Raw genomic sequence first — 55822 nt, 5'->3', positions numbered from 1 at the left:
GTTCACGGACCGCACGGTCCTGATCGTCATCGGCGCCCTGGCGTTCCTGGGGTGGACCCAGACCGCACGCGTGATGCGCGGTTCGGTGATCACCATCAAGCAGGCCGACTACGTCCAGGCGGCCAAGGCGCTCGGCGCGGGTACCCGACGGATCCTCTTCCGTCACATCCTGCCCAACGCCGTCGCCCCGGTCATCGTCGTGGCGACCATCTCGCTGGGTGTGTACATCTCGGCGGAGGCGACGCTGTCGTACCTGGGCCTCGGCCTGAGCGGCGTCTCCTGGGGCACTGACATCTCCGCGGGCGGCAACCAGATCCGCGTGGCGCAGCACATCATGCTGTTCCCGTCGATCATGCTCAGCCTGACGGTGCTGTCGTTCATCATGCTCGGTGAGGCCGTCCGCAACGCCCTCGACCCGAAGACACGCTGAGGGAGGCGTACGTGACCACCATCGAGAAGACCGCACCGGTCCCGGGCCCCCGGGACTCCGCCGAACAGGGCGGGCCACTGCTGGACGTGCGGGACCTGCACGTCGAGTTCCACACGCGTGACGGCGTGGTCAAGGCCGTCAACGGCGTCAACTACACCGTCGACGCGGGCGAGACGCTGGCCGTGCTGGGCGAGTCCGGTTCCGGCAAGTCGGTGACCGCCCAGGCGATCATGGGCATCCTCGACATGCCCCCGGCGAAGATCCCGCAGGGCGAGATCCGTTTCCGCGGACAGGACATGCTCGCCATGTCCGCCGAGGCGCGCCGGAAGATCCGCGGCCAGAAGATCGCCATGATCTTCCAGGACGCGCTGTCCTCGCTGAACCCGGTCCTGTCCGTCGGCTACCAGCTCGGCGAGATGTTCCGCGTGCACCAGGGCGCCTCCAAGAAGGAAGCCAAGGCCAAGTCCATCGAACTGATGGACCGGGTGAAGATCCCCGCCGCCTCGTCCCGGGTGAGCGACTACCCGCACCAGTTCTCGGGCGGGATGCGTCAGCGGATCATGATCGCGATGGCGTTGGCCCTGGAGCCGGACCTGATCATCGCGGACGAGCCGACGACGGCGCTGGACGTGACGGTGCAGGCGCAGGTGATGGACCTGTTGGCGGAGCTCCAGCGCGAGTACAACATGGGCCTGATCCTGATCACGCACGACCTGGGCGTGGTCGCGGACGTCGCCGACAAGATCGCGGTGATGTACGCGGGCCGGATCGTCGAGACCGCACCCGTCCACGAGTTGTACAAGCGCCCCGCGCACCCGTACACCAAGGGACTGCTGGACTCGATCCCGCGCCTGGACCAGAAGGGCCAGGAGCTCTTCGCGATCAAGGGCCTGCCGCCCAACCTGCTGCACGTGCCGAGCGGCTGCGCGTTCAACCCGCGGTGCACCGCGGTGCAGGACGTCTGCCGGACGGACATCCCCGTGCTGCACCCGGTGACGGAACGCGAGGGCGGCGAGCTGCCCGGCCGTCGCAGCGCCTGTCACTTCTGGAAGGAGACGATCCATGGCTGACTCCCCGAAGCTCTCGAAGTCCGGCGAGCCGCAGGACGCCGCCATGCCCAACGTCTCCGAGGTCGAGGTGGTCGACGCCCGGTCCGAGGCCGAGGCGGTCGCCGCCGTCGAGGCCCCGGTCGAGCGCGGTGAGCCGATCCTCCAGGTCCGCGGACTGAAGAAGCACTTCCCGCTCACCCAGGGCATCCTGTTCAAGAAGCAGGTCGGCGCGGTGAAGGCCGTGGACGGGGTCGACTTCGACCTGTACCAGGGCGAGACGCTGGGCATCGTGGGCGAGTCCGGCTGCGGCAAGTCCACCGTGGCGAAGCTCCTGATGAGTCTGGAGCGGGCCACCGCGGGCGAGGTCTTCTACAAGGGTCAGGACATCACCAAGCTGTCCGGGCGGGCGTTGAAGGCGGTGCGGCGGAACATCCAGATGGTGTTCCAGGACCCGTACACCTCGTTGAACCCGCGGATGACGGTCGGTGACATCATCGGGGAGCCGTTCGACATCCATCCCGAGGTGGCGCCGAAGGGCGACCGTCGGCGTCGGGTGCAGGACCTGTTGGACGTGGTGGGTCTCAACCCGGAGTACATCAACCGGTATCCGCACCAGTTCTCCGGCGGTCAGCGCCAGCGCATCGGCATCGCCCGAGGGCTCGCGCTGAACCCGGAGATCATCATCTGCGACGAGCCCGTCTCGGCGTTGGACGTGTCGGTGCAGGCGCAGGTCATCAACCTGATGGAGAAGCTCCAGGACGAGTTCAACCTGTCCTACATCTTCATCGCGCACGACCTGTCGATCGTCCGGCACATCTCCGACCGCGTCGGCGTGATGTACCTCGGCAAGATCGCGGAGATCGGTACCGACACCGAGATCTACGAGCACCCGACCCACCCGTACACCCAGGCGCTGCTGTCGGCCGTGCCGGTGCCCGATCCGGAGGCCCGGCAGAACCGGGACCGGATCATCCTCACCGGGGACGTGCCCTCGCCGGCGAACCCGCCCTCCGGCTGCCGCTTCCGCACCCGTTGCTGGAAGGCCGAGGACCGCTGTGCGCAGGAGGTGCCCCTGCTGGCGATCCCCGAGCGGCTCCAGGGCACGGACAGCCTCGCCGCGCACGAGTCCGCGTGCCACTTCGCGGAGGAGAAGGACGTGGTCCACGCCGGCTAGCCCGGGTGGACGGCCACCGTCCCCGGACGGTGGCCGCATCCTTGCCGAAGCCCCCCGCTGACCACAGCGGGGGGCTTCGGCGTTCCCCGGTGCGGGTGCGGGTGCGGGTGCGTGGCAAGTCGTGCGTAACGTCCGGCGGTCCCCGGGCGTGCTTAAGGCAGGACGGCGGGAACGGCCGGCCACGGAGAGGGACGGGGGTGACGATGGCGACGACCTCAGCGGCGTCGGACGACTTCGACGTGTTCTACGCGGCCACGGTGAAGCGCCTGGTCGCCACGGTGTACGCGGTGACGGGTGACGTGGCGGAGGCGGAGGACGCGGTACAGGAGGCGTACGTCAGGGCGTGGCAGCGCTGGTCGAAGCTGCTCGCCGGTGGCGACCCCCTGCCGTGGGTGCGCCGGGTCGCGTTGCGTCTGGCGATCAGCACTTGGCGGCGCAAGCGCGGCCGGATACTGGCCCACTTCCGACACGGTCCGCCGCGGGACGTCCCGGAACCGACCGCGGACAGGGTCGCCCTGATGGCCGCGCTGCGGCAGTTGACCCCGCAGCAGCGGCAGGTCGTCGTGCTCCACCACCTGCTGGACCTCCCGGTCGAGCAGGTGGCGCAGGAGACCGGGGCGTCCAACGGTGCGGTGCGCACCCGACTGAGCCGGGCCCGCAAGATCCTCGGCGAACGTCTGAGCGATATGGAGGCGGAGACAGAGATGCGACACGAGTGGAGTGCTACGGGGGTGGTCGCGACATGACCAGGGTGGAAGAACTGTTGGAAGACGCGGTGCTGCGGATGCCCGCGGCGGAACAGGTTCGGGCCCGGGCGGCCCGCCGCCGCACCCGTCGGCTGACCGCCACCGGCGCGCTGGCGGCGGCCGCGGTCGGCCTGGCCGGCTGGAACTACTCCCCGGGAGGGGACGTCCAGGAGGCGGCCATACCGGTGGCCAGCGAGGACGCGGCGTCCTCCGTCGATCCCTCGAAGACGCGGTCGTCCAGCGCGCTGGTGCCGCCGACCAACCTGAGCAGCATGTCCGACCTGTGGCTCACGATGCAGTGCGACGAGACGAAGGCCGGTCCGGGCCCCAACCGTCACCACTCCCTGAGCACCAACAAGGACACGGACGGCACCGCTGTCGTCGTGGAGCGCGAGGCCCGCTACTCGACCGAGTGGGTGGCGCAGCAAGACCACAAGGACCTGCGCAGCGTGCTGGCCGCGTGCGGGCTGACCACCGAGGACGAGGTGACCGGCCCGAAGCGATCACCTCAGGCGCTGTATGAGGGTCGGGACGTGCAGGGCCGGAGCGTCACCGTCCTGGTCGCCCTCGACAAGACTCGACTGGAGGTCACCGAGACCGTCCGGGCGGCCCGGTAGCTCCGTCGGGAGCGACCGTACGTCGCCGGGGCCCATCGGGGGGTGGTGGGCCCCGGCCCGGCACGGTCGAGTCGTCCCACCCGGTGGGTACACCCACCCGGGTGGCTGAATATGCGAAATATCGGGAGTGAGGTGATATTTGGGCCTAAGTGACGAGCGAACCTGATGAGGAGGCACTCCATGCGTGGAGTCAGGCGCGCCCCATGGGTCGCGGCGGCGACCGCCGTCGTCCTGGGGGTGACGGCGACGGCCTGCGGGGGCGGCGGCGACAGCGGTGGCGGTGGCGGTGGCTCCGGGGTCGTGAGTTCCTCCTGGGGGGACCCGCAGAACCCGCTGGAGCCCGCCAACACCAACGAGGTACAGGGCGGCAAGGTCCTCGACATGATCTTCCGAGGTCTCAAGCGCTACAACGCCGACACGGGCGCCGCCGAGGACATGCTCGCCGAGAAGATCGACACCACCGACTCGCAGAACTTCACCATCACCGTCAAGGACGGCTGGAAGTTCAGCAACGGCGAGGACGTCACGTCCCAGTCCTTCGTGGACGCCTGGAACTACGGCGCGAGCCTGAAGAACAACCAGAAGAACGCCTACTTCTTCGGGTACATCGAGGGCTACGACAAGGTCCACCCGGACTCCGGCGGGCAGAGCGCCGACACCCTCTCGGGGCTGAAGGTCGTGGACCCCAAGACGTTCACGGTGAAGCTGAACCAGAAGTTCTCCACGTTCCCCGACACCCTCGGGTACGCCGCCTTCGCCCCCCTGCCCCGGGCGTTCTTCGACGACCACGCCGCCTGGCTCAGCAAGCCCGTCGGCAACGGCCCGTACGCCATCGAGTCCTACACCAACGGTTCGCAGATGTCCCTGCGGGCCTGGGCCGACTACCCGGGCTCCGACAAGGCGAAGAACGGCGGCATCGACCTCAAGGTCTACACCGACAACAACACCGCGTACACCGACCTGATCGCGGGGAACCTCGACCTGGTGGACGACATCCCGGCAGCCCAACTGGGCAACGTCGGTGCCGACCTCGGCGACCGGTACATCAACACCCCGGCCGGGATCATCCAGACCCTGGCGTTCCCCTTCTACGACTCGGCGTGGTCCGACTCGAAGGTCCTGAAGGTCCGCCAGGGCCTGTCCCGGGCCATCGACCGGAAGCAGATCACCGAAACGATCTTCCACAAGACCCGCACCCCCGCCACCGACTGGACCTCCCCCGTGCTCGGCAAGGACGGCGGCTTCCAGGACGGGCTCTGCGGTGACTCCTGCGACTACGACCCGGCGGCGGCCAAGAAGCTCGTCGAAGAGGGCGGCGGCCTCCCCGGCGGACAGGTGAAGATCTCGTACAACTCCGACACCGGCTCCCACAAGGAGTGGGTGGACGCCGTGTGCAACTCCATCAACAACGCGCTCGGCAACGACACGGCCTGCGTCGGCAACCCGATCGGGACCTTCGCCGACTTCCGCAACCAGATCACCGACCGGAAGATGTCCGGCCCCTTCCGCGCCGGCTGGCAGATGGACTACCCGCTCATCCAGAACTTCCTCCAGCCGCTGTACTACACCAACGCCTCCTCCAACGACGGCCAGTGGTCCAACAAGGACTTCGACAAGCTCGTCGACCAGGCCAACGCCGAAACGGACCAGGCCAAGGCCGTCGGCCTGTTCCAACAGGCCGAAGGGGTCGTCCGGGACAACATGGCCGCCATCCCGCTCTGGTACCAGAACGGCAGCGCCGGCTACTCCCAGCAGATCTCCCACGTGAAGCTCAACCAGTTCAGCGTGCCCGTCTACAACGAGATCGAGGTCAGCTGACGCCGGCGCCCGGCCACCGGTCCCGCCCGCCCCGCGCGGCGCGCCGGGACCCCACCCCGGACACCACGACCCCTGGAGCCGTTCATGGGACGTTATGTGATCCGGCGTCTGCTGCAGATGATCCCCGTCTTCATCGGCGCCACCCTGCTGATCTTCCTGATGGTCAACGTGATGGGCGACCCCATCGCCGGCCTGTGCGGACAGCGCGCCTGCGATGCGGCGACAGCCGCCCAGCTCAAGAAGGAGTTCGGCCTCGACAAACCCGTGGTGCAGCAGTACCTCACCTACATGGGCAACGTCTTCACCGGCGACTTCGGCACCGCCTTCAACGGACAGCCCGTCACCGACCTCATGGCGTCGGCGTTCCCGGTGACCATCCGGCTGACGATCGTCGCGATCTTCTTCGAGATCGTCATCGGCATCACCCTCGGGGTGCTCACCGGGCTCCAGCGGGGCCGCCCCTTCGACACCGGGGTCCTGGTGCTCACCCTCATCGTGATCTCCGTCCCCACCTTCGTCACGGGCCTGCTGCTCCAACTGCTCCTCGGGGTCGAGTGGGGCTGGATCCGCCCCTCGGTCTCCCCCGAGGCACCCTTCGACGAGCTGATCGTGCCCGGCCTGGTCCTCGCCTCGGTGTCCCTCGCGTACGTCACCCGGCTGACCCGGACCACCATCGCGGAGAACCGCCGCGCCGACTACGTCCGCACCGCCGTCGCCAAGGGGCTGCCCCGGCACCGGGTGGTCACCCGGCACCTGCTGCGCAACTCGCTCATCCCGGTGGTCACCTTCATCGGCACCGACATCGGGGCCCTCATGGGCGGCGCCATCGTCACCGAGCGCATCTTCAACATCCACGGCGTGGGCTACCAGCTCTACCAGGGCATCCTCCGCCAGAGCACCCAGACCGTCGTCGGCTTCGTGACCGTCCTCGTCCTCGTCTTCCTGGTGGCCAACCTGGTCGTGGACCTGCTCTACGCCGTACTCGACCCGAGGATCCGCTATGCCTGAGCAACTGCCCGACGACGGCGCCATCGCCTCGACCGGCGCGGGCGGGGCGATGGACCTCGCCACCGCGGAGGGCGAGACGCTGGAGCGCACCCCGGGCGGGCCCCTCGGCACCGGACCCGCCGCCAAACCCCGCTCCCTGTGGTCCGACGCCTGGCACGACCTACGGCGCAACCCGGTCTTCCTGCTCTCCGCACTGTTCATCCTCTTCCTCGTCTTCATCTCCCTGTGGCCCGGCGCCATCGCCTCCGGCAACCCCCTCAACTGCAATCTGGCCGACGCGCAGAAGGGCTCCTCGCCCGGCCACCCCTTCGGCTTCAACGGCCAGGGCTGCGACGTCTACACCCGGACCGTCTACGGGGCCCGCACCTCCGTCACCGTCGGCGTCTGCGCCACGCTCGGGGTCGCCCTGCTCGGCTCCACCCTCGGCGGCCTCGCCGGGTTCTTCGGCGGCGCACCCGACGCCCTGCTGTCCCGGCTCACCGACGTGTTCTTCGCGATCCCCGTCGTCCTCGGCGGGCTGGTGCTGCTGTCCGTGGTCACCAGCAACACCGTCTGGCCCGTCATCGGCTTCATGATCCTGCTGGGCTGGCCGCAGATCTCCCGGATCGCCCGCGGCTCGGTCATCACTGCCAAACAGAACGACTACGTCCAGGCCGCCCGCGCCCTCGGCGCCTCCAACACCCGCATGCTGCTGCGCCACATCGCCCCCAACGCCATCGCCCCGGTCATCGTCGTCGCGACCATCGCACTCGGCACGTACATCGCCCTGGAGGCCACCCTGTCCTACCTCGGCGTCGGACTGAAACCGCCCACCGTCTCCTGGGGCATCGACATCTCCTCCGCCTCCCCCTACGTCCGCAACGCCCCGCACGCGCTGCTGTGGCCCTCCGGGGCGCTGGCCGTCACCGTGCTCGCGTTCATCACCCTCGGCGACGCGGTCCGCGACGCCCTCGACCCCAAGCTGCGCTGAGGAGGCCACCGCGATGCTGCTCGAGGTACGCGATCTGCGGGTGGAGTTCCGGACCAGGGACGGAGTCGCCCGGGCCGTCAACGGCGTCAGCTACACCGTCGACGCGGGCGAGACGCTGGCCGTGCTGGGGGAGTCCGGTTCCGGCAAGTCGGTGACCGCCCAGGCGATCATGGGCATCCTCGACACCCCGCCCGGGCGGATCACCGGCGGTGAGGTCCTGTTCCGGGGGCGGGACCTGCTGAAGCTCAAGGAGGACGCCCGTCGGAAGATCCGCGGCGCCGACATGGCCATGATCTTCCAGGACGCGCTGTCCTCGCTGAACCCGGTCCTGACGGTGGGCGACCAACTCGGCGAGATGTACCGCGTGCACCGGGGACTCTCCCGCAAGGCCGCCCGCGCCAAGGCCGTCGAACTGATGGACCGGGTCCGCATCCCGGCCGCCGCGGAACGCGTGAACCAGTACCCGCACCAGTTCTCGGGCGGGATGCGTCAGCGGATCATGATCGCGATGGCGTTGGCCCTGGAGCCGGACCTGATCATCGCGGACGAGCCGACGACGGCGCTGGACGTGACGGTGCAGGCCCAGGTGATGGACCTGCTGGCCGACCTCCAGCGCGAGTACAACATGGGCCTGATCCTGATCACGCACGACCTGGGCGTGGTCGCGGACGTCGCCGACAAGATCGCGGTGATGTACGCGGGCCGGATCGTCGAGACCGCACCCGTCCACGACATCTACAAGGCCCCCGCCCACCCGTACACCAAGGGACTGCTCGAATCGATCCCGCGCCTGGACCAGAAGGGCCGGGAGCTCTTCGCCATCAAGGGGCTGCCCCCGAACCTCGCGCACATCCCGTCCGGTTGCGCCTTCCATCCGCGCTGCCCGATGGCCCAGGACGTGTGCCGCACCGACGTACCACCGCTGGCCGAGGTGTCCGACAAGCGCCGCAGCGCCTGCCACTTCTGGAGGGAGACGCTCCATGGCTGACGCCCAGGTCCCGGCCCCGTCCCCGGCGTCCGACCCGTCCGCAGCGTCCGCCCCGTCCGCCCCGTCCGACGAGGAGCGCGTCGAGGTGCTGGAGGCGCCGGTGGCCCGGGGGGAGCCGATCCTCGAAGTGCGCGGACTCTTCAAGCACTTCCCGCTCACCCGGGGCATCCTGTTCAAGAAGCAGGTCGGCGCGGTGAAGGCGGTCGACGGGGTCGACTTCGACCTGTACCAGGGCGAGACGCTGGGCATCGTGGGCGAGTCCGGCTGCGGCAAGTCCACCGTCGCCAAGACCCTCGTGCACCTGGAACGCCCCACGGCCGGGGTGATCAAGTACAAGGGTCAGGACATCACCAAGCTGTCCGGGCGGGCGTTGAAGGCGGTGCGGCGGAACATTCAGATGGTGTTCCAGGACCCGTACACCTCGTTGAACCCGCGGATGACGGTCGGCGACATCATCGGGGAGCCGTTCGACATCCATCCCGAGGTGGCGCCGAAGGGCGACCGCCGGCGTCGGGTGCAGGACCTGCTGGACGTGGTGGGTCTCAACCCGGAGTACATCAACCGGTACCCGCACCAGTTCTCCGGCGGTCAGCGCCAGCGCATCGGCATCGCCCGAGGCCTCGCCCTCAACCCGGAGATCATCATCGCCGACGAGCCCGTCTCGGCGCTGGACGTGTCGGTGCAGGCGCAGGTCATCAACCTGATGGAGAAGCTCCAGGACGAGTTCAACCTGTCCTACATCTTCATCGCGCACGACCTGTCGATCGTCCGGCACATCTCCGACCGCGTCGGCGTGATGTACCTCGGCAAGATCGTCGAGCTGGGCACCGGCACCGAGATCTACGAGCACCCGACCCACCCCTACACCCAGGCGCTGCTGTCCGCCGTGCCCGTCCCCGACCCGGAGGCCCGCGAGCACCGCGAACGCCTGATCCTCACCGGGGACGTGCCCTCACCGGCGAACCCGCCCTCCGGCTGCCGCTTCCGCACCCGTTGCTGGAAGGCCCAGGAGAGGTGCGCACTGGAGGTGCCGCTGCTGGCGGTGCCCGCCGAGTTCCGGTACGTCGAGGGGCCCGCCGCGCACGCCTCCGCCTGCCACTTCGCCGAGGAGAAACAGGTGGTCCCCCCGGAAGCCCCCGCGCCCCCCGAACACCCGGAGCCACCCGCGCCCCCCGAACACCCGGAGCCACCTGCGACCCCCGAGCCGCCGGAGCCACCTGAGCCTCCCGAGCCGCCGGGGTCGACGGAGGGTCGTTAACACCTCGGCAACCCACCCGCCACGATCCCGATATACGCGCGCGGCACGCTCGTGGACGTACGGCCGTGCGGGTGCCGTAGGCCGGCCGGAGGCACACCGCGTGGCCCCGGCCGGCCGCCCGACGGGTCAGCGCTCACCCAGCCCGAGGGCCCGCCGCAGGAAGTCGACCTGAAGCAGCAGCAGGTTCTCGGCCACGTCCTCCTGCGCCGCCATGTGCGTCACCCCGGTCAGCGGCAACACCTCGTGCGGGCGCCCCGCCGCGAGCAGCGCCGAGGACAGCCGGAGGCTGTGCCCCACGACCACGTTGTCGTCCGCGAATCCGTGCACGAGCATCAACGGCCGGTGCGGCTCCGCGGCGCCGGACAACCCGTCGTCGGTGACGAGGGAGTTGGCCTCGTACGCTTCCGGGCTCTTCGCGGGATCACCGAGGTAGCGTTCGGTGTAGTGCGTGTCGTACAGCCGCCAGTCCGTGACGGGCGCCCCCGCCACCGCCGCGTGGAACACGTCGGGCCGCCGCAGCACCGCGAGCGCGGCCAGGTACCCGCCGTACGACCAACCCCGGATCGCCACCCGGGACAGGTCCAGCGGGAACCGCTCGGCGAGCCCGTGCAGTGCGTCGATCTGGTCGTCGAGCGTCACCGTCAGGTCCTGGTGGATCGCCTTCTCCCAAGCGGGGGAGCGGCCCGGCGTACCGCGGCCGTCCGCGACGACCACCGCGAACCCCTGGTCGGCGAACCACTGGGAGGTCAGGTACGCGTTGTGCGCCGCCTGGACCCTTTGACCGTGTGGTCCGCCGTACGGATCGAGGAGGACCGGCAGTAGACCCTGGTGGGGAGACGGATCGGACGGGAGCAGGACGGCGCACGGCACGCGTCGCGTGCCCCCCTCCGTGAGCGTCACGCGCGGGGCGAGAACCGGACGTTCCGCGTACGACGCCACCTCGGCCACGGGAGCACCGTCCCGCAACACCCGCACCCGTGCGCCCGGCGCCTCCGGCACTGCCGACACCAGCACGGTCACCGGCCCCGACCGCACCGCCCGGTGCACCCCGACCTCCTGCGAGATCCGCTCGGTGCCCCACTCGTTGACGCGGTAGACGTGCACCTCACCGGTCTCCGGGGCGGCGGCCTCCGCCCCGGCCGAAGCCGCGACCAGGACGTCGTCCTCCGAGACGTCCAGGATCGCTCGCACATGCAACTGCGGACCGGTGAGCGGCCGGTCGCCCACCGCGAGCACCCGGGCGCCGCCCTCGTCGACGAGGCGCACCAACTGTCCGTCCGGCGACCAGCAGGGCGCTCCGGCGAAGAGTTCCAGCCAAGGTTCGCCGTCCTCCGCGTGCACCATCCGCGTGCTGCCGTTGTCCGGATCGAGTGCCAGGTACGCCTGCGACCGCTGGTCCCGGGTCTGCACCAGCAACAGGGGGGCTCCGGCGGCCGACCAGTGCACCCGGGCCAGGTACGGGTACCGCTCCCGGTCCCACACCACCTCCACCCGGGACCCGTCCAGACCCACGACCCACAGCCCCACCTCGGCGTTGGCCGTTCCGGCACGGGGGTAGGCGGCCCGCTGCGGCGTGCGCTCGGGATGCGCCGGATCGGAGATCCACCACCGGTGCACCGGGGCGTCGTCGGCCCGCGCCACCAGCAGCCGGTCCGATGCGGGCGCCCACCAGAAGCCCCGCGAGCGCCCCATCTCCTCGGCGGCGATGAACTCCGCGAGCCCGTACGTCACGGTGTCCGTCTCGGGCCCCACCAGGGCGCTCCCGTTCGCAGCGCCGTCGCTCGCGTCCGCACCGTCGGCACGTGTCACTCGCAGCGCGCCGGCCGACACGTAGGCCACGTACCGACCGTCCGGCGAGGGGCGCGGGTCCAGTACGGGGCCGGGCGCGGGGAGTTCGCGTACCGTGCCGGCCCGCAGTTCCCCTACGAACAGTCGTCCGGAGAGGGTGAAAGCCGCCAACTCCGCGGCGGCGTCCGTCGCGTAGTCCACGACGCCCGTGCCGGACTCCCGGCTGCGCTCGCGGCGGGCCCGTTCCGCCTCGGACAGGTGCTCCCGGGCCCCCGAGAGCACGGTGGCCGGGTCGGCGACCACTCGTTCGGTGCCTTCCGGAAGGTCCAGCACCCAGAGTGCATTCGCCCGATCGGTGCCGTTTCGCGACCGCAGAAAAATGACGCGTTCCCCGTCTGGAGCCACCGTGAACGTCCTTGGTGCACCAAGGGAGAAGCGCTGAGTGCGGGCATACTGACGGGGGAAGGACAGGGGCTCGGAAGTCATCCTCCGAGCGTAGGACGCATGCGCCCCCCTGTGCTGCCGTGAGCCGACCTTGTGCGATCCATGCGATCACGCGGATAGTTATGATCCGTGACGCAAGGTGGGTATCAACCCGCTGTCAGACGTTCGAACCGTGACGGTCATTTGGGAGGTGAACCGCCGTGGCACTCTCGATTTCGGCGGTGGTGCTGCTGGCGATCATCGTCTTCATCCTGATCAAGAAATCGGGACTGAAGGGCGGTCACGCCGTCGTGTGCATGCTGCTCGGCTTCTATCTCGCCAGTTCTTCGATCGCCCCGACGATCACCGAGGTCACCTCGAACGTCGCGGGCATGATCGGCGACATCGACTTCTGACCCCGACCCGTGGTGACGCGCCCCCTGAGGGGTGCGGAGTGTCGTGCGCGCGGGCCCGGAGGCACGTGCGCCGAGGAGTACGCGGTGGTGCGCGACCGGCGCGCCGCCGCCGCGGGACGGGACGGGCACGGCAGCCCGTCGCCGTCGCGACCGCATAAGGATCACGACAAGATCCCCTAACCCTTCGGTTCTTCCGCCGACGGGCGCCCCGTCCTCGTAGGCTGTCCACATGATGGAACTGCCCGCCCGGCGCCTGCTGCTCGTGCACGCGCACCCCGACGACGAGTCGATCACCAACGGGGCGACCATGGCCAAGTACGCGGCCGAAGGCGCCCGCGTGACCCTGGTCACCTGCACCCTCGGCGAGGAGGGCGAGGTCATCCCGCCCGACCTGGCCCGGCTCACCGCCGACCGCGAGGACGCCCTGGGCGCCCATCGCGTGCGGGAGCTGGCGACCGCCATGAAGGCGTTGGGCGTTCACGATCACCGGTTCCTCGGCGGCCCCGGCCGGTACCGCGACTCGGGCATGACGGGCCTCCCGCAGAACCGTCGCGAAGGCTCCTTCTGGAGCGCCGACCTGGACGAGGCCGCCGCCCACCTGGTGGAAGTCGTCCGTGAGGTCCGCCCCCAGGTCCTGGTCACCTACGACCCGAACGGCGGTTACGGCCACCCCGACCACATCAAGGCCCACCGCGTCGCCGTCCGCGCGGCCGACCTCGCGGCGGAGCGCGCGTACCGCCGCGACCTCGGCGAGCCGCACACCATCGACAAGATCTACTGGAACCGGGTCCCCAGGTCCGTGGTCGAGGACGGCTTCGCCCGGCTCGACGAGGCCCTGCCGGACCTGCCGTTCCCGCGCGCCGCGTCCGTCGGTGACGTCCCCGGCGTGGTCGCCGACGACCGGGTCACCACCGTCGTCGACGGCAGTGCGCACGCCGAGGAGAAGGCCGCCGCGATGCGCGCCCACGTCACCCAGGTCGAGGTCGCCGGCCCCTGGTTCGCCCTCTCCAACCAACTGGCACAGCCGCTGTTCGCCGTCGAGTACTACGAACTCGCCCGCGGCACCGCGGTCGGCACCCCGGAGACCGACCTGTTCGCCGGAGTGGCGGACGCCCCCGCACCCGGCGCCCCCGCATCCGGCGCCGGCGACACCATCGGCGCGCCCCGGTCCGTCCCGGCGTCCTCCGCCGACGAAGGGGCGGCGGCCCGATGAACGCCCCCGCACCCGACCCCGGACCCGGCGGCTTCCTGCTCCAGGGACCGCCGCCCGCGGGCCGGATCGCCGCCTACGCCCTGCTGTTCGTCCTCGGCCTGGTGATCGGTGTGGCCGGCTCGCTCCTCCAAGGGGGCTGGTTCCCCGGCGGGTTGCTGCTCTCCCTCGCCGGGACGGGCGGACTGTTCCTCGGCGGCTCGTTCGCCACCCGGACCCGGGCCGGAGCGGTGGCGCCCGCCGCGGGGTGGCTGGTCGCCGTCATCCTGCTCACCTCCAGCCGACCGGAGGGGGACTTCCTGTTCGCGACGGGCTTCGGTTCGTACGCGTACCTGCTCGGCGGGATCGCCGTCGCTGTGATGTGTGCCACCCTCGGCCGGGTGGTGCAACCGGGCGCGGATCCCGCCCGACTTGGCAAGTGACGTACCACTTCGCCGGAGCACGGCGGGGCGGGTTCGGCGTGGTTCTCCCCACGGCCGCAGTCCGCTTGCCGGCGGCGGCCAGTATGGTGGTGCGCGCCGCCGAACTACCCCAGCCTGCGACGGGGGAAACCCCTTAGCGAGGTCGAGTCGGGCGGTGGAGCCAACCGGGAGAACCTGCCTTGAGTCGTGAAACTGACAGTTCGTCCTCCGGGCCGCACGGGCGCGGAGGAGCCGCATACCCGTCGGGGACACCGGCGTACGGCACCCCCGCGGGTGCCGCCCCGGGTGTCGGGTCGGACGAGCGCCAGAGTGCCGACGCCTCCGCAGAGGACCGCAAGACGGAGACGACCCTGACCACCCGGGTCCGCATCAACATCCCCGGGTCGCGGCCGATCCCACCGGTCGTCATGCGCACCCCGGTCGCCGAGTCCGACGCGGTGCCCGGCCGGGACGCCGACACCGGGGCCACCCACCAACCGGCGGTGCCCGGCCAGGCCACCGCCCCGGTCGCCTCCGCCGCGCCGGCTCCCCGGCCGCCCGGCCAGGGCGGCGACGGCGATCCGGAGAAGCCGAGCGCGTGGTTCGCGCCCCGCAAGTCGGGCCCTGGGCGCGGCGGCCCGTCGGGCACGCCCGCCAACGGCACGCCGATGTACCCCGGTTCGCCGGCCGCCCAGGCCCCGGCGGACCACGGTCACGTTCCCGGCGGCGGCACCCTCGGGGGGCTACCCGTCGGCGGCCCGCAGGACACCCACGGCGACCTCCCGTACTTCAACCCCGGCGCGCCCGTCGGCGTCCCCCAGGGGCCCGAGGCGACCGGTGAGATGCCGCGGGTCGGGGCGCCGCGGATGAGCGACGACACCGCCGTCCTCACGCCGCAGCAGCACGCCCCGGCGCCTCCGGGCGGCCCCCTGACACCCGGCGGCCCCATCGGCGCCGTGCCCGCCGGACCCGGCGACAACGTCTCGGGACACACCCTCACCAGCGGCATCCCCGTGGTGCAGCCCGGGGTGACCCACCCCGTCCCGGGGGGCGAGGTCCCGGGAGCCGGGCCCGTCGCGCAGCCGCCCGCACCCGCTCCGGTGGTCCCGCCGCCCGCCGCCGACAAGCCGACCGCACCGGCCGGGCCGACGGGGTCGGCCAAACCGACCAAGCCGGCCAAGAAGAAGGGCCGCAGCAAGCTCGTCCTGCTCGCGGTGCTCGTCGTGCTGGCCGGCTCGGGAACCTACGGCGCCGGACTGCTGCTCAACCACTCGGACGTCCCCAAGGGCACCACCGTGCTGGGGGTCGACATCGGCGGCGGCACCCGCGACGAGGCCGTGAAGAAGCTCGATGCCGCGCTCGGCAAGCGGATCACCCAGCCGCTCCAGCTCTCCGTCGACGGCAAGACGGTGCCGCTGCGGCCCGACCAGGCCGGTCTGACCTTCGACACCGATGCCACCGTGGCGTCCGCCGCGGGCAGCGACTACCACCCGGTCTCCGTGGTCACCTCCCTGTTCGGCGAGGAGCGCGTCGTCTCCCCGTCGATGCCGGTCGACACCGAGAAGCTCCAGGTCCAGCTGGAACGGGCGGTCGGCGGCGGCAGTGGCGCGGGCGATGGCGGAATCCGCTTCGAGGGCGGCAAGGCCGTCGCCGCCTACGGCAAGCCCGGCAAGGGCGTCGACGTGAAGGGCTCCCTCCTGGCCATCGAGGAGGCGTTCCGGGCCCAGGTCGAGACGGGCAGGTCCGCGCCCGTCAAGCTCGCCGCCACCAGCCGCGAGCCGTCGATCAGCAAGGCCGAGGTGGACCGGATGATGAAGGAGTTCGCCGAGCCCGCGATGTCCGGTCTTGTCACCATCACCGCCGGCCCGAACGCCTCGATCCCCTTCGGCCCTGACAAGTCGTTGCCGCAGATCATCGGGGTGAAGGCGGTGAACGGCAAGCTCGTCGACACCTACGACCTGGCGGCGCTCCAGAGCCTGTACGGCAGCACCTTCGACGGGGTCCTGGTCACCCGGGGCACCGGCGAGAAGACCGCGGTGACCCCGCAGGACGTCGCCTCGGCCCTCAAGCAGGCGCTCAAGGGCAAGACCCCGGCCGAACGCACCGTGGCCATCCCCCTGAACGCGTCCTGAAGCCCGTCACGGCCCTCCGGGTGCGCGGGGGTTGCCCGCGCAGTTCCCCGCGCCCCTGTCGGGGCCGTGTGGGGGCGGACGGCGGCGGTGAGGAGCGCCCCGTCACGGGCGCGGGGAACTGCGCAAGACAACAGCGCACCGCACCGGACCACGCACCCGCACGGGACAGCACCCTGACGGCCCCGACGGCAGTCAGTTGAGCCGGGAGCGCGCGGCCCGCGCCCGCACCCGCACCTGCTCGGCCGCCCGTTCGTCCACCGCCCCGACCACCTCGGCGTACGCGTCGAACTCCGCGGCCCCGCCGAGGAAGTCGCCCCGCTGCACCAGCAGCTGGCCCCGCTCGTACCGCAGCCGCGCCGGGTGCGAGGGCAGGGCCAAGGCCAGCTCCACGGCCCACAGCGCCACGTCGGAGCGCTCGGGGCGGGCCGTCGCCCACGCCCGGATGTTGTTCAGGACGCGCACCACGATCTCCAACGGATCGGCGGGCCCCAGCGCGGCCGGATCGAGCGGCGCCCCGGTGGCCCGGACCGCCAGGGCGTCCGCGTCACCCTCCGACAGCACCCGCCCACCCTCGAACGGATCAGCGAGCACCTGCTCGTCCGGCGGGCCGAACCCCACCACGAAGTGCCCCGGCAGCGCGACCCCGTAGACCGGCGCACCGGCCCGCCGGGCCACCTCCAACCACACCACCGACAACAGGATCGGCAGCCCCCGACGCCGCTCCAGCACCGCGTGCAACAGGGACGACTCCAGCTTCCGGTAGTCCGGGGGAGCGCCCCGGAACCCGTACCGCTCTCCGAGCAGTTCCGCGACCGCACCGGCCCACTGACGGGGACCCCCGGGCCGGTACGGGAGCTCCCCGGCCAGCCGGTCCAGCTCCGTCTGCGCGGCGTCGAGCCCGGCCTCCCCGCCCGCCGCGAACGCCGGATCGGCCGCGGCGCCCACCAGCAGGCACAGCACCGCCAGATCGGGGCGCTCCGCCCGCGCCTCTTCGGCGAACCTCCGTCGCCACCAGGTGTCCCCCACGTGCCCGTCCGCCCGCCTCAGCCGCGCCCGGGCGCCCGGTAGTGGTGGTAGGCGTGATGGGTGGTGAAGCCCGCCCGCCCGTACATCGCGAGGGCGGGCGCGTTGTCCGCCTCGACCTGGAGCCAGGCGGCCGACGCGCCCTGAGCGAGCGCCCGCCCGGCCAGTGCGGCCATCACCGCCGTGCCGAGCCCCCCGCGCCGGGCCTCGGGCGCCACCTCGACGGCCATGAACCCCGCCCACCGGCCGTCCACCACGCACCGGCCGATCGCCAGCGGCGGCGCGCCCGGCTCCCCGTCGACCGAGGCGAACCACACCGTGGTCCCGGGGGCCCCGGTCGCGAGGACCTGTCGCACCTCGGGCCCCGGTTCCCGGGACCGCTGGTAGCGGCGCAGCCAGTCGACGTCGAAGTCCCGCTCCACCCGTACGGCGGCGGGGGGCTCAGCGGCCCGCTCCGGGGTGGCCAGCGGGGTCAACGGGGCGATCCGCACCTCGGCGGACACCTCCCGCGTCCAGCCCCGTGCCTCCAGCTCCGCGCACAGTTCCTCCTGCGTCCCCCGCGCCCCGGTGGCGGTCTGGAGGTACGCGGGCAACTCCCGCGCTTCGTACCACTTCCGCACCAGGGCCAGGGCCTCGTCCAACGGCACGCCCGGATCGCCCAGCGGCAGCACCGAGTTGGCCCGCCGGGTGAACCCCGCGGCGGCCCGCAGCTCCCAGTCGCCCAGCCGCTCGTGCTCCACCGGCTGCCAGGCGCGGGCGGTGACCCGGGCCAGCTCCGGGTAGTCCGCCGCCGGGCCCCGGCGGCGGGCCGGCGCGGCCGGCACGACCTTGCCCGCGACCAACGTCGCCGCGTCGATCCGCACCGCCTCGCCGGTACGCCTGGTCACCACGAGGACACCTTCGCCTTCGTCCCAGGATGTGAGAAGCCCGACCGTGTCGGTGAACGCCGCGGTGTCTCCGGGTGAGCGGTGGACCCGCCGTACGGAGACGCGTTTGCCCACGTCAGCCGGGGTAATTCGGATCTCAAGCAAACCTCGTGCGCCGAATTCCACGGTTCTGTCCACCCCTCCTGTTCGGATCATGCCCCAGAACGGAGATACTAGGTGCGGGCATCGACGACGCCGCGCTCCCGCGCGCCAGGCGGCGGAGCCTACTTCAGGCCCGCCAGCGCCCTATCGAGGAGGAACGACAGCGTGACATACGTCATCGCGCAGCCTTGTGTCGACGTCAAGGACAAGGCGTGCATCGAGGAATGCCCGGTCGACTGCATCTACGAGGGCTCGCGGTCCTTGTACATCCACCCGGACGAATGCGTTGACTGCGGTGCCTGTGAGCCGGTCTGCCCGGTCGAGGCGATCTTCTACGAGGACGACACCCCGGAGGAGTGGAAGGACTACTACAAGGCGAACGTCGAGTTCTTCGACGAGCTGGGCTCCCCCGGCGGTGCCAGCAAGCTCGGCCTGATCGAGCGCGACCACCCCTTCGTCGCCGCGCTCCCGCCGCAGAACCAGTAGGCGGACCCGGCCCGTGCGCCACCCGGCCCCGTACGGTCGTCGCCGTACGGGGCTGAGGCGTCCACGGGCCCTGTGGGTCCCCGTGACCCCGCTCGTGGCCCGCGGGCGCACCACCCGGGGCCCGGGCCGCTCACACCGCACCGCCCGCACCGCAGAAAGCGAACTGATCCCGTGTCCGCGACCGAAGCGCCCGCCGACCGCCTCCCCACCTTCCCGTGGGACAAGCTGGAGCCCTACAAGGCCACGGCGGCGGCCCATCCGGACGGCATCGTCGACCTCTCCGTCGGCACCCCCGTGGACCCCGTCCCGGAGCTGATCCAGAAGGCACTGATCGCGGCGGCCGACTCACCGGGCTACCCGACCGTCTGGGGCACCCCGCAGCTGCGGGACGCGCTCACCCACTGGTGCGAGCGGCGGCTCGGCGCGCGGGGCATGACCCACCGGGGCGTCCTGCCGGTCGTCGGCTCCAAGGAGCTCGTCGCCTGGCTGCCCACCCAGCTCGGCCTGGGCCCCGGCGACCGGATCGCCTACCCGCGGCTCGCGTACCCCACCTACGAGGTCGGCGCCCGGCTGGCCCGCGCCGAAGCCGTCACCTACGACGATCCGCGTGACCTCGACCCCACCGACCTCAAGCTGCTCTGGCTGAACTCCCCGTCCAACCCGACGGGCCGGGTGCTGTCCCGCGGCGAGTTGGCCGACATCGTCGCCTGGGCCCGTGCGCACGGGGTGCTGGTGTTCTCCGACGAGTGCTACATCGAACTCGGCTGGGAGTCCGAGCCGGTCTCGGTGCTCCACCCCGACGTGTGCGGCGACTCCCATCAGGGTCTGGTCGCCGTCCACTCCCTGTCGAAGCGCTCCAACCTGGCCGGCTACCGGGCCGCGTTCATCGCCGGTGACGAGGCCGTGCTCGGCCCGCTGCTCCAGCTCCGCAAGCACGGCGGCATGATGACCTCGGCGCCCACCCAGGCCGCGGCCGTGGCGGCCCTCTCGGACGACACGCACGTCGCCGAGCAGCGCGCCCGCTACCGCGCCCGGCGGACCGCGCTGAGGACCGCCCTGGAAGCGCACGGCTTCCGCATCGACCACAGCGAGGCGAGCCTGTACCTGTGGGCCACCCGCGGCGAACCCTGCTGGGACACGGTCGCGCACCTGGCCTCCCTGGGCATCCTCGCGGCCCCCGGCGACTTCTACGGGGAGGCCGGCGCCCAGCACGTGCGGATCGCCCTGACGGCGACCGACGAGCGGGTCGCGGCGGCCGTCGCCCGACTGGCCTGACCCGCCGCGCCCGGGGACCCGCGCGACACCACGGAACCGGACGCGGCACGGGGCCCGGGAAGCCGCATCCGCTTCCCGGGCCCCGTGTCGTGAACGTCAGCCGAGGGGCAGGCCGCCGGGCAGCCCGCCCTTGCCGGCGGCCCCGGTCACCCCACCGAGCACGCCACCCGCACCGCCGAGGCTCCCGGCCGCCTTCTGCGCGGCGGGGGCGGCCTTCTTGGCGCCCTTGCCCACGGTCTTGCCGGCCTGGGGCACCGCCTTCTTGACGACCTTGGCCCCGGTGTTCCCGGCGACCCCGGTCGCGTTGGTCGTCGCGCCGTCCACGGTGTTGCCGACGTTCGCACCGTCCAGGGCGGTGAGCGCGCCCACCGGCGTGTTCATCGGGAGGTCCACGGCGGCGCTCGCGGAGCCGGCCGCACCCACCACGGGCACCGCTCCCGCCGCCACGAGCAGTACGGCGCGGGCGATCCGACGGGTCAGGGGGAGGGACATGATGCTCCTTCAGACGAGGTTCAGCGAAGTCCGGTGGACCCGGCGGGCCCCTCGGACGCCGTGACTACCGAACGGACGCCCCCGGAGGTTGCGGCACCCCGAGGTAAAGACTGGGCAACGCATCGCATAATCCGTTGGACGCAAAAACGGGCAAAGGTCACCCGCGCCCCCGTGCCTCGACCGGCTCGGAGCCCGGGGCCCCCAAGGGATCCGGACCGTTCGCGGGAGGTGCGCGGACCGCGCCCGCCCCGCTGTCCCGGGCCCCGGTGCGGCCGGGCGGGAATCCCCCGCCCGGGTGACCCCCGGCCGCTACTGTCCGGTGACGATTCGGACCCGTTCGGCGGTGGTGTCCACCCCGCTGCCGGTGGCCCCCCGGGTGACCGGCCACTGACCCGGCGCGGTGCCCGGGGTCCACCGCAGGCCCGCGTACGTCACTTCCTCGATGCCGAGCGCCGCCGAGTTGGCGACCGCCCAGTGCGCCAACTCCCAGCCGCGCTGCCGGTTCCCCGGCTCACCGCCCGGTCCCCGGGACACCGGCAGCAGCACCTCGCGCCCACCCGGTGCCGGTGCCGGCACCGGCGCGGCGGACGCGGTACCGCCGTCCTCGCCGTCCGGAGTGCGGGACACCTCGGCGCCCGCCGGCGTCAGCACCTCCTGGCCGAAGTCCCGCACCAGCGCGGCCCGTACGCCCGCCGCCGAGCCCGCGACCCGTACCCCGCCGTCCTCGCAGGTCAGCGTGGCCTCCGACCGCCCCGTGAGGGCCGCGGCCAACAAGGTGGCGTCCGGCTCGTGCTTGGCGTACGCCTGGGGATAGCCACTGCGCTGCACCCGCTGCGCGGCGACCGTCAGCGGCAGCCGTGAGTACCCGGCGACCTGCTCCAGGTGCTCGTAGAACTCCGCCGACGAGTACACCGGGTCGCCGATCTGCTCCGCGGTGCCCCAGCCCTGGGACGGCCGCTGCTGGAACAGGCCGATCGAGTCCCGGTCGCCGTGGTCGATGTTGCGCAGCCCCGATTCCTGGAGCGCGGTGGCCAGGGCGATCGTCACCGCCCGTTCGGGCATCCCGCGCGCGGTGCCGACGGCCGCGACGGTCGCCGCGTTGACGGCCTGCTCGGACGAGAACCGGTACGCGGCACCGTCGCCGTTGCCCGACACCACGGTGCACAGCGCACCGCCCCGGGCGCCGTTCAGCTGGTGCACCACGACGTAGCCGGACACGGCGAGCAGCACGGCCAGGGCGATCCCGCGTCTGCCCGCGCGGTGCACACGGCGACGGCGCACGCGGCGACGGCGCCCGGCGGCAGCGGCGGACTCGGCGGCGGCAGCGGTATCGGACACGCGGCCCACGGTACTGGAGGGAGTGCCGGTGCCCCAGGGGACGGGGCGCCCCGGATCAGCGTCCCGTGCGGTGCCCCCGGCGCCGGGAACGGGGTGCTCAGCCGCGGGAACGGGGACGCGGAGGTCGGGAAAGGGGGGCGTTAGGGTCGGGCCATGGACCGCACCACGCCCGCCGCCCCCGTACCGTCGAACGCCCCCGCGCACCCCGGCCCGGGCTCCGGGGAGCACGCCGCCCTGGACCTGGACCAGGACGCCGCGCTGCTCACCGCGCAGCTCGTCGACTTCCCCTCCGAGAGCGGTACCGAGAAGCCGCTGGCGGACGCCGTGGAGCAGGCCCTGCGCGCGCTGGGGCACCTGACGGTCCACCGGTACGGGAACAACGTGATCGCCCGCACCGAACTGGGGCGCGCCGAGCGGGTGGTCCTCGCCGGGCACATCGACACCGTCCCCATCGCGGACAACGTCCCCTCCCGGCTCGACGAGGACGGCGTGCTGTGGGGCTGCGGCACCTGTGACATGAAGTCGGGCGTCGCCGTGCAGCTGCGGATCGCCCGGACGGTCCCCGAACCCAACCGCGACCTCACCTTCGTGTTCTACGACAACGAAGAGGTCGCCGCCGAGCTGAACGGCCTGCGGCACGTGGCCGAGGCGCACCCGGAGTGGCTGGAGGCCGATTTCGCCGTGCTCCTCGAACCCTCCGACCAGCAGGTCGAGGGCGGCTGCCAGGGCACCTTGCGGGTGCTGCTGCGCACGCACGGGGAACGCGCCCACTCCGCGCGCTCGTGGCTGGGCTCCAACGCGATCCACGCCGCCGCCCCGATCCTCGCCCGGCTCGCCGCCTACCAGCCGCGCTACCCGGTCATCGACGGGCTGGAGTACCGCGAGGGCCTCAATGCCGTGCGCATCGAGGGCGGGGTCGCCGGGAACGTCATCCCGGACGTGTGCACGGTCACCGTGAACTTCCGGTACGCCCCCGACCGCAGCGAGGAGGAGGCGTTGGCCCACGTGCGGGAGGTCTTCGCCGACTGCGGGGTCGACGAGTTCGTGGTCGACGACCACAGCGGTGCCGCGATGCCCGGGCTGTCCCATCCGGCGGCCCGCGCCTTCATCGAGGCGGTGGGCGGCACCCCGCGGCCCAAGTTCGGCTGGACGGACGTGTCCCGGTTCAGTGCGCTGGGCGTGCCCGCCGTGAACTACGGGCCGGGCAATCCGCAACTTGCGCACAAGCGTGACGAGCGGGTGCACACCGGGCAGATCCTCGGCGCGGAGGAGCGGTTGCGCCACTGGCTCACCTCCTGACCCGGGCGTGGGGCGGTGTCAGCACCCCGGACATCCTGAATTACGCCGTTCGTCATCCCCGTGGATCTAGGCTGAAGGGGCAACACCGTCAGTGGAAGGGGAGTTCTATGGGCGTTCCGGACGCACAGGGTCCGCCGGAGGAGCAGGTCGTCGGCCCGGTGGTGCGACGGCGGGGGCAGATCCAGCCCGGCACCACCGACCAGCGGCTGCTGGACACCGAGGAGGACTCGGGGTGGGTGCACACGGACCCCTGGCGGGTCATGCGCATCCAGTCGGAGTTCGTGGAAGGCTTCGGGGCGCTCGCTGAACTCCCCAGCGCCATCAGCGTCTTCGGTTCGGCCCGCACCCGACCCGGGACCCCCGAGTACGAGTCCGGGGTGGAGATCGGCAAGGCCCTGGTGGACGCCGGCTTCGCGGTGATCACCGGGGGCGGCCCGGGCGCGATGGAGGCGGCGAACAAGGGCGCGCGCGAGGCCCGCGGCATCTCCGTCGGCCTCGGCATCGAGCTGCCCTTCGAGCAGGGCCTCAACCCGCACGTCGACATCGGGGTGAACTTCCGCTACTTCTTCGTCCGCAAGACGATGTTCGTGAAGTACGCGCAGGGCTTCGTCGTCCTGCCCGGCGGGTTCGGCACCCTGGACGAACTCTTCGAGGCGCTGACCCTCGTCCAGACCCGCAAGGTCACCCGCTTCCCGATCGTGCTGTTCGGCTCCGCGTACTGGAGCGGGCTGGTGGACTGGCTCCGCGACACGGTGATCGCCAGCGGCAAGGCCGCCGACAAGGACCTGACGCTCTTCCACGTGACCGACAGCGTCGAGGAGGCGGTGCAGCTGGTCACCAAGGAGGTGGCCCGCTAACCGCGCGCCGGGGTCCGGTGCGCGCGGTGCGTCCACCGGGCCCGCGGGCGTCCCACCGGGCCCGCGGGCGTCAGGCGAGCCCGCGCCGGACGACCGCCGGCGGACGGTGACCGGCGATGGACGCCACCATGTCGAGCACCTGCCGGGTCTCGGCCACCTCGTGCACCCGGTACACCTGGGCCCCGAGCCACGCGGACACCGCGGTCGTCGCCAGGGTCCCGATGAGCCGCTCCTTCACCGGGCGGTCCAGCGTCTCCCCGACGAAGTCCTTGTTGGACAGGGACACCAGCACCGGCCACCCCGTGGCGACCATCTCGCCGAGCCGCCGGGTCGCCTCCAACGAGTGGCGGGTGTTCTTCCCGAAGTCGTGCCCCGGATCGATGAGCACCGACTCCCTGGGCACCCCGAGGGCCACCGCCCGCTCCGCGAGCCCCACCGTCACGTCGAGGACGTCGGCCATCACGTCCGCGTACTCCACCCGGTGCGGCCGGGTGCGGGGCTCGGCGCCGCCCGCGTGGGTGCACACCAGGCCCGCGCCGTACCGGGCGGCGACCTCCGCGAGCCGCGGATCGACCCCGCCCCACGCGTCGTTCAGCAGGTCCGCGCCCACCTCGCACACGGCCTCGCCGACCTCGTGCCGCCAGGTGTCCACACTGATGACCACCTCGGGGAACCGCCGCCGCACCTCGGCGACGAAGCCGACCGTGCGCCGGACCTCCTCCTCGGCGGTGACCTCGGCGCCGGGGCCCGCCTTCACCCCGCCGATGTCGATGATGGCGGCCCCCTCGGTGACGGCCTGCTCCACCCGCGCGAGCGCGGGCTCGTCCCGGAACGTCGCGCCCCCGTCGTAGAAGGAGTCCGGGGTGCGGTTGACGATCGCCATGACCACCGGCTCGTGCGCCCCGAACTCGCGCCTGCCCAGCCTGAGCATCCCCTGTGTCCCTCCGACGAACGTGCGGTCCCGCGGTACCGGGCGGTACTGATCGGTCGCCTGCGACCTTAACCGTCGGCGCCGCATGGCACGATCGAGCCTGACACTTTTCGTGCCGGTCCCCGCCCGGGCCGGCCACCGGACCTGGGGACCGTCGAGATGGTCATGTTCTTGTTCCTGCTGCTCGCGCTCGTGGTCGTGGTCGGCGCGGTGACGCTCGCCGTGGTGGGCGGTGGCGAGAGCGGACCGCTGCCCGCGGCGCCGCCCGAGCAGTACAGCGAGCCGCTCCCCCCGGACCGCCCGGTGGGCCGCTCCGACGTGGAGGCGCTGCGCTTCCCGCTGGCGCTGCGCGGCTACCGGATGGTGGAGGTGGACGAGGCGCTCGGCCGTCTCGGCGCCGAACTGTCCGAGCGGGACGCACGCATCGAGGAGTTGGAATCCGCCCTCGCCGGTGCCCGCGCCCACCGCCTCGACGGTCCCCGGGCCTCGGGGGCGACGACCGGACCGGTGCCCGCCCGCACCGAGGAGCCCGGCTCCGACACGCCCCCCGAGGACCGCGCGTGACCGGCGCCGACGAGGCCGTGAACGCGCCCGCCGCGCCCGTCCCGCCGACCGAAGCGGTGCCCGGCCCGGACGGCCGCCTGCGCTGCCCCTGGGGCCTGTCCGCCGACGACTACCGCGCCTACCACGACGAGGAGTGGGGCCGCCCGGTCCACGGCGACGACGCGCTGTTCGAGCGGCTGTCCCTGGAGGCGTTCCAGTCGGGCCTGTCATGGATCACGATCCTGCGCCGCCGCGAGGGTTTCCGCCGGGCCTTCGCGGGCTTCGAGATCGCCGCGGTCGCCGCCTTCACGGAACACGACGTCGAACGGCTGCTGGACGACGCGGGGATCATCCGCAACCGCGCCAAGGTGACGGCGACGATCGCCAACGCCCGTGCGCTGGCCGACTGGTCCGCGGGTGAACTCGACGCGCTGATCTGGTCCCACGCCCCCGATCCCGCCACCCGCCCGGCGCCCAGGACCCTCGCCGACGTACCGGCCGTCACCGAGGGGTCCACCGCACTGGCGAAGTCCCTCAAGTCCCGTGGGCTGCGGTTCGTCGGACCCACCACCGCCTACGCCCTCATGCAGGCGTGCGGCCTGGTCAACGACCACCTGGACGCCTGCTGGGCCCGGACGCCCGCCGCGTCCGGCCGCTGACGGGAGGGGGCCCGCGGCCCGCCGGGCGGTCAGCGGCCGAGGAACCGCGGTCGGGTCTTGTGGACGAAGGCGTCCACGGCGATCCGATGGTCCTGGGACGCCCCGGCCCGCCGCTGGAGCCGGTCCTCCTGCTCCAGGGTCTCCGGGAGGGCGTGTGCCTGGGCGAAGGCCAGCGACTCCTTGAGCGCCGCGTAGGCGAGGGTGGGCCCCTGCGCCAGCTCCCGGGCCACCCGCCGGGCCTCGGCGGCCAGCTCACCGGCCGGCACCACCCGGGTGGCGATGCCCAGCTCGTACGCCTCGGCCGCCTCGATCGACCGGGGGAGGAACAGCAGGTCGGCGGCGCGCCCGGGGCCCACCACCCGGGGCAGCGTCCAGGAGACCCCGGAGTCCGCGGACAGCGCGACCCCGGCGAACGCCGTGGTGAACGAGGCGGTGTCGGCGACCACCCGCACGTCCGCCGCCAGGGCGAAGCCGAAGCCGGCGCCCGCGGCGACGCCGTTCACCCCGGCCACGACGGGCTTCGCCATCCCGGTCAGGGCCCGCACGATCGGGTTGTAGTGGTCCCGGACGGTGCCCATGACCTCCCCGGCGTCCGGGCCGCGGTCCGCCGCGAGCGTCGCGATGTGCTCCTTGAGGTCCTGCCCCACGCAGAACGCCCGCTCGCCGGCCCCGGTCAGCAGCACCGCACGCACCGCAGCGTCCGCCGCGGCCTCCTCGACGGCGTCCCGCAGCGCCTCCTTGGTCACGGTGTCGAGCGCGTTCATCGCCCCCGGACGGTTCAGCGTGATCGTCGCGAGTGCGTCGCTCACCTCGTAGAGCACGGTGTCGGCCATGGCGGGGTCCTCTCCGGGCGGGGGGCTTCCCGGTGCGCACGGGCACCTCGGGACCGTCGGGGAAGGCGGTCCGAGCCCAGCATGACGGAGGCCGCCGCGCATCCGCATGTGACCTGCATCAAACAATTCCGGGTCCCCCAAACCCCCCGGGAACCCGGAGTACCACGGCCCGGTCGGCGAATTGAGCGGTTTTGCGGGAGCACGTTGCCCAAGCGATGCAGACCGATGTTGGTCATCAGGTCCCGGCATGCGGGATAATGACCGGGAAGCAATGTGTTCGACGCCGGACGCTGGCCCTGTGAAAGGGAGCGTCGTCGGCTGACGATGAGCTGGTTTCAGGAAGGGGAACGAGCATGGCGGCCATGAAGCCGCGGACGGGCGACGGCCCGCTCGAGGTGACCAAGGAGGGGCGGGGCATCGTCATGCGCGTTCCGCTCGAAGGCGGCGGTCGGCTCGTCGTAGAGCTGACTCCGGATGAGGCCGACGCGCTCGGCGATGCCCTCAAGAAGGTCGTCGGCTGACGGTAGGCCCCGACCTTTTGCGTTCTCCCAGCTGCCCCGGCACCGTACGCGGTGTCGGGGCAGCTGCATGGGCGAAGCGCGCCCGTCCCGCGTGTGCTGTGCACCCCGCCCGCGGGCGGTTCGCGGCGGGCCGGTCGAGCGCCGGCGCCCGGGGTGCCCAGGGGCGCCCGCCGGGGGTTTGGGCTCCGGCGGTGGCTACCGCTTCACCGCGCACAGCAACCCGTCGCCGACGGGCAGCAGCGACGGCACCAGCTCGGCGTTCTCCCGCACCCCGCGCACCAGCTCGCGCAGTTTCAGCACCTCCATCGGCTGCGGCCCCGAGTCCACGGTCCGCCCGTCCGCGAAGACGCCCTCGAAACAGACCAGACCGCCCGGCCTCAGGAGCCGCAACGATTCAGCGAGATAGTCGACGCACTCCAGGCGGTCCCCGTCACAGAAAACGAGGTCGTATCCGCTGTCCGCGAGCCGCGGCAGCACGTCCAGCGCCCGCCCCGGAATGAACCGCGCCCTATTCGTGGCGAAACCCGCGAGTCGGAACGCCTGCTTGGCGAACTGCTGGCGCTCCGGCTCCGGATCGACGGTGGTGAGCACCCCGTCCGGTCGCATGCCGTGCAGAAGATGTATTCCGGAAACCCCGGTGCCGGTGCCGATCTCGGCGACCGCCTTGGCGCCCGCCGTCGCGGCGAGCATCCGCAGTGCGGCGCCGGTCGCGGGCGACACCGGGCGCAGTGCGGCCTCACGGGCCCGGTCCCGGGCCCAGTGCAGCGCCTCCTCCTCGGCGACAAAGGCGTCAGCGAACGCCAAGCCCGTCTGCCGGTTGCCGGTAATGACCCTCTCCTGTCCCCCTGGGATGTCTGGCCGTGACTGTATCCGCTGGCGCCGGGAACCCGCAGATGGGACCGGGCGTTATAGGAGGGTGGGGAACGAGGTGCGACGGGAATCACGGACAACGGGGGCGGCGAATGGACGGGAGCGGGCGGCAAGTCCTGACGCATGACCAGAACCACGTACCAAATTCACGTAAAATTGCTTATCCGGAGCTAACGGGCGGGGTGGCTATGGTAGGGGCTCCACTGGACACCACCAGAGCCGACAGGGGAGGTGCGGCTGCGCCCGCGGATAGGGGAGGAGTGCTGCGGCGCCTTCTCCGATCGGTGGGTGAGCCGAAATCCGTGACCAACACCGCTGACCGCGTTGCCCACTCCGCTCCGACAGCGACCTTCACCGCCGACGCGGACGCGCAGACGTGGACTCCGCCCACCTGGGAGGAGATCGTCAGCACCCACAGTGGCCGGGTCTACCGTCTCGCCTACCGACTCACGGGCAACCAGCACGACGCCGAGGACCTCACCCAGGAGGTCTTCGTCCGCGTCTTCCGCTCCCTGTCCACGTACTCGCCCGGCACCTTCGAGGGCTGGCTCCACCGCATCACCACTAATCTCTTCCTGGACATGGTGCGGCGCCGGCAGCGCATCCGCTTCGACTCCCTCGGGGACGACGCCGCGGAACGCCTGCCCAGCCGTGAGCCCTCACCCCAGCAGGTCTTCAACGACACCCACTTCGACGCCGACGTCCAGCAGGCGCTGGACACCCTCGCGCCGGAGTTCCGGGCCGCCGTGGTCCTCTGCGACATCGAGGGCCTGTCCTACGAGGAGATCGCCGCCACCCTGGGCGTCAAGCTCGGTACGGTCCGCAGCCGGATCCACCGGGGTCGCTCCCAGCTGCGCAAGGCCCTCCACCACCGGTCGCCGCACGCCCGCGCCGAACGTCGCGCGCCCGTGGTCGCCGGTGCCCCCGCGCTGGGAGGAGGAGGCGCGCCCGCGTGAGTGGATCCCGTCCGACACCTGTCGAGCAGCACCTCGGGGACCGGCTCGCCTCCTTCGTCGACGGCGAGTTGAGCCATGACGCACGCGATCGCGTGCTCGCCCACCTCGCGACCTGCCCCCGTTGCAAGGCCGAGGCGGATGCCCAACGCCGCCTGAAGACGGCCTTCGCCCAGGCGGCGCCCCCGCCCCTGTCCGAGAGCTTCCTCGCCCGACTCCAGGGCCTGCCTGGCGGTGGACTGCCCGGTGGCCCGAGCGGCCCGGGCGGCCCCGGCAGCGGACTTCCGATCTTCGAGTCCGGTGGCGACCCCTTCGCCTTCGCCCCGACGCTCACCTCCGCCTCCCCCGGCCACCCCCTCGGCTCTCCGGCGCCCTCCGGCGCCGGTGCCCCGGGCGCCTCCGGTTCGGGATTCCGCATCCACCCCGTGGGCCGGCCGGACACCGAGCGGTCCGCCGCCCGGGGCCGCCGCCGCTTCGCCTTCGCCGCGGCCGGAGCCGTCTCCCTCGCCGCGATCGCCCTCGGCGGGGTCACCACGGTCACCGCGCCCGTCGACGGCGGTGACGCCCGCGGCCCCAGCAGCAACAACGTCACACCCCTGCGTACCCAGGGCAACGCCGTTCCGGCCGGCGACGCCCAACGCCGTCGCTCCGCCACGCCCATGCTGGGCCAGCGCACTGGCGGGGCGCTCGCCGGCCCGGTGGCTCCCGCGCCTGCGGCGGCACCGCTGCTCCCCGGGGCGCCCCAGTCGCACCTGCGGCCGTTGGAGGCCGTGCAGGCGCTGGCGGCACCCCTGCTCGCCGGGGCCTCGGTGACGTCCGGGCTGCTGCACCCGGTGCCCCCCGTCACGGGGTCGCTCACGGACCCCCGTCCGCTGGCGCCACTGGCACCGCTGGTGCGTGCGGGCGAGGGCGGAGCCCGAGGGTTCGGCGATCCGGCATCCGACGGCCTCCGGTCCCCCCGGACCGACGCCCCGGCTCCTTCGCCGCACCCCGCGCCCGCCCACGCCCAGGCGCCGGAGGCCACCCGCTGACGTCCGGACCTCCGGTCCAGGTCCGGGGGCGTGCTGAGGAGCCGCGGCCCTTCAGGACCGCCCCCCGGACCTGATTGAATTCCAGGGGACGCGCTCCGCGAGGGACGGGCCGTCCAGTCGATGGTTCACGAGCGGTGACGACCGCGCAGCGGGGTGTGGGGAGACGATGGACGAGGGCAAGCCGAAGTGGTGGAGTCGCCCGGCGCCCGTGGCCCCCGGCGGGGGGACCGCGACACCCGCGCCCGCGCCCGCCCCGGGAACCCCGCCCGAGGACGCACCGGCCGACCGCGGTGGGCCCGCCGGTCACCCCGTCGACCTGACGAAACCCCTGTCGCCCCGCCCCGTCGCGCTCCCCGACGGAGCTGCGGGGCGGACCGCGCAGGCCGCTGCCGCCCCGCCCCCCGAGCCGCCCGCCGAGCGGCGTCCCGTGCCGCTGCACGCCCCGGACCCCTACGGCACCCCGCCGTACGGCCAGCCGGGCCCCTGGGCGCCCGCACCGCCCGTCCAGCACCCCGCGGCCACCCCCGCGCACGGCGTGCCCACGATCCCCTCCCAGAGCCCCTCCGGGCCCCCGCCGTACGGGACCTCCCTGCCCGGCCCCGCAGCCGCACCCCACGGCACCCCGCCGCCCGCCGGAGCCGTCCCACCCGGCCACGGAACCCCGACGCACGGCGCAGTCGCCCCGTACGGTCCGCACCCGGGTCAGCCCCAGCCGCAGGGCGGTCCGGGCCCCGAGGAGGGCGCGGGCGGGCCCTGGGCGCGGTACGACCCGTGGGCCGGGGCGCCGCTCCAGCCGGTCGGCGACGGCACCCGCGGCGCGGCGGGTCCCCGGACGGGGGCGCCCGCGCGGCGCGGACTGCTCGTGGGGGCGCTCGTCCTGGGCCTGGCCGCGGGCGCGGTCGGCGGGGTGACGGGCGCGTACTTCGAGGCCAGGCGCACCACCCGGGTCGAACTGCCGCAAGCCGCCCCCGAGCCGCGGGACCGGGCGCCCGACAGCGTCGCGGGGATCGCCGCGCGCTCCCTGCCCGGAGTGGTGACCCTGCACGTGCGGGGCGGCGCCGACCAGGGCACGGGCACCGGGTTCGTGCTGAACGGCCGCGGACACATCCTCACCAACAACCACGTGGTCGAACCCGCGGGGGCCGCCGGGGAGATCACGGTGACCTTCAGCACCGGTGAGGTCGCGGAGGCCGAGATCGTCGGACGGGACACGGGGTACGACCTCGCGGTGGTCAAGGTGACGGGGGTCGCCGGGCTCAAGCCGCTGCCGCTCGGGAACTCCGACGACGTCCGGGTCGGCGATCCCGTCGTCGCGATCGGCGCCCCCTTCGACCTGGCCAACACGGTCACCTCGGGCATCATCAGCGCCACGGAACGGCCCATCACGGCGGGCGGTGAGAAGGGCGACGGCAGCGACGTCTCCTACGTCGACGCCCTCCAGACCGACGCGCCGATCAACCCCGGCAACTCCGGGGGGCCGTTGATGGACTCCCGGGCCCGGGTGATCGGCATCAACAGCGCCATCCGCTCCGCCGACGGCGGTGACGGTGCCCCGAGCGGGCAGTCCGGCTCCATCGGCCTGGGCTTCGCCATCCCCGTCAACCAGGGCAAGCGGGTCGCCGAGGAGTTGATCAACACGGGGAAGGCCACCCACCCGATCATCGGCGTGACGCTCGACATGGACTACACGGGCGACGGCGCCCGGGTCGGTTCCGAGGGCAACGACGGGGCGCCGGCCGTGGTGGAGGACGGCCCCGGCGCCCGGGCGGGCATCCGGCCCGGCGACGTGATCACCGAGGTCGACGACCAGCGGGTCCGCTCCGGCGAGGAACTGATCGTCAAGATCCGCGCCCACCGTCCCGGTGACCGGCTCCAGCTCACCCTGGAACGCGGCGGCCGGGAGCACCGGGTGACCCTCGTCCTGGGGTCGGCCACCGGCGGCTGACCTCCGGCCCGGTCGGGATGGCTCCGACCGGGCCCGGACAGTACCGGACGCACGGGGTCGGCGGGTACCGTGGGAGCGGTCCGGGACCATGGAAGACCCGCTGCGGGCCGGAGGACATCGCAAGGGAGCGCTAGGTGTTCAATGACATAGGCTGGGCCGAGGTCCTGACCCTCGCCGTGCTCGGCATGCTCGTCTTCGGTCCCGACAAGCTTCCGAAGGCGATCCAGGACATTTCGCGGATGATCCGCAAGATCCGTGAGTTCTCCGACAGCGCCAAGCAGGACATACGGGATGAACTGGGCCCGGAGTTCAAGGACTTCGAGTTCGAGGACCTGAACCCCAAGGCGTATCTGCGCAAGCAGCTCGGCAACGACGACCTGGGGCTCCAGGACATCCGCGACAGCTTCGACCTCCGCAAGGAGATGGCCGAGCTGTCGGACTCGGTGAACGACGTGGAGAGCCGCACCGACGGCACCCGGGCCGCGGCCGGCCGGGCGTCCGCCGCCGGTGGTCGGGCCGACCTGGTGAAGAAGCGGAACCTCGACGCGGGGGAGCGGCCCCCGTTCGACATGGACGCGACCTGACCTGACCCGTCCCGTCCCCGCGCCCGTCCGGACCCGGACCAGGTGACCCGTCACCCGGCCCGGGTGATCCGGTACGGGTGCGCTCCCGCGTGCTCCCCGAGTGCCCCCGGTGCGTCAACCCGTGGGGCCGGGTCGCTGACATGGGCCGGGGGTGCCGCCACTCGCCTGTTTGTGCCCGGTTTGCCCCCGGGCCGTGCGGTGGCGCCGTAACTCCGGGAATCCGGGTGGCTATTCTCCCTAGTTGTTGTGCGGGCCGACACCAGGTCGCCCGAGGGGGGCGGGCCGCTCCGGTCCGACGAGTGCGAGGAGGCGTCCGCAGATGGAGACGACGAGTCAGGTGGGCGCGCAAGCACCACCCCGGGAAGGCGCCGCAGCTACCGAAGCCGCCGGGAGCACCGGGGGCGTACGACCGACCGTGCCCGCACGCCGCACGGTGGACAACTTCCTGATGGCGCCGTTCCCCTGGTACGGCCTCGACGGGGCGTTCACCGGTCCCCGGTGGCTGCTCCAGGCCGGGACCTCGGCCGAGGCGGTGGTCGAGCACGGTTCCATCGGGCACGGCGACGAACCCTCGCTGCGGGCCGCCGACACCCGGGACGCCGCCGAACGCGACCGGTTCGCCGTGGTGGTGACCGTCGCGGCCAGCCCGGTGCGCAGGACCGCCGACGGCACGGGGGTGCTGGAGGCCACGTCGGTGTCGTCCGCGGCCTGGCTCGCCGGGTCCGGGCTGCTCGCCGTCACCTGGCCCGCGCAGATGGACCACACCCTGCGCGACGACTGGCTGACCCAGCAGACCGAGACCGCGTGGGTGCTGGCGGACGACCTCGCCAGCGACGACTGGGCCTCGTTGTCGCTGCCGGTGGACGGGGTGCCGACGCCGTTCCACTACCGCGAGTCCGAGTACGGCTGGGTGCTCGCCGGGTCCACCCGCGAGGGCGTGCACCTCGGCGCGTACGGGCGGGGCATGAGCGCCTACGGGCTCGGGTTCTCGGTGGTCAAGGACATCGAGGAGTACGCCTGACACCCGGCGGGCCGTGACCCGTCCGCACTGACCCGGGCCCTCACGACCGGTCGTGGTCGTGCGGGCCGGGCTCCTTGACCAGGAAGAGGGCGGGTTCCTGCGACCTGTCGGGCGTACCGCCGGAGGTGGTAGGAGACGGCGCTCGACGAGGGCAGGGCTTCTTCGAGCGGGTCCAGGTCTTCCGCTCGGCAGGTCGTGATGCGCATCGGCGTCATGATGCTGCCCGTCGGGCACCGGGGGCGAGGCGATTGCCCCCGGGCCCGTACCCGCGTCAGAACTTGTTGCGGGGCGTGATGCCCAGCGAGAGGCCCGCCAGTCCCCGCTGCCGGCCGCCCAGCTTGCCGGCGATCGCGCGCAGCGCCGAGCCCGCCGGGGAGCCCGGGTCGGAGAGCACCACCGGGGTGCCGTCGTCGCCGCCCTCCCGCAGCCGCACGTCGATCGGGATGGAGCCCAGCACCGGCACGTTCGCCCCGGTGATCCGGGTCAGCCCGTCGGCGACCGACTGCCCGCCGCCCGTGCCGAACACGTCGACCATCTCGTCGCAGTGCGGACACGGCAGCCCGGCCATGTTCTCGACCACGCCGACGATCTTCTGATGGGTCTGCACGGCGATCGAACCGGCCCGCTCCGCGACCTCGGCGGCGGCCTGCTGCGGGGTCGTGACGACGAGGATCTCCGCATTGGGCACCAGCTGCGCGACCGAGATCGCGATGTCACCGGTGCCGGGCGGTAGGTCGAGCAGCAGCACGTCGAGGTCGCCCCAGAACACGTCCGCCAGGAACTGCTGGAGCGCCCGGTGCAGCATCGGGCCCCGCCACACCACGGGCTCGTTGCCGGGCGTGAACATGCCGATGGAGATCACCTTCACCCCGTGCGAGGAGGGCGGCATGATCATGTTCTCGACCTGGGTGGGTCGTCCGTCGACGCCCAGCATCCGCGGCACCGAGTGCCCGTAGATGTCGGCGTCCACGACCCCGACCTTCAGGCCGTCGGCGGCCATCGCCGCCGCGAGGTTCACCGTCACGGACGACTTGCCGACGCCGCCCTTGCCGGAGGCCACCGCGTACACCCGGGTCAGCGACCCGGGCTGGGCGAACGGCACCTCGCGTTCGGCCCCTCCGCCGCGCAGGGCGGAGGCCAGTTCCTTGCGCTGTTCGTCGCTCATCACGTCGAGGGTGACGTCGACCCGCGTGACGCCTTCGACGCGGGCCACCGCCTCGGTCACGTTGGTGGTGATGGTCTCGCGCATCGGGCAACCGGAGACCGTGAGGTAGACGGTCACGGCGACCACGCCGTCCGCACCGATCTCCACCGATTTGACCATCCCCAGCTCGGTGATGGGTCGCTGGATCTCGGGGTCGTTCACCGTCGCCAGTGCTTCGCGCACCGCGTCTTCCGTAGCCATACCGTCGATGGTACGGCGCCCCACCGGGGCCCGGTGAGGCCGTCAGCGATCGGTTGCGTCACGTCCCGGGGGCCGGCGCACGGCGGGCTCCACGGGTCTGCCGCGCCGCTCGTCGAGCTCCCTCAGCAGCCCCTCCAGCTCGGAGCGCATCCAGTCCCTGGTCGCCACCTCGCCGAGCCCCGTCCGCAGCGCCGCGACCTCCCGACTCAGGTACTCGGTGTCGGCGATCGAGCGCTCGTTCTGCTTGCGGTCCTGCTCCAGGTTGACCCGGTCCCGGTCGTCCTGCCGGTTCTGCGCGAGCAGGATCAGCGGCGCCGCGTACGAGGCCTGGAGCGACAGGGCGAGGGTCAGGAAGATGAACGGGTACTGGTCGAAGCGGACCGCGGGCGGCGCCCAGATGTTCCACACGACCCAGCAGATGATCGTGAACGTCATCCAGACGATGAACCGTCCGGTGCCGAGGAACCGGGCGATCCGCTCGGTCAGCCGCCCGAAGGCGTCCGGGTCGTAGTCGGGCCACAGCCGGCGGCGCGGGGCGAGCGGCTGGTCCAGCCGGACCCGGGGCCGGGTCTGCTCCCGGTCAGCGGCCATGTCCGGGTGCCTCCTCGCCGCCGGTCCCGTCCGCCAACTCGTGGAACTCGTGCTCCCGCCAGTCCTCGGGCAGCAGATGGTCCAGGACGTCGTCCACGGTCACCGCCCCGAGCAGCGAACCGCCGTCGTCCACGACCGGCGCGGCCACCATGTCGTACGTCGCGAAGAAACCGGCGACCGCCGGCAGCGAGTCCTGCGGCGACAGCGCCTGGAGGTCGTCGTCGAGGATCGAGCTCACCAGCGTGTACGGGGGGTCCCGCAGCAGCCGCTGGAAGTGCACCGTCCCCAGGTACTTCCCGGTCGGCGTCTCGTCCGGCGGGCGGCACACGTACACCTGGGCGGCGAGCGCCGGCGACAGGTCCGGGTTGCGGACCCGGGCCAGGGCGTCGGCGACCGTCGCATCGGGCCGCAGCACCACCGGCTCGGTGGTCATCAACCCGCCCGCGGTGCGCTCCTCGTACGCCATCAGCCGCCGCATGTCCGCCGCGTCATCGGGCTGCATCAGGCTCAGCAGCCGCTCCTGGTCCTGCTCGGGCAGCTCGGACAGCAGGTCGGCGGCGTCGTCCGGGTCCATGGCCTCCAGCACGTCCGCCGCGCGCTCCTCCTTCAGCTTGCCGAGGATCTCGATCTGGTCGTCCTCGGGCAGCTCCTCCAGGACGTCCGCGAGCCGGTCGTCGTCGAGCGCGGCGGCCACCTCGGCGCGACGCTTGGCGGACAGGTGGTGCAGCACGTTCGCCAGGTCGGCGGGGCGCAGCTGTTCGAAGGTGGCGAGCAGGGTCTCCGCGCCCTGCCCCTGTTCGTCCAGCGAGAAGCCGGTGACGGCCTCCCAGCCGACGGTGAGCGCCTCGCCCTTGTGCCGTCGGAAGCCCGCGGTGCGGCGGGGGGCGCCCCGGCGGACGAAGATCCGGTCGATCTCCCAGTCCCGGCGCGCCGGCAGCTGCCGCACGGACAGGTCGAGCACCGTGACCTCCTCGCCGGTGTCCACCAAGCGCACCCGTCGGTCCAACAACTCCCCGAAGACCAGCCGCTCGGTCGGCCGCTGTTCGAAGCGCCGCACGTTCAGCACCCCCGTGGTGATCACCTGGCCGGCCTGGACACCGGTCACCCGCGTCATCGGCAGGAAGATCCGGCGCCGTGAGGTCAGCTCCACCACCAGGCCGAGCAGGCGCGGGGGCCGGTGCCCGACCCGCAACATGGCGACCAGGTCGCGCACCCGGCCGACGTGGTCACCACCGGGATCGAACACCGTGACGCCGGACAGGTGGGAGACGAAGATCCGAGGAGCACCCGCTGCCATGTACGTGCCTCCCTCGTGTGTGCCGCGCCGCGCACGTACGTCCCACCCGCACGTGTCGTCTCTATGGGCCCTTCTTGGTGTTTGTCCGGTAATTCGCGCTTCAGGCTAGCCCGTCCGGGTAGGTGACGCCCGCTCACGGGAACCCGAAGGACTGGGTCGGGCGGGTGCGGACAGCACCGGTACGCTGCCGTGCACCACCGTTCATCGCGGCGGTCCCCCGTACGAGAGGCAGCCCCGTCTGTGTCAGCGGTTCCCCTGCGCCGGGGTCGGCGCGCGGTGATGGTGAGCATGGTGTGCGCGGGAACGATGGTCGCCACCCTGGGGCTCGCGGGCTGCGGCGGCGACGCCCCCCCGGACCCCGACCAGGGCACCAACGGGGTCGGCAAGCTGTCGGCCACCGAGATCCAGAACAAGACCCGGCTCGCCGCGGAGCGGGCCGCGGCCGTCCGGCTGTCGGGCACCGTCCGGGTCAAGGGCCAGGGCTACCACCTCGACATGCGCCTGTCGGACCGGGGCGGCACCGGGTCGGTGCGCTCCAAGGGCGGCACGATCCGCCTGCTCAGGATCGGCGAGGAGCTCTACCTCAAGGCCGACTCCTCGTTCTGGACCCACGGGTCGAAGGGCTCCGAAACCACCCCGGAGAAGGCCGCATCGGACCGGGCCGCCGCCGAGAAGCTCGACGGCAAGTACGTGAAGGTTCCCGACGGCGACCCCTCCTACCAGCAGCTGAGCGGCTTCGCCGACATGGACCTGCTGCTCGACGGGCTGATCACCCTGCACGGCACGCTGGAGAAGGGCGAACGGGGGGCCGCCGGCGGGATCAAGACCATCCGGCTCACCGGCGACCAGGGCGCGGGCGGCACCCTCGACGTCTCCCTGGAGGGCACCCCCTACCCGCTGCGCCTGGTCCGGGCCGGGGGCGCCGGGACGATCAGCCTCAGCGACTGGAACCGCGACGTCCCGCTGAAGAAGCCGGCGCCCTCCGAGGTCGTCGACTACGGTCGGAAGCTGCCCGCGTCCTGACGGATCCCCGGCACCGGCTCAGCGTCCGCGCCGCCGCCGCAGCAACAGCTTGGGCAGCGCCGCGGGAGCGGGCTGACGGGTGGTCACCGGGGTCTCCAGCGGCACCGCCGCGAGGGACCCCGTCGGCACCTCGGCGTCGACGGCGCCCACCTCCAAACGGAGCACTCGGCACTCCCGCGCCCACCGTCCGGGCGCCTCCTCCCCGTCGTGCGCGTTCAGCCGCTTGCCCTTCAGCTCCTGGACGGCCGCCGTCCACTGTTCGCCGTCCGGTGCGAGTTCCACCACCCGGGCGGTCCAGGCGACCAGCCGCCCGCCCTTGTCCTTGCTGCGCACGGTGACGGTCGCCGTGCCCCCGTCGACCAGCCCCGGCAGCGGCTGTTCGCCCGGACCGTCGCCCAGGACGAGCGCGGCGCCCTCGTGCCACACGTGCCACAGCGGTCGGTCCGGGCCGTCGCCCCGGACCCAGATCAGCCCGGACTTCTTGGTGGCTTCCTCGACGAGCGCCCGGTCGAGAGGTGATTCCGTCATGGGGCAAGAGTAGACAGCGCGCGCACCGCCCCGGCCACGCGCGGCGCCCCTGCGGTCACAGCCAGCCGTTGCGCTTCAGGGTGCGGTGGATGGTGAGGCAGATGACGACCGTGACGCCGAGCACCATCGGGTACCCGTACCGCCAGCCCAGCTCCGGCATGTGCTCGAAGTTCATCCCGTACACCCCGCAGACCATCGTCGGCACCGCGATGATCGCGGCCCAGGAGGTGATCTTCCGCATGTCCTCGTTCTGCGCGACGGACGCCTGCGCCAGATTGGCCTGGAGGATCGAGTTCAACAGCTCGTCGAAGCCGGTGACCTGCTCCTGCACCCGGGTGAGGTGGTCGGCCACGTCACGGAAGTACTTCTGGATGTCCGGGTCGACCAGCCGCATCGGCCGCTCGCTCAGCAGTTGCATCGGCCGGGCCAGCGGGGCCACCGCCCGCTTGAACTCCAGCACCTCCCGCTTGAGCTGGTAGATCCGCCCGGCGTCCACCCCGCGCGCCACCCCGCGCCGACCGGGCGAGAACACCTCGGTCTCGACCTCGTCGACGTCGTCCTGCACCGCGTCGGCGACCGCCAGATAGCCGTCCACGACATGGTCCGCGATGCCGTGCAGGACCGCCGAGGGGCCCTTGGCGAGCAGCTCCGGTTCGCTCTGGAGGCGACTGCGCAGCGCCCGCAGCGAGCCCTGGCCGCCGTGCCGGACGGTGATGAAGAAGTCCGCGCCGGTGAAGCACATGACCTCGCCGGTCTCCACGATGGCGCTGGTCGCGGTGAGTTCGTCGTGCTCGACGTAGTGGATGGTCTTGAAGACGGTGAAGAGGGTGTCGTCGTACCGCTCCAGCTTGGGCCGCTGGTGGGCGTGGACGGCGTCCTCGACGGCCAGCGGGTGCAACCCGAACTCGGCTGCGATCACCGCGAACTCGGCCTCGGTGGGCTCGTGCAGGCCGATCCATGCGAATCCGCCGTCCCGCCGCACCTGGAGCATCGCGCCGTGCGGGGTCAGGCACTCCGCCGAGTCGACGCGGCGGCCGTCGCGGTAGACCGCGCAGTCGACGATCGCCGAGGGCGTCGCCGGATCGCGGGTGGTGTCGTAGGCGCTGTCGTCCTTGCGGTGGGCGGGCCGAACGGCTGCACGCAGGTCACGGATCATCGACATGGGCGGACTCCTTCGCACCGGGGAGCCGCGGACGACGGGTGGAACTGCCCGGAATGGGGACGTCCGCGCCGCGGTGTTCCGGTCGGATCGCAGGGATCGACGGAACGGTCGATGTGTGGCACGTCCACAAAGCGGGGAGCACCGCACCGTGGTGGCGGCTCCTTCGCGTTTCGCTACTGGTTCACAACTGCGGGTACTGCGTGCGCGGCAGCGGCCTTGCACCGCTGACACGGCCGTACGGCACCGGGCCGGGCAGGGCCGGGCACGGTGGACGGGCCGGGGTGGGCCCGGTGGGAACGCTGTGCTCTTCCGTCACGCGCGACCGGACGCCGGTGGTGGACCGGCGACGGAACGGGGGACCCGGTGTCCGTCCCCGAAGGATGACGGGGCGGACCGAACGGGAAGGGGCCCGAAGGGGGCGCGTACGCGAAGCGGTAGGAGCCGGACGGTGCGTGGAGCGGGACCGTGACCGGCGGAGCTACGGACTCAGCGACCGGAAGAGCGGGTGATACTGCACGATCGACTTCGATCCATGACAGCCCCACCTCCTCCGGCCGGTCCCCCGTGGGGGATGTCCAAGGTTCCGGGACGTGAGCGCGACGCCGATGCGTACCGCTGGGAAGACCGTCCCGAACAGCGGCCAAGACTAGCAGTCGGTTGACGTGTCAAGGGCGCCTTCCCACCGTTCCGCTACGGCTCCCTGACACCCGCCGTCCCCGGCGCTCCTCCCCGACACGCCTGTGACATGCGGATTCTGACGACCGGACGGGCGTTCTATCCTCGCGGTCATGGCAGATGTTCTCCCGCTAGTCGAGGCCCGTTTGCGTACGACCTTCGGGGAACCGGACGCCCGGGCGGCGGTCACGTTCCTCGGCACCGACCGGATCGAGGTCCTGCGTTTCGTCGAGGGCCCGCCGGCCGGCCCCGGGACGCCGGGGGAGCCCGGTCCGTACGTCCGCTACGTCACCCTGGGGATGTCCGCCCGCCCCATGAGCGACCCCACGGCGCTGGTCGCCGACCCCGAGCGCGGGCCGCGGGCCGAGCTGGTCCTCACCGTCCGCCGTGGGATCGCCGACACCGACGGGGTGCTGCGGACCCTGGCCGTGCTGGCGGCGAGCCCGCAGGTCGAAGGGCTGGTGGTCACCCCGGGCGCCTCGCTCGACGTCGGCGGACCGCTGTGGCCGGGGGCGCCCTTCACCTCCGTGCTCGTCGCCGAACCCGGTGGACTCGTCCCCGATCTGGAGCCGGACCCGCCGCGCGAGGCCGTCGCCTTCCTGCCGCTGCTGCCGATGACCCCGAACGAGGCCGCGTGGAAGCGGGTGCACGGCGCGGGCGCCCTCCACGAACGGTGGCTGGCGCGCGGCACCGACCTGCGCGATCCGCTGCGGGCGGGCGTCCCGCTCGACTGAGGCCCCGCTCGGCTGACGTCCCGCCGCGCCCCCGGCCCGCGGGTCCGGTGGCGCGGTCCAGCAGTACGGGTCCGGCGGCGGGGGCTGTCACTGCGGGCGCGGGGCGCGCAGTCGGGTGATCATCCTTTGATCTTCCTTGACTCGCGGACGGTCAGGGGGGACCGTTGACGGCTATGAGGGGCGAACCCAGTTGCCCGAAGTGTGGAGGCCGGGTCAGGGCTCCCGGACTCTTCGCCGATACGTGGCAGTGCGCCCTGCACGGGGCGGTGCAGCCACTCCAGCCCGTGATCCCGCCCAGCGTCGAAGCCCTCGGCGTGGTCGTGAACCGCGCCCGGGTCCCCGTCTGGATGCCCTGGCCGCTGCCCGTCGGCTGGCTCTTCACCGGCGTCGGCTACGCCGGTGACGACCGCAGCGGCGGCCGGGCCACCGTCGTCGCCTGCTCCGGCCCCGGGCCGCTCGGCGGCATCGGCGAGCTGTTGTTGGTCGCCGAGGAACTCGGCGTCGGACTCGGCGCCCGGTACGCCGGCGTCGACGGCCCCGACCCGGGCCCGCACATCAGCGTCGAGAAGCCGCCCGAGGCCAAGGTCCTCGCCTCCGGCCGCCCGAGCCCGCTGTGGCACGTCTCCGGAGCGCCGCCCGACCGTGCGGTCTTCGCCGGCGAGGCCCGCGGCCTGTGGCTGTGGGCGGTCGTCTGGCCCGAACAGTCCGGCCTGCTGATGTACGACGAGCTGGTCCTGACCGATCTGCGGGACGCCGGCGCCGAGATGGACCTCCTGCCCTGCGGGGCACTCTCCCCCCGGCTGCTGTCCCCCTGACCGGCTGACCGCCCTCCGACACCCACCGACCACCCGCAGCCAACCCCGGAGTGTGGCCACCGCCTCAGTATCCGGACGGTCGGAACGCCGCTACGGCCGGTTATTCTGGAGCGTCCCTGTGTCCCGCGTTCCCCGTGGGGCCGAGTCGGTTTGGAGTCCGTCGTGCGCATCGACCTGCACACCCACTCCACCGCGTCCGACGGCACGGACACCCCCGCCCAACTCGTCCGCAAGGCCGCCGCGAGCGGGCTCGCCGTCGTCGCGCTCACCGACCACGACACCACCCGCGGCCACGCCGAGGCCCGGGCCGCCCTCGCGGACCCCGCATCCGGCGCCGAACACCTGACGCTGGTCCCCGGCGCGGAACTCTCCTGCCGCCTCGACGGCGTGGGCCTGCACATGCTCGCCTACCTCTTCGACCCCGACGAGCCCGAACTGCTCGCCCAGCGCGAACTGGTCCGTGACGACCGGGTGCCGCGCGCCCGGGGCATGGTGACCCGGCTCCAGGGCCTCGGCGTACCGGTGACCTGGGAACAGGTCGCCCGGATCGCCGGCAACGGCTCCGTGGGACGTCCGCACGTCGCCGAGGCGCTGATGGAACTCGGTGTCGTCTCCTCGATCTCCGAGGCGTTCGCCCCCCAGTGGATCGGGGACAGCGGCCGCGCGTACGTCGCCAAGCACGAACTCAACCCCTTCGACGCGGTCCGCCTGGTCAAGGCCGCCGGCGGCGTCACCGTCCTCGCGCACCCCGGTGCCGTCCACCGCGGCGCGACGGTGTCCGAGGCGACGATCGCCGCGCTGGCCGCCGCCGGACTCGACGGCATCGAGGTCGACCACATGGACCACGAACCCGCCACCCGGGCCCGGCTGCGGGGACTCGCCGCCGAACTGGGGATCCTGGGCACCGGCTCCAGCGACTACCACGGCAGCCGCAAGACCTGCCTGCTCGGCGAGTTCACCACGGACCCCGAGATCTACGGCGAGATCACCCGCCGCGCGACCGGCGCGTTCCCGGTGCCCGGGGCCGGGGGAACCCCCGCCCCGCTGACCACCGACGGCTGACCCCCCGCCCACGGGCCGTACGCGCCCCGGGCCCCGTGCCGCCCGCCCGAGCCCGCTCCCGGGCCCAGCGCGCCGGCCGGCCGTCATCACCCTGCGCTCCCGTGCCCCGTCCGGGACGCAGGTTCCCTCCCGTACCGCTCCGAGCTGCGCCGAACGGCGCCCGCTCCCTCCCGCAAGGCACTACCTACCGTGTTCGACCTCGCTGTGTTCGGGTCCCTGTTCCTGACCCTCTTCGTCATCATGGACCCGCCGGGAATCACCCCGATCTTCCTCGCGCTGACCTCCGGACGACCCACCCGCGTCCAGAAGCGGATGGCCTTCCAGGCGGTCTGCGTCGCCTTCGGGGTGATCGCCCTGTTCGGCTTGCTCGGCCACGAGATCCTCAACTACCTGCACGTCTCCGTGCCCGCCCTGATGATTGCGGGCGGACTGCTGCTGCTGCTGATCGCCCTGGACCTGCTCACCGGCAAGACCGACGAACCGAAGCAGACCAAGGACGTCAACGTCGCCCTGGTCCCGCTCGGCATGCCGCTGCTCGCCGGGCCCGGTGCCATCGTCTCGGTGATCCTCGCCGTGCAGAAGGCCGACACCGTGGGCGCGCAGGTGTCGGTGTGGGTCGCGATCATCGCGATCCACCTGGTGCTCTGGGTCGCCATGCGGTACTCGCTGCTGATCATCCGGGTCATCAAGGACGGCGGAGTGGTCCTGGTGACCCGGCTCGCCGGCATGATGCTGTCCGCCATCGCCGTGCAGCAGATCATCAACGGCGTCACCCAGGTCATCAAGGCCGCCTGAGCCCTCTGGACACAGCAGCCCCCTGGACACGCAGCAGCCCCCTGGACACACGACAGGGCCCCCGGTGACGACGTCGTGTCGTTCGGGGGCCCTGTCACACACCGGGCGCGGCGACCGTCGGCCGCGTGCCCGTCGGCGCTGTTACGAGGCGGACGGTTCCGCCGGGCGGATGTACAGCCGCTGCCCGATGGCGGCGGCCTGTTGGACGATCCGGTTGACGGAGGCGGCGTCCACGACGGTCGATTCTTCGGCGCTGCCGTCGACGTCGTTCAGGCGCATGATCTCGAAGCGCAAGAGCTTCTCCCTTCGTCTGCGTGATCCTCCCCGGAGGGAGAACTGGTCGTACGGACCGGACGCGCACCCGCACGACCACCGGAATTCCGGGGCCGGGGGCGAGCCGGTCCGTCAAGAGCGCGTCGCACGCCGGGCAGCCGCAGGGGGCCCCGGGACGTGCGCTCACTCCCCGTACAGCACGATGTGCACCGTATTCATTCCCTACACTAAGGAAAATTTTCGCCGGACTAAAGAACGTCGGTGTCGTGGGACGGGTTGTGTCCCTTCCGGCGCGCCCCGGACAATGGGGGCGATGAGCGAGGAACAGCAGGGTGCGCCCTGGTCAGGGCCGGATGTCACACCCGTGAGAACGTCCGGGACGCACCGGGGTGCCCCTGGCGCCCCGGCCCCGGGGGCCGAGGAGTCCGCCGCCCTGCTCGCCCGGCTCGACCTCACCAACGAACTGTTGCGGCGCATGGTCGCCGAGGTCGCCAAGACGCCCGCCACCCATGCGATCTTCGTGGACGCCGGCTACGTCTACGCGGCGGCGGGCCGGCTCGTCGCGGGGACGGAGGACCGGCGCGCCTTCGACCTGGACGCCGAGGGGTTGATCGAGGCGTTCATCGACCGGGCCCGCACCATCTTCGCCGACAGCCGCCTGCTGCGCGTCTACTGGTACGACGGGGCCCGCCGCCGCATCCACACCGCCGAACAGCAGACCATCGCCGAGCTGCCGGACGTCAAGGTCAGGCTCGGCAACCTCAACGCCAACAACCAGCAGAAGGGCGTCGACTCCCTGATCCGCACCGACCTGGAGTCGTTGGCCCGACACCGGGCGATCAGCGACGCGGCCCTGCTCGGCGGGGACGAGGACCTGGTGTCGGCGGTGGAGGCGGCCCAGGGGTACGGGGCACGGGTCCACCTGTGGGGCGTCGAGGCGCCCGAGGGCCGCAACCAGGCCGAGCCCCTGCTGTGGGAGGTGGACAGCCAGCGCGTCTTCGACCTGGAGTTCTTCAAGCCGTACGTGTCCCGGCGGACCGTCTCCTCGTACGAGACCCAGAACACTCCCCGGCCCAGCCGGGAGGACGTGCGGTTCGTGGGGGCGCAGATCGCCGCGAAGTGGCTCGCCGCCCGGGGGCGCGAAGCCCTGGCCGATCTGCTGCCCGGACACCCCTACCTGCCGGGCTCAGTGGACCAGGACCTGCTGGTGGAGGCGGAGAACAAGCTCCAGTACTCGCTCCGCGGACACTCCGACCTGCGACGCAGCCTGCGCGACGGTTTCTGGGAGCACCTGCGCACCCAGTACTGAGCACGTCACTACCGGGCCGGCACAGCCGGCACGGCCGGTCCGGGCGCCGGGCCCGTCAGAGCGGGACCGCGTCCCAGAAGTCGGCGAGGGCGGTGGCGGTCTGCGCGGGGCGCTCGGTGTTGGGGGAGTGTTCGGCGCCCACGACGACCGTGCGGCGCGCGGCGAGGCGGTCGGCCATCTCGTCGAGCAGCGGCACCGGCCAGGTCTCGTCCCGCTCGCCCGAGATGACGTGCCGGGGCAGGGGGAGCGCGGCCAGCTCGGGCACCCGGTCCGGCTCCGTGCACAGCAGTCGCCCGGCGGCGAGGATCTGGGCGGGGCTGTTGCGCAGCCAGCGGGCGCGCAGCGCCGCCTCGTCCGTCGCGGACCCGTCTGCGTCCGTCGCGGACCCGTCTGCGGACGCCGCGCCGGTGGCGGCGTCCTCGGGCGCGGGGGCCTCCAACGACTGCATCGCCTCCCACACCCGGCCCATGTCGAGCACGGCGAGGGCGTCCCGCAACAGCTTGACGCGCTCGCGCTGCGGCGCGGATATCTCGGCGGGGCCGGAGGCCATCAGGGTGAGCGACGCGAACGCCGCCGGCTCGGCCAGGACCGCCGCGCGCGCCAGATGGCCGCCGAACGAGTGCCCCAGCAGGTGGACCGGGCCCGGGCCGGAGGCCGCGAGGGCGTCCCGCTGGGCCAGCACGTCGCGCGCCAACTCCTCCTGGGCGTAGGGCGCCGGATCGTCGTGGGGGCCGGCCGACTCGTACTGGCCGCGCCCGTCGACGGCCACCGTGCGGTAGCCCCGGGCGGCCAGCGGCAGGAGCAGTGCGATGAAGTCCTCCTTGCTGCCCATGAACCCGGGCAGCAGCAGCGCGGTGCCGCGCAGGGGACCGTCCGGACGGTCCGCTCCGTCCGTGTCGAGGGCGGCGAACTCGCCGCGGGGCGTGGAGATCACCCGTGCGGAGACTCCCGGGGGCGGCACGAAGGTCGAGGGCCTGCTCATACCCGAAGGCTAACCGTCGCCGGGAAGGGCCGCCCCGCCGAGGCGGAGGTTGCGCCGGGCGGACACGACGGCGGCCCGGCACCCCCGTGTGTCGGGGTGCCGGGCCGCCGGCCGTCAGGTGCGCGACCTCAGCCCTCGGGGGCCTCGGCCACCTTGCGGGTGCGGCGCCGCCGGGGCTTCGCCTCGGGGTCCGCGGCCTCGGAAGCGGCGGGCTCGACGACCGCCGCGGCCTTCTTGGCACGCGTGCGGCGCGGCTTGGCCGGCGCTTCGGTGGGCTCCCCGCCGTCGGCCTCGGCGGCCGGGGCGGTGGCGGTCTCCACGGGGGCGACCGCCTTCTTGCGGGTGCGTCGCTTGGGGGCGGCGGCCGGCTCGGCAGCCTCCTCGGCGGTGACGGGGGCGACGGGCGCCTCCGGCTCCGTGGCGACGGCCTTCTTACGGGTGCGGCGACGCGGCTTGGCCTCCGCGGCATCCACCGCGTCTTCGGCGGCCGGGGCCGCCACGACGGTCGGCGCCTCTTCGACGGTCGGCGCGACGGCCTCCGCCTCGGGGGCGGCCACCGCCTTGCGGGTCCGACGGCGCGGCTTGACCTCGGGCTCCGCGGTCACCGCTTCGACGGCCACCTCGGTGCTCGGCTCCGCGACCTCGGCCACCACGGCCGGTGCCTCGACGGCCTTGCGGGTCCGACGGCGCCGGGGCTTCGCCTCGACCTCCTCGGCGACGGGGGCCTCGGCCACCGTCGCGGAAGCGGTCACGGCCTCGACGTCCGCCACGGCGGCCAGCTCGGGTCCCTGCGCTGCGCCGGCGGTGGCACCGGAACGCGTCCGGCGGCGACGCCGGGGCGCCTCCACGACCTCGGGCGAGGGCTCGACCGGCGACTGCGTGCCGGTGTTCGACGCGGTCGGGTTCGCGGCGGCGTCCTCCAACGGGGTCCCGCCACGGGTCCGACGACGACTGCGCGGCGTCCGGGCGGGCCGCTCGCGTTCCTGCGGGGCGGCGGCGACGGGGGCCCGTCCACCACGACCGCGCGGGCTGCGCCCGGTCTCGCCGAGGTCCTCGACCTCTTCGGCGGCGAGCCCGGCCCGGGTCCGCTCCGAACGCGGCAGGATGCCCTTGGTGCCCTCGGGGATGCGCAGCTCGGCGAAGAGGTGCGGGGACGTGGAGTACGTCTCCGGCGGATCGGTGAAGGGCAGGTCCAACGCCTTGTTGATGAGCTGCCAGCGCGGGATGTCGTCCCAGTCGACCAGGGTGATCGCCGTACCCGAGGCACCCGCGCGACCGGTGCGGCCGATGCGGTGCAGATACGTCTTCTCGTCCTCGGGGGACTGGTAGTTGATCACGTGCGTGACGTTCTCGACGTCGATGCCGCGCGCGGCCACGTCCGTGCACACCAGCACGTCGACCTTGCCGTTGCGGAACGCCCGCAGCGCCTGCTCCCGGGCGCCCTGGCCCAGGTCGCCGTGGACGGCACCGGAGGCGAAGCCGCGCCGCTGGAGCTGCTCGGCGATGTCGGCCGCGGTGCGCTTCGTCCGGCAGAAGACCATCGCCAGGGCGCGGCCCTCGGCCTGGAGGATGCGGGCGACCATCTCCGGCTTGTCCATGGAGTGCGCGCGGTACACGTGCTGCGAGGTGTTCGCGACGGTCGCGCCCTCGTCGTCCGGCGCGGTGGCGCGGATGTGCGTGGGCTGCGACATGTAGCGGCGCGCCAGACCGATGACGGCGCCGGGCATCGTCGCGGAGAACAGCATGGTCTGCCGCTTCGGCGGCAGCATGTTGATGATCTTCTCGACGTCCGGCAGGAAGCCCAGGTCCAGCATCTCGTCGGCCTCGTCCAGGACGAGGCACCGGATGTGCGTGAGGTCGAGCTTCTTCTGGCCCGCGAGGTCGAGCAGGCGTCCGGGGGTGCCGACGACCACGTCGACGCCCTTGCGCAGGGTCTCGACCTGCGGCTCGTAGGCCCGGCCGCCGTAGATCGCGGTGACCCGGACGTTGCGTACCTTGCCCGCGGTGAGCAGGTCGTTGGTGACCTGGGTGCACAGCTCACGGGTCGGTACGACGATGAGCGCCTGCGGTGCGTCGGTCAACTGCTCGGGGGTGGCGCGTCCCGCCTCGACATCGGCCGGGACGGTGACCCGCTCCAGGATCGGGAGGCCGAACCCGAGGGTCTTGCCGGTACCGGTCTTCGCCTGGCCGATCACGTCCGTGCCGGAGAGGGCGACGGGGAGGGTCATCTCCTGGATCGGGAAGGGCGTCGTGATACCGACGGCCTCAAGGGACTCGGCGGTCTCGGGAAGGATTCCGAGATCTCGGAAAGTCGTCGCTTGCGTCTGCGTAATCAGGGTGGTGCCTCTTCTGTGAGACGCGGTGCGGAGTGAGCGCTTGGGGGTCTTGTACCGTGCCGGTGAACCCCGGCCGCCTTCGCGAACCGGGTGGCGCGGGACCACAGCCGACGCTCGAAACTCTCGTACCGCTATGAGGGCCCCTCCATCGTCGGTACGCACTGTGCCGTACCTGGGAGGGCTGTCTGGTCGGAGCCGATCGGGCCAGCGACCGGGCATCCTCATTCCTGTGCCCGTCGTGTTCGCCGACTCAACCTGCCGTGGTCACCCGTTCACATGACCATCGTGGTACATCGGCGCACTCAGCGGGCGCATTACCACCATACCCCGGAATCGCGCAGGTGCGGTGGCCGAATTCGTCACGTCACGGTCGCAGGGTGGCTCGCGCACGCCCCGTGCACCGCTCGTGCGCCCGTCGCCACACTCCTTGACCAGGGCCTTCCCGGGTCGGCCGCGCGGGCTATTGTGCGCTTCATGACGACGCCTGACCACGCTGCCGAAACGCCCGCCGAACCCACCGGGGTCGCCGCCCAGGACTGGGACCGCGCCTCCGCCGACCCCCAGTACCGGGCCGCGGTCGTCGATCTGCTCGGCGCGCTCGCGTACGGGGAGCTGGCGGCGTTCGAACGGCTCGCGGAGGACGCGAAGCTCGCGCCCACCCTCGCCGACAAGGCCGCGCTCGCCAAGATGGCGTCGGCCGAGTTCGCCCACTTCGAGCAGTTGCGGGACCGACTGGCGGCGGTCGGGGTCGAGCCCACCGAGGCGATGCAGCCGTTCGTCGCCGCGCTGGACGGGTTCCACCGGCAGACCGCGCCGTCGGACTGGCTGGAGGGCCTGGTCAAGGCGTACGTGGGCGACTCCATCGCCAGCGACTTCTACCGCGAGGTCGCCGCCCGGCTCGACTCCGACACCCGGGCGCTGGTGCTCGCCGTCCTCGACGACACGGGGCACGGCGGGTTCGCCATCGAGAAGGTGCGCGCGGCCATCGACGCGGATCCCCGGGTCGGGGGACGGCTCGCCCTGTGGGCGCGACGTCTGATGGGGGAGGCGCTGTCGCAGTCCCAGCGGGTGGTCGCGGAGCGCGATGCGCTGTCGACGATGCTGGTGGGTGGGGTCGCGGACGGGTTCGACCTGGCCGAGGTCGGGCGGATGTTCTCGCGGATCACCGAGGCGCACACGAAGCGGATGGCTGCGTTGGGGTTGGCTGCGTGATGCGCGCGGTGCGCTGTCGTTCTTGGCGGCGTTCCCCTTGACGTCGGGTGCGGGTGCGCTGTGGTTGCTCGCGCCGTTCCCCGCGCCCCTTGCGGGTGCGTTCCGCTGGGCGATTGCGCCGTTCCCCGCGCCCCTAGGGGGTTGCCTCCTGCGGTGCGCTGTTCCCTGCGGGTGCGTCGTGGTTGCCCGCGCAGTTCCCCGCGCCCCCATGGGGCTCCGCCCCTCTGACGGGCCCCGCCGCGCTGACGGGGTCCGTCGGGCTCAGGGGATCCGCCGGCCTAGGGTGCCCCGATAGGGGCGCGGGGAACTGCGCAACAGCGGGACGCACCCGCACGGGACAGCGCAGGCCCACCGGGACGTACGCAAGGGGCGCAGCGCACCCGCACGGAACAAGCGCACGGCCGTCAGGACGTACCCCCTAAGGGGGCGCGGGGAACTGCGCAACCACCCAGCGCACCCGCACGGGACAGCGCAGGCCCACCGGGACGCACCGAGGGGCGCAGCGCACCGCACAGGACAGCGCACGGGCGTCAGGGCGTACTCAAGGGGCGCGGGGAACTGCGCGGGCAACCCCAGCGCACCCGCACGGGACAGCGCAACCGGGTGCGACGGTCAAGCAGGAGCAGAGCGGCGTACGCGGTGGGGGCGCAACAACAGGGACAGCAGCGCAACCGCAAGCGTCGCCGCACCGAACAGCGTCGTGGCGACCCCGGGATCCCCGAGAGCCGTACGCGTCACGAACGCACCGAACAACGCCCCCACCACCCCCGTGGTCAGCACCAGCCGAACCGCGGGCAGCCGATCCGCCCGCAACCGCAGTACGGCCAGCGCCAGACCGAGTCCGATCACCGCGGAACCCATCGCCACCCAAACCATGCCGTGGTCCCTCCCACGCGGTTCCGCCGCATCCGTCGTCCGTGCAGCGGATCTACCCCCGCCGCCGAGCGGGCAATCCTGTCCCGGTGCGCACACGAAGGAGCGGCCCGGCGGGATTCACCCCACCGGACCGCTCCGTCGTGTCTGCGGGCCCGCGTCACCGCACGGGCGGACGGCCGCCTACAGCGCGCTGAAGCCCACCTTGCGCTGCGTCGGCTCACCGAGCTCCACGTACGCGAGCCGGTCGGCCGGCACGAGCACCTTGCGGCCGTGATCGTCCACCAGGCTCAACAGCTGAGACTTGCCGGACAGCGCCTCGGCCACCGCGGTCTCGACCTCCTCGGCGGTCTGACCGCTCTCCAGAACGATCTCGCGGGGCGCGTGCTGCACGCCGATCTTGACCTCCACGGCTATGTCCCTCCGACGGTCTTGATGTGCGCGACCCTCCGCGCCGTACCTGGCACACACTAGCCCGGTGCGCCGGGGGGAAAGCCACGGTGGGGCACGCCGGTAGCGAACAGCGCGCGGGTGCGGTCCGTTCGTCGTACCGGGTCGACCGCCGCGGCTACTGCGGCTGCTCCGTGCCGTGCAGCGGGAAGCCGGCGATGCCGCGCCAGGTCAAGGAGGTCAGCAGGTGCACGGCCGTGTCCCGGGGGATGTCGCTGCCGCTGGACAGCCAGTAGCGGGCCACCACCTGGGAGACGCCGCCGAGCCCGACCGCGAGGAGCATCGACTCCTCCTTGGGCAGGCCCGTGTCCTCGGAGATCACCTCGGAGATCGCCTCCGCGCACTGGAGGCTCACCCGGTCCACCCGTTCCCGGACGGCCGGCTCGTTGGTCAGGTCCGACTCGAAGACCAGCCGGAACGCGCCGCCCTCGTCCTCCACGTACGCGAAGTAGGCGTCCATCGTGGCCGCCACCCGCTGCTTGTTGTCCGAGGTCGAGGCGAGGGCCCCGCGCACCGCCCGGAGCAGTGCCTCGCAGTGCTGGTCCAGGAGCGCCAGGTACAGATCGAGCTTGCCCGGGAAGTGCTGGTACAGCACCGGCTTGCTGACCCCCGCGCGCTCCGCGATGTCGTCCATCGCGGCTGCGTGGTAACCCTGGGCGACGAACACCTCCTGGGCGGCGCCCAAGAGCTGGTTGCGCCGGGCACGCCGCGGGAGGCGGGTGCCCCGCGGGCGGGCCGCGTCTGTCTGCTCGATGGCTGTCACGCCGCCTCCCAAGATCGACCGTGTGCGGTGTGCGCCGCGACGCCCATCGTACTTTTCGGTAACCCCTCGGCGCGCGGCGCGAGGGCAGAATTTCACGTACCGGACGGGGCGGGAACGCCCCGGACGCAGGGGGAACCGTACACAGGGCGCGCAGCGGGCGCTGCGCCAGCGCTACCGGCCCGCGCCCGCCGACGGCCCGTGCCGCCGTGCGTCAGCGGTGTCCGGTCAGCGGTAGTCGTCCTCGTCCAGTGCCACCACGCGGGCCTGCTCGGCGCGGTCCCCCTCGTCGGCGGAAGCGGGATCGGAGCCCGGGACCGCGTCGTCCTGCTCCGGTGCGAGCTCGGTCAGCTGCTCCGCCGTGTCCGCCTCCGGCGCCTCGACGTCGTGGGCGGTCCTGGCCTGCGCGGCTTCCCGGGCGTCCTCGGAGCGCCGGGTCCCGGGGTCGGTGGGGTCGGTGGCCATGCTGTCCTCTTCCCGAGCGGTGGGGCGTCCGGCCCCTCGTGGGGGGAGGGTGCCGGTGCACCCACGCTACGCCCAGTCTGTGACGGCGAACACAGGAAACCGGGCGTGATGGTCTCGTAACATTGCCGCATGTCTTCGTCGGAGTCGCCGCACCTGTCAGCCGCGGCCGTGCCACGGGTCGGCGCGGTCAGGGCCGCGGAGGGGGAACGGCTGCACTCCGTCCGGCTCCCCGGGCTGTCCCTCGCCGTGCGCTCGCGCCCCGCGGCCCGCCCCGGCCTGCCACCTGCGCTCTACGTCCACGGGCTCGGCGGTTCTTCACGGAACTGGTCCGCCCTGATGCCCCTCCTCGACGGCCTCGTGCACAGCGAGGCGCTCGACCTGCCGGGCTTCGGCGACTCGCCGCCCCCCGAGGACGGCGCCTACTCGGTGACCGCGCACGCCCGTGCGGTGATCCGCTACCTGGACTCCGCCGGCCGCGGCCCCGTGCACCTGTTCGGCAACTCCCTGGGCGGTGCGATCACCACCCGGGTGGCCGCCGTCCGGCCGGACCTCGTGCGCTCGCTGACCCTGGTCTCGCCCGCCCTGCCGGAACTGCGCGTCCAGCGCACCGCGGTGCCGACGGCCCTGCTGGCGCTGCCCGGGGTCGCCGCGCTGTTCACCCGGCTGACCCGGGACTGGTCGGCCGAGCAGCGCGTCCGCGGCGTGGCCGGCCTGTGCTGGGGCGATCCGGAACGGGTCACGCCCCAGGGCTTCGCCGAGGCCGTCGCGGAGATGGAGCACCGCCAGACGCTGCCCCACTTCTGGGACGCGATGGCCCGCTCCACCCGCGGCATCGTCGACGCCTACACCCTCGGCGGGCAGCACGGACTGTGGCGGCAGGCCGAACGGGTGCTCGCCCCGACCCTGCTGGTGTACGGCGGGCGCGACCAGCTGGTCTCCGCCCGCATGGCGGAACGGGCGGCACGTTCCTTCCGGGGTTCTCGACTGCTCACCCTGCCGGACGCCGGGCACGTCGCCATGATGGAGTACCCCGACCTCGTCGCCACCGCCTTCCACGACCTGGTCCGGGACCTCGCGGGGGCCGCCGCGAGAACGGGCGGCACGGACCGGAACGACGGTGGGCGGGACAGCGGACGCGCGACTGTGGGACCCTCCGGTACGGATGAGTCCGCCGACGCGCAGACGGGGAGCTGAGACGCCGCGTGGGACGCCATAGCCGCAAGGGCCCTGCGGCGAAGAAGGGTGACGCCGCCGCGCCGCGCGCTGCCGCGCCCCGGTCCGGAGAGCCTTCCGCCGCTGCTCGCGAGCCGCGGGCGGGACAGCCGCGGACCCCGCAAGCGCCGCCGTACGCCGAGGGGACCCCCGCCCGGGGCGTGCCCTCCGTGCGGGGCGGACACCCCGAGCAGCGGGAGGCCGGGGGAGGCTGGGGCACCGTTCCCGGCGCCGGCCACGCCCCGCCGTCCCCCCGGCGCCCCCATGTGCCCGGGCCCCGACAGGACTACGTCGACGCATTCGGTGCCGACGGCGCGGACGACGTGTTCACGGCGGGGTCCCACGGATCGGCCCCCGGCGCCGCGGGCCCACGGACGGTCCTCCCGGCGCCCTACCGTTCTGGCCCGTACGGAACCGGGCCCGCGACCCCCGGCGCCCCGCCCGCCGGACCCCCGTACGCCCCCGCCGACCCCTACGCCTCCGTCACCCGCTGGGACGACGTCGAACTCGCCGACCCCCTCGATTCCCCTGCCTCCGCGGCCGTCGAGGAGGTCGAACACCGGGCCGACCCCGGGCGGCCCGCCGCCGGACGGGCCCGCCGTCGGGCCGCGGTACCGCCGCCGCGCGGGCCCGGCGACGAGCGGGGCCACGACCCGTCGGGGCCTGCGGGCCGGGGAGGCAAGAGCCGTACCTTCACCGGGATCACCGCCGCCGCGGTGACCACCGTCCTCGCCGTCGTCGTCGCCGGACAGGTGGCCGAGCGCGACGGTGGCACCGCCGGGCACACCCGCGCCGCGGAGGAGACCGACCGGCAGCGCGACGATGCGCCGTCGCGCTCCGACAGCCGGCCCACCCCGTCCGACAAGCCGGCCGTCGCGAAGCCCCCGACGTACGCGGAGCAGATGGGGCGGACCTACCCGCTCGACCCGGAGCTCACAGCGTCCGGGAAGTTCGACGCCGTCCCCGGTTTCGTCAAGGCGCCCGGCAAGGGACAGCGGTTCCGCTACCGCGTCGACGTGGAGCGGGGCCTCGGCCTCGATGGTCGACTGTTCGCCGACGCGATCCACAAGACCCTGAACGACGAACGCAGTTGGGCCCACGGCGGAGCCCGTACCTTCGAACGGGTCTCCTCGGGGGAGGCGGACTTCGTCATCACCCTGGCGAGTCCCGGGACCACCGGCCAGTGGTGCGCCAAGTCCGGCCTCAACACCACCATCGACAACGTCTCCTGCGACTCGGCCAGCACCGAACGCGTGATGATCAACGCCTACCGCTGGGCGCAGGGCTCCGAGACCTACGGCAAGCGCATTCACGCGTACCGGCAGATGCTCATCAACCACGAGGTGGGGCACCGGCTGGGCTTCGGTCATGTGAGCTGCCAAACGGACGGCGAACTCGCCCCCGTGATGCAGCAGCAGACGAAGTTCCTCGCCCACGACGGCATCAGTTGCCGGGCCAACCCCTGGGCCTACCCGGAGAGTTGACCGATCATCAGGAGAGCTTCCGGCCCGGCCCGGAGGTCACTCCATGCGGTCGTCGTGATCCATAGCGCGACCGAACGCCGTCCGTACGCGAAAGTTACGTCTCTTCACCCCTTCCGGTGGCGGGGGGGGGGGGGCGGCGCCCGGGGCGTCCTGCCCGGGGGGCGGCGTGGTGGGCCGCTGTTTGGTTTTCTCCCGCGGGGGGGCGGGGGGGGGGGGGGCGTCGGGGGAGCGCGTGGGGGGGGGGGTGCGCGGGGGCGCCCGG

Annotated in this window: 55 protein-coding genes (1 of these 55 only partly in view); 35 read left to right on the top strand and 20 right to left on the bottom strand. The window is 72.7% G+C overall.

The window, feature by feature from the left end; genetic code table 11:
• The 10 genes from ACFV88_RS27705 to ACFV88_RS27660 form a co-directional block, all read left to right on the top strand.
• On the top strand, positions 1–430 hold the final stretch of the coding sequence (locus tag ACFV88_RS27705) for an ABC transporter permease (protein ID WP_385494634.1). The gene continues 521 nt to the left of window position 1, outside the view; 430 of the gene's 951 nt are visible here — the last part of the coding sequence; the start codon falls outside the window, past its left edge; its stop codon occupies positions 428–430.
• Positions 431–441: 11 nt separating this feature from the next.
• Positions 442–1500 carry an ABC transporter ATP-binding protein gene (locus ACFV88_RS27700; RefSeq protein ID WP_385494633.1) on the top strand — a complete coding sequence of 353 codons (1059 nt, stop codon included), beginning with the start codon at positions 442–444 and terminating at the stop codon, positions 1498–1500.
• Positions 1493–2653 carry an ABC transporter ATP-binding protein gene (locus ACFV88_RS27695; protein ID WP_385494632.1) on the top strand — a complete coding sequence of 387 codons (1161 nt, stop codon included), beginning with the start codon at positions 1493–1495 and terminating at the stop codon, positions 2651–2653. Before ACFV88_RS27700 ends, ACFV88_RS27695 begins: the two co-directional genes overlap by 8 nt.
• Before the next feature lie 203 nt (positions 2654–2856).
• A complete protein-coding gene (locus ACFV88_RS27690; RefSeq protein WP_385494631.1) occupies positions 2857–3399 on the top strand; it encodes a SigE family RNA polymerase sigma factor in 543 nt (180 codons plus the stop codon).
• Positions 3396–4016 (top strand): hypothetical protein, encoded by a 621-nt coding sequence (locus ACFV88_RS27685; RefSeq protein ID WP_385494630.1) that lies wholly within the window; start codon positions 3396–3398, stop codon positions 4014–4016. Before ACFV88_RS27690 ends, ACFV88_RS27685 begins: the two co-directional genes overlap by 4 nt.
• Positions 4017–4196: 180 nt before the next feature.
• Positions 4197–5834: an ABC transporter substrate-binding protein gene (locus ACFV88_RS27680; protein WP_385494629.1), complete on the top strand. Its 1638-nt coding sequence runs from the start codon at positions 4197–4199 to the stop codon at positions 5832–5834.
• An 84-nt stretch (positions 5835–5918) separates the two neighbouring features.
• On the top strand, positions 5919–6842 hold the full coding sequence (locus ACFV88_RS27675) for an ABC transporter permease (protein WP_385494628.1): 924 nt from the start codon (positions 5919–5921) through the stop codon (positions 6840–6842).
• On the top strand, positions 6835–7812 hold the full coding sequence (locus tag ACFV88_RS27670) for an ABC transporter permease (protein WP_385494627.1): 978 nt from the start codon (positions 6835–6837) through the stop codon (positions 7810–7812). The genes ACFV88_RS27675 and ACFV88_RS27670 overlap by 8 nt, the downstream gene beginning before the upstream one ends.
• Positions 7813–7825: 13 nt before the next feature.
• The gene (locus tag ACFV88_RS27665) at positions 7826–8800 is read left to right on the top strand and encodes an ABC transporter ATP-binding protein (RefSeq protein WP_385494626.1); all 975 of its coding nucleotides are present in this window, start codon (positions 7826–7828) and stop codon (positions 8798–8800) included.
• Positions 8793–10058, top strand: coding sequence for an ABC transporter ATP-binding protein (locus ACFV88_RS27660; protein ID WP_385494625.1), 1266 nt, complete (start codon positions 8793–8795; stop codon positions 10056–10058). Before ACFV88_RS27665 ends, ACFV88_RS27660 begins: the two co-directional genes overlap by 8 nt.
• Before the next feature lie 126 nt (positions 10059–10184).
• Here the strand turns inward: ACFV88_RS27660 and ACFV88_RS27655 are convergent, their stop codons facing one another.
• The gene (locus ACFV88_RS27655; RefSeq protein WP_385494623.1) at positions 10185–12332 is read right to left on the bottom strand and encodes a prolyl oligopeptidase family serine peptidase; all 2148 of its coding nucleotides are present in this window, start codon (positions 12330–12332) and stop codon (positions 10185–10187) included.
• Positions 12333–12490: 158 nt separating this feature from the next.
• Between ACFV88_RS27655 and ACFV88_RS27650 the strand changes: the two genes are divergently transcribed.
• The 4 genes from ACFV88_RS27650 to ACFV88_RS27635 all read left to right on the top strand — a co-directional run bounded on the left by ACFV88_RS27650 (position 12491) and on the right by ACFV88_RS27635 (position 16428).
• Positions 12491–12685, top strand: coding sequence for a hypothetical protein (locus ACFV88_RS27650; protein WP_385494622.1), 195 nt, complete (start codon positions 12491–12493; stop codon positions 12683–12685).
• Positions 12686–12914: 229 nt separating this feature from the next.
• Positions 12915–13898 carry an N-acetyl-1-D-myo-inositol-2-amino-2-deoxy-alpha-D-glucopyranoside deacetylase gene (gene mshB, locus ACFV88_RS27645; RefSeq protein WP_385494621.1) on the top strand — a complete coding sequence of 328 codons (984 nt, stop codon included), beginning with the start codon at positions 12915–12917 and terminating at the stop codon, positions 13896–13898.
• A complete protein-coding gene (locus ACFV88_RS27640; protein ID WP_385494620.1) occupies positions 13895–14317 on the top strand; it encodes a DUF6113 family protein in 423 nt (140 codons plus the stop codon). Before mshB ends, ACFV88_RS27640 begins: the two co-directional genes overlap by 4 nt.
• A gap of 179 nt (positions 14318–14496) precedes the next feature.
• Entirely contained in the window at positions 14497–16428 is a 1932-nt protein-coding gene (locus ACFV88_RS27635) for a hypothetical protein (RefSeq protein ID WP_385494619.1), read from the top strand.
• Positions 16429–16620: 192 nt separating this feature from the next.
• Here ACFV88_RS27635 and ACFV88_RS27630 read toward each other — a convergent pair whose 3' ends face one another.
• Entirely contained in the window at positions 16621–17475 is an 855-nt protein-coding gene (locus ACFV88_RS27630; protein ID WP_385494648.1) for a tetratricopeptide repeat protein, read from the bottom strand.
• Positions 17472–18503, bottom strand: coding sequence for a GNAT family N-acetyltransferase (locus tag ACFV88_RS27625; RefSeq protein ID WP_385494647.1), 1032 nt, complete (start codon positions 18501–18503; stop codon positions 17472–17474). Before ACFV88_RS27625 ends, ACFV88_RS27630 begins: the two co-directional genes overlap by 4 nt.
• A gap of 141 nt (positions 18504–18644) precedes the next feature.
• Here ACFV88_RS27625 and fdxA point away from each other — a divergent pair, with 141 nt between their 5' ends.
• Both fdxA and dapC read left to right on the top strand, forming a co-directional pair.
• Positions 18645–18965 (top strand): ferredoxin, encoded by a 321-nt coding sequence (gene fdxA, locus ACFV88_RS27620; protein ID WP_019058397.1) that lies wholly within the window; start codon positions 18645–18647, stop codon positions 18963–18965.
• A gap of 171 nt (positions 18966–19136) precedes the next feature.
• On the top strand, positions 19137–20240 hold the full coding sequence (gene dapC / locus ACFV88_RS27615; protein ID WP_385494618.1) for a succinyldiaminopimelate transaminase: 1104 nt from the start codon (positions 19137–19139) through the stop codon (positions 20238–20240).
• A 96-nt stretch (positions 20241–20336) separates the two neighbouring features.
• Here the strand turns inward: dapC and ACFV88_RS27610 are convergent, their stop codons facing one another.
• On the bottom strand, positions 20337–20732 hold the full coding sequence (locus tag ACFV88_RS27610; RefSeq protein ID WP_385494617.1) for an ATP-binding protein: 396 nt from the start codon (positions 20730–20732) through the stop codon (positions 20337–20339).
• Positions 20733–21041: 309 nt separating this feature from the next.
• Entirely contained in the window at positions 21042–22013 is a 972-nt protein-coding gene (locus ACFV88_RS27605; RefSeq protein WP_385494646.1) for a heavy metal transporter, read from the bottom strand.
• Positions 22014–22223: 210 nt separating this feature from the next.
• Between ACFV88_RS27605 and dapE the strand changes: the two genes are divergently transcribed.
• Both dapE and ACFV88_RS27595 read left to right on the top strand, forming a co-directional pair.
• Entirely contained in the window at positions 22224–23369 is a 1146-nt protein-coding gene (gene dapE / locus ACFV88_RS27600; RefSeq protein WP_385494616.1) for a succinyl-diaminopimelate desuccinylase, read from the top strand.
• 107 nt (positions 23370–23476) lie between these two features.
• Positions 23477–24226, top strand: coding sequence for a TIGR00730 family Rossman fold protein (locus ACFV88_RS27595; RefSeq protein WP_385494615.1), 750 nt, complete (start codon positions 23477–23479; stop codon positions 24224–24226).
• 70 nt (positions 24227–24296) lie between these two features.
• On the opposite strand, the gene folP is transcribed toward ACFV88_RS27595, so the two are convergent.
• The gene (gene folP, locus ACFV88_RS27590) at positions 24297–25157 is read right to left on the bottom strand and encodes a dihydropteroate synthase (protein ID WP_385494614.1); all 861 of its coding nucleotides are present in this window, start codon (positions 25155–25157) and stop codon (positions 24297–24299) included.
• Between the two features lie 159 nt (positions 25158–25316).
• Between folP and ACFV88_RS27585 the strand changes: the two genes are divergently transcribed.
• Together ACFV88_RS27585 and ACFV88_RS27580 are read left to right on the top strand one after the other, a co-directional pair.
• Positions 25317–25721 carry a DivIVA domain-containing protein gene (locus ACFV88_RS27585; RefSeq protein ID WP_385494613.1) on the top strand — a complete coding sequence of 135 codons (405 nt, stop codon included), beginning with the start codon at positions 25317–25319 and terminating at the stop codon, positions 25719–25721.
• Positions 25718–26359, top strand: a complete 642-nt coding sequence (locus ACFV88_RS27580) for a DNA-3-methyladenine glycosylase I (RefSeq protein ID WP_385494611.1) — start codon at positions 25718–25720, stop codon at positions 26357–26359. Before ACFV88_RS27585 ends, ACFV88_RS27580 begins: the two co-directional genes overlap by 4 nt.
• A gap of 29 nt (positions 26360–26388) precedes the next feature.
• Here ACFV88_RS27580 and ACFV88_RS27575 read toward each other — a convergent pair whose 3' ends face one another.
• Positions 26389–27192, bottom strand: coding sequence for an enoyl-CoA hydratase-related protein (locus ACFV88_RS27575; protein ID WP_385494610.1), 804 nt, complete (start codon positions 27190–27192; stop codon positions 26389–26391).
• 353 nt (positions 27193–27545) lie between these two features.
• Here ACFV88_RS27575 and ACFV88_RS27570 point away from each other — a divergent pair, with 353 nt between their 5' ends.
• A complete protein-coding gene (locus tag ACFV88_RS27570) occupies positions 27546–27713 on the top strand; it encodes a DUF3117 domain-containing protein (RefSeq protein ID WP_003966491.1) in 168 nt (55 codons plus the stop codon).
• A 195-nt stretch (positions 27714–27908) separates the two neighbouring features.
• Here the strand turns inward: ACFV88_RS27570 and ACFV88_RS27565 are convergent, their stop codons facing one another.
• Positions 27909–28565 (bottom strand): O-methyltransferase, encoded by a 657-nt coding sequence (locus ACFV88_RS27565; RefSeq protein ID WP_385494645.1) that lies wholly within the window; start codon positions 28563–28565, stop codon positions 27909–27911.
• 206 nt (positions 28566–28771) lie between these two features.
• Here ACFV88_RS27565 and sigE point away from each other — a divergent pair, with 206 nt between their 5' ends.
• From sigE to ACFV88_RS27540, 5 genes are all read left to right on the top strand, one after another.
• On the top strand, positions 28772–29539 hold the full coding sequence (sigE, locus tag ACFV88_RS27560; RefSeq protein ID WP_385494609.1) for an RNA polymerase sigma factor SigE: 768 nt from the start codon (positions 28772–28774) through the stop codon (positions 29537–29539).
• Positions 29536–30567, top strand: coding sequence for an anti-sigma factor family protein (locus tag ACFV88_RS27555; protein ID WP_385494608.1), 1032 nt, complete (start codon positions 29536–29538; stop codon positions 30565–30567). The genes sigE and ACFV88_RS27555 overlap by 4 nt, the downstream gene beginning before the upstream one ends.
• Before the next feature lie 166 nt (positions 30568–30733).
• The gene (locus ACFV88_RS27550) at positions 30734–32512 is read left to right on the top strand and encodes a S1C family serine protease (RefSeq protein WP_385494607.1); all 1779 of its coding nucleotides are present in this window, start codon (positions 30734–30736) and stop codon (positions 32510–32512) included.
• Positions 32513–32646: 134 nt separating this feature from the next.
• Positions 32647–33096, top strand: coding sequence for a sec-independent translocase (locus ACFV88_RS27545; RefSeq protein ID WP_385494606.1), 450 nt, complete (start codon positions 32647–32649; stop codon positions 33094–33096).
• 319 nt (positions 33097–33415) lie between these two features.
• Complete coding sequence (locus tag ACFV88_RS27540; RefSeq protein WP_385494605.1) at positions 33416–34117, top strand: hypothetical protein; 702 nt, start codon at positions 33416–33418, stop codon at positions 34115–34117.
• 271 nt (positions 34118–34388) lie between these two features.
• Here ACFV88_RS27540 and ACFV88_RS27535 read toward each other — a convergent pair whose 3' ends face one another.
• The 3 genes from ACFV88_RS27535 to ACFV88_RS27525 are packed head-to-tail and all read right to left on the bottom strand — an operon-like array spanning position 34389 to position 37410.
• On the bottom strand, positions 34389–35522 hold the full coding sequence (locus tag ACFV88_RS27535) for an Mrp/NBP35 family ATP-binding protein (protein WP_385494603.1): 1134 nt from the start codon (positions 35520–35522) through the stop codon (positions 34389–34391).
• A gap of 42 nt (positions 35523–35564) precedes the next feature.
• Entirely contained in the window at positions 35565–36113 is a 549-nt protein-coding gene (locus ACFV88_RS27530; RefSeq protein ID WP_385494602.1) for a DUF1003 domain-containing protein, read from the bottom strand.
• Entirely contained in the window at positions 36103–37410 is a 1308-nt protein-coding gene (locus ACFV88_RS27525; protein ID WP_385494601.1) for a magnesium transporter MgtE N-terminal domain-containing protein, read from the bottom strand. Before ACFV88_RS27525 ends, ACFV88_RS27530 begins: the two co-directional genes overlap by 11 nt.
• 240 nt (positions 37411–37650) lie before the next feature.
• Between ACFV88_RS27525 and ACFV88_RS27520 the strand changes: the two genes are divergently transcribed.
• Positions 37651–38433 (top strand): hypothetical protein, encoded by a 783-nt coding sequence (locus ACFV88_RS27520; protein WP_385494600.1) that lies wholly within the window; start codon positions 37651–37653, stop codon positions 38431–38433.
• An 18-nt stretch (positions 38434–38451) separates the two neighbouring features.
• On the opposite strand, the gene ACFV88_RS27515 is transcribed toward ACFV88_RS27520, so the two are convergent.
• Positions 38452–38961: a hypothetical protein gene (locus ACFV88_RS27515; RefSeq protein WP_385494599.1), complete on the bottom strand. Its 510-nt coding sequence runs from the start codon at positions 38959–38961 to the stop codon at positions 38452–38454.
• A gap of 55 nt (positions 38962–39016) precedes the next feature.
• Positions 39017–40123: a magnesium and cobalt transport protein CorA gene (locus ACFV88_RS27510; protein ID WP_385494598.1), complete on the bottom strand. Its 1107-nt coding sequence runs from the start codon at positions 40121–40123 to the stop codon at positions 39017–39019.
• Between the two features lie 788 nt (positions 40124–40911).
• Here ACFV88_RS27510 and ACFV88_RS27505 point away from each other — a divergent pair.
• The 4 genes from ACFV88_RS27505 to ACFV88_RS27490 all read left to right on the top strand — a co-directional run bounded on the left by ACFV88_RS27505 (position 40912) and on the right by ACFV88_RS27490 (position 44204).
• On the top strand, positions 40912–41532 hold the full coding sequence (locus ACFV88_RS27505) for a suppressor of fused domain protein (protein WP_385494597.1): 621 nt from the start codon (positions 40912–40914) through the stop codon (positions 41530–41532).
• Positions 41533–41705: 173 nt separating this feature from the next.
• A complete protein-coding gene (locus tag ACFV88_RS27500; protein WP_385494596.1) occupies positions 41706–42347 on the top strand; it encodes a DUF6758 family protein in 642 nt (213 codons plus the stop codon).
• A 162-nt stretch (positions 42348–42509) separates the two neighbouring features.
• A complete protein-coding gene (locus ACFV88_RS27495) occupies positions 42510–43409 on the top strand; it encodes a PHP domain-containing protein (RefSeq protein WP_385494595.1) in 900 nt (299 codons plus the stop codon).
• Positions 43410–43598: 189 nt separating this feature from the next.
• Entirely contained in the window at positions 43599–44204 is a 606-nt protein-coding gene (locus tag ACFV88_RS27490) for a MarC family protein (protein ID WP_385494594.1), read from the top strand.
• A 141-nt stretch (positions 44205–44345) separates the two neighbouring features.
• Here the strand turns inward: ACFV88_RS27490 and ACFV88_RS27485 are convergent, their stop codons facing one another.
• Positions 44346–44498 carry a hypothetical protein gene (locus ACFV88_RS27485; protein WP_385494593.1) on the bottom strand — a complete coding sequence of 51 codons (153 nt, stop codon included), beginning with the start codon at positions 44496–44498 and terminating at the stop codon, positions 44346–44348.
• Positions 44499–44790: 292 nt separating this feature from the next.
• Here ACFV88_RS27485 and ACFV88_RS27480 point away from each other — a divergent pair, with 292 nt between their 5' ends.
• Complete coding sequence (locus tag ACFV88_RS27480; RefSeq protein WP_385494592.1) at positions 44791–45786, top strand: NYN domain-containing protein; 996 nt, start codon at positions 44791–44793, stop codon at positions 45784–45786.
• Positions 45787–45841: 55 nt separating this feature from the next.
• Here ACFV88_RS27480 and ACFV88_RS27475 read toward each other — a convergent pair whose 3' ends face one another.
• Positions 45842–46768 (bottom strand): alpha/beta fold hydrolase, encoded by a 927-nt coding sequence (locus ACFV88_RS27475; protein WP_385494590.1) that lies wholly within the window; start codon positions 46766–46768, stop codon positions 45842–45844.
• Between the two features lie 128 nt (positions 46769–46896).
• Positions 46897–48996 (bottom strand): DEAD/DEAH box helicase, encoded by a 2100-nt coding sequence (locus tag ACFV88_RS27470; RefSeq protein ID WP_385494589.1) that lies wholly within the window; start codon positions 48994–48996, stop codon positions 46897–46899.
• Positions 48997–49578: 582 nt separating this feature from the next.
• Between ACFV88_RS27470 and ACFV88_RS27465 the strand changes: the two genes are divergently transcribed.
• Positions 49579–50316 (top strand): ferritin-like fold-containing protein, encoded by a 738-nt coding sequence (locus ACFV88_RS27465; RefSeq protein ID WP_385494588.1) that lies wholly within the window; start codon positions 49579–49581, stop codon positions 50314–50316.
• 612 nt (positions 50317–50928) lie between these two features.
• Here ACFV88_RS27465 and ACFV88_RS27460 read toward each other — a convergent pair.
• The 4 genes from ACFV88_RS27460 to ACFV88_RS27445 form a co-directional block, all read right to left on the bottom strand.
• A complete protein-coding gene (locus ACFV88_RS27460; RefSeq protein WP_385494586.1) occupies positions 50929–51192 on the bottom strand; it encodes a hypothetical protein in 264 nt (87 codons plus the stop codon).
• Between the two features lie 180 nt (positions 51193–51372).
• Positions 51373–51600, bottom strand: coding sequence for a DUF3107 domain-containing protein (locus tag ACFV88_RS27455; RefSeq protein ID WP_385494585.1), 228 nt, complete (start codon positions 51598–51600; stop codon positions 51373–51375).
• Between the two features lie 157 nt (positions 51601–51757).
• A complete protein-coding gene (locus ACFV88_RS27450; RefSeq protein ID WP_385494584.1) occupies positions 51758–52402 on the bottom strand; it encodes a TetR/AcrR family transcriptional regulator in 645 nt (214 codons plus the stop codon).
• Positions 52403–52627: 225 nt separating this feature from the next.
• A complete protein-coding gene (locus tag ACFV88_RS27445) occupies positions 52628–52864 on the bottom strand; it encodes a hypothetical protein (RefSeq protein ID WP_385494583.1) in 237 nt (78 codons plus the stop codon).
• A gap of 129 nt (positions 52865–52993) precedes the next feature.
• Here ACFV88_RS27445 and ACFV88_RS27440 point away from each other — a divergent pair, with 129 nt between their 5' ends.
• A complete protein-coding gene (locus ACFV88_RS27440) occupies positions 52994–54058 on the top strand; it encodes an alpha/beta fold hydrolase (RefSeq protein ID WP_385494582.1) in 1065 nt (354 codons plus the stop codon).
• A gap of 8 nt (positions 54059–54066) precedes the next feature.
• Complete coding sequence (locus ACFV88_RS27435; RefSeq protein WP_385494580.1) at positions 54067–55560, top strand: DUF3152 domain-containing protein; 1494 nt, start codon at positions 54067–54069, stop codon at positions 55558–55560.
• The last annotated feature ends 262 nt before the right edge of the window (positions 55561–55822 follow it).

Source organism: Streptomyces sp. NPDC059816 (genome assembly GCF_042732055.1).
Lineage (GTDB): Bacteria > Actinomycetota > Actinomycetes > Streptomycetales > Streptomycetaceae > Streptomyces.
Note: the sequence above shows the minus strand (reverse complement) of the source record. Positions and strands in the feature narration are given on the sequence as shown.

Excerpts from the sequence above, each read along its gene's own strand:
- ACFV88_RS27695 (WP_385494632.1), top strand. The coding sequence starts at position 1,493 with ATGGCTGACTCCCCGAAGCTCTCGAAGTCCGGCGAGCCGCAGGACGCC.
- ACFV88_RS27690 (WP_385494631.1), top strand. The coding sequence starts at position 2,857 with ATGGCGACGACCTCAGCGGCGTCGGACGACTTCGACGTGTTCTACGCG.
- ACFV88_RS27685 (WP_385494630.1), top strand. The coding sequence starts at position 3,396 with ATGACCAGGGTGGAAGAACTGTTGGAAGACGCGGTGCTGCGGATGCCC.
- ACFV88_RS27680 (WP_385494629.1), top strand. The coding sequence starts at position 4,197 with ATGCGTGGAGTCAGGCGCGCCCCATGGGTCGCGGCGGCGACCGCCGTC.
- ACFV88_RS27675 (WP_385494628.1), top strand. The coding sequence starts at position 5,919 with ATGGGACGTTATGTGATCCGGCGTCTGCTGCAGATGATCCCCGTCTTC.
- ACFV88_RS27670 (WP_385494627.1), top strand. The coding sequence starts at position 6,835 with ATGCCTGAGCAACTGCCCGACGACGGCGCCATCGCCTCGACCGGCGCG.
- ACFV88_RS27665 (WP_385494626.1), top strand. The coding sequence starts at position 7,826 with ATGCTGCTCGAGGTACGCGATCTGCGGGTGGAGTTCCGGACCAGGGAC.
- ACFV88_RS27660 (WP_385494625.1), top strand. The coding sequence starts at position 8,793 with ATGGCTGACGCCCAGGTCCCGGCCCCGTCCCCGGCGTCCGACCCGTCC.
- ACFV88_RS27655 (WP_385494623.1), bottom strand. The coding sequence starts at position 12,332 with ATGACTTCCGAGCCCCTGTCCTTCCCCCGTCAGTATGCCCGCACTCAG.
- mshB (WP_385494621.1), top strand. The coding sequence starts at position 12,915 with ATGATGGAACTGCCCGCCCGGCGCCTGCTGCTCGTGCACGCGCACCCC.
- ACFV88_RS27640 (WP_385494620.1), top strand. The coding sequence starts at position 13,895 with ATGAACGCCCCCGCACCCGACCCCGGACCCGGCGGCTTCCTGCTCCAG.
- ACFV88_RS27610 (WP_385494617.1), bottom strand. The coding sequence starts at position 20,732 with ATGTCCCTCCCCCTGACCCGTCGGATCGCCCGCGCCGTACTGCTCGTG.
- dapE (WP_385494616.1), top strand. The coding sequence starts at position 22,224 with ATGGACCGCACCACGCCCGCCGCCCCCGTACCGTCGAACGCCCCCGCG.
- ACFV88_RS27595 (WP_385494615.1), top strand. The coding sequence starts at position 23,477 with ATGGGCGTTCCGGACGCACAGGGTCCGCCGGAGGAGCAGGTCGTCGGC.
- folP (WP_385494614.1), bottom strand. The coding sequence starts at position 25,157 with ATGCTCAGGCTGGGCAGGCGCGAGTTCGGGGCGCACGAGCCGGTGGTC.
- ACFV88_RS27585 (WP_385494613.1), top strand. The coding sequence starts at position 25,317 with ATGGTCATGTTCTTGTTCCTGCTGCTCGCGCTCGTGGTCGTGGTCGGC.
- ACFV88_RS27575 (WP_385494610.1), bottom strand. The coding sequence starts at position 27,192 with ATGGCCGACACCGTGCTCTACGAGGTGAGCGACGCACTCGCGACGATC.
- ACFV88_RS27570 (WP_003966491.1), top strand. The coding sequence starts at position 27,546 with ATGGCGGCCATGAAGCCGCGGACGGGCGACGGCCCGCTCGAGGTGACC.
- sigE (WP_385494609.1), top strand. The coding sequence starts at position 28,772 with ATGGTAGGGGCTCCACTGGACACCACCAGAGCCGACAGGGGAGGTGCG.
- ACFV88_RS27550 (WP_385494607.1), top strand. The coding sequence starts at position 30,734 with ATGGACGAGGGCAAGCCGAAGTGGTGGAGTCGCCCGGCGCCCGTGGCC.
- ACFV88_RS27540 (WP_385494605.1), top strand. The coding sequence starts at position 33,416 with ATGGAGACGACGAGTCAGGTGGGCGCGCAAGCACCACCCCGGGAAGGC.
- ACFV88_RS27535 (WP_385494603.1), bottom strand. The coding sequence starts at position 35,522 with ATGGCTACGGAAGACGCGGTGCGCGAAGCACTGGCGACGGTGAACGAC.
- ACFV88_RS27530 (WP_385494602.1), bottom strand. The coding sequence starts at position 36,113 with ATGGCCGCTGACCGGGAGCAGACCCGGCCCCGGGTCCGGCTGGACCAG.
- ACFV88_RS27525 (WP_385494601.1), bottom strand. The coding sequence starts at position 37,410 with ATGGCAGCGGGTGCTCCTCGGATCTTCGTCTCCCACCTGTCCGGCGTC.
- ACFV88_RS27515 (WP_385494599.1), bottom strand. The coding sequence starts at position 38,961 with ATGACGGAATCACCTCTCGACCGGGCGCTCGTCGAGGAAGCCACCAAG.
- ACFV88_RS27510 (WP_385494598.1), bottom strand. The coding sequence starts at position 40,123 with ATGTCGATGATCCGTGACCTGCGTGCAGCCGTTCGGCCCGCCCACCGC.
- ACFV88_RS27505 (WP_385494597.1), top strand. The coding sequence starts at position 40,912 with ATGGCAGATGTTCTCCCGCTAGTCGAGGCCCGTTTGCGTACGACCTTC.
- ACFV88_RS27500 (WP_385494596.1), top strand. The coding sequence starts at position 41,706 with ATGAGGGGCGAACCCAGTTGCCCGAAGTGTGGAGGCCGGGTCAGGGCT.
- ACFV88_RS27480 (WP_385494592.1), top strand. The coding sequence starts at position 44,791 with ATGAGCGAGGAACAGCAGGGTGCGCCCTGGTCAGGGCCGGATGTCACA.
- ACFV88_RS27475 (WP_385494590.1), bottom strand. The coding sequence starts at position 46,768 with ATGAGCAGGCCCTCGACCTTCGTGCCGCCCCCGGGAGTCTCCGCACGG.
- ACFV88_RS27470 (WP_385494589.1), bottom strand. The coding sequence starts at position 48,996 with ATGACCCTCCCCGTCGCCCTCTCCGGCACGGACGTGATCGGCCAGGCG.
- ACFV88_RS27465 (WP_385494588.1), top strand. The coding sequence starts at position 49,579 with ATGACGACGCCTGACCACGCTGCCGAAACGCCCGCCGAACCCACCGGG.
- ACFV88_RS27460 (WP_385494586.1), bottom strand. The coding sequence starts at position 51,192 with ATGGTTTGGGTGGCGATGGGTTCCGCGGTGATCGGACTCGGTCTGGCG.
- ACFV88_RS27445 (WP_385494583.1), bottom strand. The coding sequence starts at position 52,864 with ATGGCCACCGACCCCACCGACCCCGGGACCCGGCGCTCCGAGGACGCC.
- ACFV88_RS27440 (WP_385494582.1), top strand. The coding sequence starts at position 52,994 with ATGTCTTCGTCGGAGTCGCCGCACCTGTCAGCCGCGGCCGTGCCACGG.